Origin of the sequence: Parabacteroides goldsteinii DSM 19448 = WAL 12034 (genome assembly GCF_000969835.1) — a bacterium.
GTDB lineage: Bacteria > Bacteroidota > Bacteroidia > Bacteroidales > Tannerellaceae > Parabacteroides > Parabacteroides goldsteinii.
The window spans coordinates 1,375,387-1,433,057 of sequence record NZ_KQ033913.1 but is presented as its reverse complement, the minus strand read 5'-3'; the positions used below and the strand labels follow the sequence as shown (position 1 = coordinate 1,433,057).

At 41.8% G+C, this 57,671-nt stretch carries 50 protein-coding genes and 1 pseudogene (2 of these 51 only partly in view); 32 read left to right on the top strand and 19 right to left on the bottom strand.

Annotated features, from left to right (window positions below):
• The 6 genes from HMPREF1535_RS18880 to HMPREF1535_RS18855 form a co-directional block, all read left to right on the top strand.
• Nucleotides 1–1,757, top strand: the 3' portion of a protein-coding gene (locus tag HMPREF1535_RS18880) for a M1 family metallopeptidase (protein ID WP_046147133.1). It extends 799 nt beyond the left edge of the window; only the last 1,757 of its 2,556 coding nucleotides appear in the window; the start codon falls outside the window, past its left edge; its stop codon occupies nucleotides 1,755–1,757.
• 276 nt (nucleotides 1,758–2,033) lie between these two features.
• Nucleotides 2,034–2,885, top strand: a complete 852-nt coding sequence (hisG, locus tag HMPREF1535_RS18875; RefSeq protein ID WP_007656904.1) for an ATP phosphoribosyltransferase — start codon at nucleotides 2,034–2,036, stop codon at nucleotides 2,883–2,885.
• Nucleotides 2,886–3,036: 151 nt separating this feature from the next.
• Entirely contained in the window at nucleotides 3,037–4,317 is a 1,281-nt protein-coding gene (hisD, locus tag HMPREF1535_RS18870; protein WP_046147132.1) for a histidinol dehydrogenase, read from the top strand.
• On the top strand, nucleotides 4,314–5,345 hold the full coding sequence (gene hisC, locus HMPREF1535_RS18865) for a histidinol-phosphate transaminase (RefSeq protein ID WP_007656902.1): 1,032 nt from the start codon (nucleotides 4,314–4,316) through the stop codon (nucleotides 5,343–5,345). Before hisD ends, hisC begins: the two co-directional genes overlap by 4 nt.
• A 2-nt stretch (nucleotides 5,346–5,347) precedes the next feature.
• Complete coding sequence (gene hisB / locus HMPREF1535_RS18860) at nucleotides 5,348–6,475, top strand: bifunctional histidinol-phosphatase/imidazoleglycerol-phosphate dehydratase HisB (RefSeq protein WP_046147131.1); 1,128 nt, start codon at nucleotides 5,348–5,350, stop codon at nucleotides 6,473–6,475.
• Nucleotides 6,472–6,882 carry a lipocalin-like domain-containing protein gene (locus HMPREF1535_RS18855; RefSeq protein WP_224265259.1) on the top strand — a complete coding sequence of 137 codons (411 nt, stop codon included), beginning with the start codon at nucleotides 6,472–6,474 and terminating at the stop codon, nucleotides 6,880–6,882. Before hisB ends, HMPREF1535_RS18855 begins: the two co-directional genes overlap by 4 nt.
• Nucleotides 6,883–6,959: 77 nt before the next feature.
• Here HMPREF1535_RS18855 and ybaK read toward each other — a convergent pair whose 3' ends face one another.
• Together ybaK and HMPREF1535_RS18845 are read right to left on the bottom strand one after the other, a co-directional pair.
• The gene (ybaK, locus tag HMPREF1535_RS18850; RefSeq protein ID WP_046147130.1) at nucleotides 6,960–7,448 is read right to left on the bottom strand and encodes a Cys-tRNA(Pro) deacylase; all 489 of its coding nucleotides are present in this window, start codon (nucleotides 7,446–7,448) and stop codon (nucleotides 6,960–6,962) included.
• A 1-nt stretch (nucleotide 7,449) separates the two neighbouring features.
• Nucleotides 7,450–9,576: a Tex family protein gene (locus HMPREF1535_RS18845; RefSeq protein ID WP_046147129.1), complete on the bottom strand. Its 2,127-nt coding sequence runs from the start codon at nucleotides 9,574–9,576 to the stop codon at nucleotides 7,450–7,452.
• Nucleotides 9,577–9,723: 147 nt separating this feature from the next.
• On the opposite strand from HMPREF1535_RS18845, the gene HMPREF1535_RS18840 reads away from it, so the two are divergent.
• Nucleotides 9,724–11,232: a PAS domain-containing sensor histidine kinase gene (locus HMPREF1535_RS18840; RefSeq protein WP_046147128.1), complete on the top strand. Its 1,509-nt coding sequence runs from the start codon at nucleotides 9,724–9,726 to the stop codon at nucleotides 11,230–11,232.
• On the opposite strand, the gene HMPREF1535_RS18835 is transcribed toward HMPREF1535_RS18840, so the two are convergent.
• The 6 genes from HMPREF1535_RS18835 to HMPREF1535_RS18815 all read right to left on the bottom strand — a co-directional run bounded on the left by HMPREF1535_RS18835 (nucleotide 11,225) and on the right by HMPREF1535_RS18815 (nucleotide 17,290).
• On the bottom strand, nucleotides 11,225–12,604 hold the full coding sequence (locus HMPREF1535_RS18835) for an ATP-binding cassette domain-containing protein (RefSeq protein WP_046147127.1): 1,380 nt from the start codon (nucleotides 12,602–12,604) through the stop codon (nucleotides 11,225–11,227). The two genes, HMPREF1535_RS18840 and HMPREF1535_RS18835, sit on opposite strands and share 8 nt — an antisense overlap.
• Complete coding sequence (locus HMPREF1535_RS18830) at nucleotides 12,601–13,518, bottom strand: substrate-binding domain-containing protein (RefSeq protein ID WP_046147126.1); 918 nt, start codon at nucleotides 13,516–13,518, stop codon at nucleotides 12,601–12,603. Before HMPREF1535_RS18830 ends, HMPREF1535_RS18835 begins: the two co-directional genes overlap by 4 nt.
• A gap of 259 nt (nucleotides 13,519–13,777) precedes the next feature.
• Nucleotides 13,778–15,337, bottom strand: a complete 1,560-nt coding sequence (locus HMPREF1535_RS18825) for a sodium:solute symporter family protein (RefSeq protein ID WP_046147125.1) — start codon at nucleotides 15,335–15,337, stop codon at nucleotides 13,778–13,780.
• Nucleotides 15,334–15,474 (bottom strand): symporter small accessory protein, encoded by a 141-nt coding sequence (locus HMPREF1535_RS26450; protein WP_007656880.1) that lies wholly within the window; start codon nucleotides 15,472–15,474, stop codon nucleotides 15,334–15,336. Before HMPREF1535_RS26450 ends, HMPREF1535_RS18825 begins: the two co-directional genes overlap by 4 nt.
• Before the next feature lie 57 nt (nucleotides 15,475–15,531).
• Nucleotides 15,532–15,957, bottom strand: a complete 426-nt coding sequence (locus HMPREF1535_RS18820) for a hypothetical protein (protein ID WP_007656879.1) — start codon at nucleotides 15,955–15,957, stop codon at nucleotides 15,532–15,534.
• Nucleotides 15,958–15,988: 31 nt separating this feature from the next.
• A complete protein-coding gene (locus HMPREF1535_RS18815) occupies nucleotides 15,989–17,290 on the bottom strand; it encodes a phenylacetate--CoA ligase family protein (RefSeq protein ID WP_007656878.1) in 1,302 nt (433 codons plus the stop codon).
• A gap of 197 nt (nucleotides 17,291–17,487) precedes the next feature.
• On the opposite strand from HMPREF1535_RS18815, the gene HMPREF1535_RS18810 reads away from it, so the two are divergent.
• The 3 genes from HMPREF1535_RS18810 (at nucleotide 17,488) to guaD (ending at nucleotide 21,686) form a co-directional block, all read left to right on the top strand.
• A complete protein-coding gene (locus tag HMPREF1535_RS18810; protein ID WP_007656877.1) occupies nucleotides 17,488–19,128 on the top strand; it encodes a PAS domain-containing hybrid sensor histidine kinase/response regulator in 1,641 nt (546 codons plus the stop codon).
• Between the two features lie 6 nt (nucleotides 19,129–19,134).
• Nucleotides 19,135–19,686, top strand: a complete 552-nt coding sequence (locus tag HMPREF1535_RS18805) for a DJ-1 family glyoxalase III (RefSeq protein ID WP_007656876.1) — start codon at nucleotides 19,135–19,137, stop codon at nucleotides 19,684–19,686.
• A 659-nt stretch (nucleotides 19,687–20,345) separates the two neighbouring features.
• The gene (gene guaD / locus HMPREF1535_RS18800) at nucleotides 20,346–21,686 is read left to right on the top strand and encodes a guanine deaminase (protein ID WP_046147124.1); all 1,341 of its coding nucleotides are present in this window, start codon (nucleotides 20,346–20,348) and stop codon (nucleotides 21,684–21,686) included.
• Here the strand turns inward: guaD and HMPREF1535_RS18795 are convergent.
• Together HMPREF1535_RS18795 and HMPREF1535_RS18790 are read right to left on the bottom strand one after the other, a co-directional pair.
• A complete protein-coding gene (locus HMPREF1535_RS18795) occupies nucleotides 21,651–22,649 on the bottom strand; it encodes a 4Fe-4S binding protein (protein WP_046147123.1) in 999 nt (332 codons plus the stop codon). The genes guaD and HMPREF1535_RS18795 overlap by 36 nt on opposite strands.
• Nucleotides 22,618–22,845, bottom strand: a complete 228-nt coding sequence (locus tag HMPREF1535_RS18790; RefSeq protein ID WP_007656861.1) for a putative signal transducing protein — start codon at nucleotides 22,843–22,845, stop codon at nucleotides 22,618–22,620. The genes HMPREF1535_RS18795 and HMPREF1535_RS18790 overlap by 32 nt, the downstream gene beginning before the upstream one ends.
• A gap of 272 nt (nucleotides 22,846–23,117) precedes the next feature.
• Between HMPREF1535_RS18790 and HMPREF1535_RS18780 the strand changes: the two genes are divergently transcribed.
• Entirely contained in the window at nucleotides 23,118–23,477 is a 360-nt protein-coding gene (locus tag HMPREF1535_RS18780; RefSeq protein ID WP_046147122.1) for a hypothetical protein, read from the top strand.
• Nucleotides 23,478–23,594: 117 nt separating this feature from the next.
• A complete protein-coding gene (locus HMPREF1535_RS18775) occupies nucleotides 23,595–25,907 on the top strand; it encodes an ABC transporter permease (RefSeq protein WP_046147121.1) in 2,313 nt (770 codons plus the stop codon).
• 99 nt (nucleotides 25,908–26,006) lie between these two features.
• Here the strand turns inward: HMPREF1535_RS18775 and HMPREF1535_RS18770 are convergent, their stop codons facing one another.
• Nucleotides 26,007–26,609: an HU family DNA-binding protein gene (locus HMPREF1535_RS18770; protein ID WP_007656855.1), complete on the bottom strand. Its 603-nt coding sequence runs from the start codon at nucleotides 26,607–26,609 to the stop codon at nucleotides 26,007–26,009.
• A 319-nt stretch (nucleotides 26,610–26,928) separates the two neighbouring features.
• On the opposite strand from HMPREF1535_RS18770, the gene HMPREF1535_RS18765 reads away from it, so the two are divergent.
• From HMPREF1535_RS18765 to HMPREF1535_RS18750, 4 genes are all read left to right on the top strand, one after another.
• Nucleotides 26,929–27,666 (top strand): DUF5131 family protein, encoded by a 738-nt coding sequence (locus HMPREF1535_RS18765; RefSeq protein ID WP_007656853.1) that lies wholly within the window; start codon nucleotides 26,929–26,931, stop codon nucleotides 27,664–27,666.
• Nucleotides 27,667–28,219: 553 nt separating this feature from the next.
• Complete coding sequence (locus tag HMPREF1535_RS18760; protein WP_232312547.1) at nucleotides 28,220–31,297, top strand: SusC/RagA family TonB-linked outer membrane protein; 3,078 nt, start codon at nucleotides 28,220–28,222, stop codon at nucleotides 31,295–31,297.
• A 12-nt stretch (nucleotides 31,298–31,309) separates the two neighbouring features.
• Entirely contained in the window at nucleotides 31,310–33,034 is a 1,725-nt protein-coding gene (locus HMPREF1535_RS18755; RefSeq protein WP_046147120.1) for a RagB/SusD family nutrient uptake outer membrane protein, read from the top strand.
• A 36-nt stretch (nucleotides 33,035–33,070) separates the two neighbouring features.
• The gene (locus HMPREF1535_RS18750; RefSeq protein WP_007656850.1) at nucleotides 33,071–33,535 is read left to right on the top strand and encodes a DUF5018-related domain-containing protein; all 465 of its coding nucleotides are present in this window, start codon (nucleotides 33,071–33,073) and stop codon (nucleotides 33,533–33,535) included.
• Between the two features lie 93 nt (nucleotides 33,536–33,628).
• On the opposite strand, the gene HMPREF1535_RS18745 is transcribed toward HMPREF1535_RS18750, so the two are convergent.
• Entirely contained in the window at nucleotides 33,629–34,897 is a 1,269-nt protein-coding gene (locus HMPREF1535_RS18745; RefSeq protein ID WP_010803080.1) for a type IX secretion system plug protein, read from the bottom strand.
• A gap of 132 nt (nucleotides 34,898–35,029) precedes the next feature.
• On the opposite strand from HMPREF1535_RS18745, the gene HMPREF1535_RS18740 reads away from it, so the two are divergent.
• The 7 genes from HMPREF1535_RS18740 to HMPREF1535_RS18710 all read left to right on the top strand — a co-directional run bounded on the left by HMPREF1535_RS18740 (nucleotide 35,030) and on the right by HMPREF1535_RS18710 (nucleotide 41,449).
• On the top strand, nucleotides 35,030–36,379 hold the full coding sequence (locus tag HMPREF1535_RS18740) for a Na(+)-translocating NADH-quinone reductase subunit A (RefSeq protein ID WP_046147119.1): 1,350 nt from the start codon (nucleotides 35,030–35,032) through the stop codon (nucleotides 36,377–36,379).
• 22 nt (nucleotides 36,380–36,401) lie between these two features.
• Entirely contained in the window at nucleotides 36,402–37,610 is a 1,209-nt protein-coding gene (locus tag HMPREF1535_RS18735) for an NADH:ubiquinone reductase (Na(+)-transporting) subunit B (RefSeq protein WP_007656844.1), read from the top strand.
• 8 nt (nucleotides 37,611–37,618) lie between these two features.
• Nucleotides 37,619–38,416, top strand: coding sequence for an NADH:ubiquinone reductase (Na(+)-transporting) subunit C (gene nqrC / locus HMPREF1535_RS18730; RefSeq protein ID WP_010803082.1), 798 nt, complete (start codon nucleotides 37,619–37,621; stop codon nucleotides 38,414–38,416).
• 3 nt (nucleotides 38,417–38,419) lie between these two features.
• The gene (locus HMPREF1535_RS18725; RefSeq protein ID WP_044214429.1) at nucleotides 38,420–39,049 is read left to right on the top strand and encodes an NADH:ubiquinone reductase (Na(+)-transporting) subunit D; all 630 of its coding nucleotides are present in this window, start codon (nucleotides 38,420–38,422) and stop codon (nucleotides 39,047–39,049) included.
• A gap of 25 nt (nucleotides 39,050–39,074) precedes the next feature.
• Nucleotides 39,075–39,692 carry an NADH:ubiquinone reductase (Na(+)-transporting) subunit E gene (nqrE, locus tag HMPREF1535_RS18720; RefSeq protein ID WP_007656841.1) on the top strand — a complete coding sequence of 206 codons (618 nt, stop codon included), beginning with the start codon at nucleotides 39,075–39,077 and terminating at the stop codon, nucleotides 39,690–39,692.
• Nucleotides 39,693–39,719: 27 nt separating this feature from the next.
• Nucleotides 39,720–41,009 (top strand): NADH:ubiquinone reductase (Na(+)-transporting) subunit F, encoded by a 1,290-nt coding sequence (nqrF, locus tag HMPREF1535_RS18715; protein WP_007656840.1) that lies wholly within the window; start codon nucleotides 39,720–39,722, stop codon nucleotides 41,007–41,009.
• A 257-nt stretch (nucleotides 41,010–41,266) separates the two neighbouring features.
• Nucleotides 41,267–41,449: a hypothetical protein gene (locus HMPREF1535_RS18710; protein ID WP_007656839.1), complete on the top strand. Its 183-nt coding sequence runs from the start codon at nucleotides 41,267–41,269 to the stop codon at nucleotides 41,447–41,449.
• A 491-nt stretch (nucleotides 41,450–41,940) separates the two neighbouring features.
• On the opposite strand, the gene HMPREF1535_RS18700 is transcribed toward HMPREF1535_RS18710, so the two are convergent.
• Nucleotides 41,941–42,393 (bottom strand): type I restriction enzyme HsdR N-terminal domain-containing protein, encoded by a 453-nt coding sequence (locus tag HMPREF1535_RS18700; protein ID WP_007656837.1) that lies wholly within the window; start codon nucleotides 42,391–42,393, stop codon nucleotides 41,941–41,943.
• A gap of 58 nt (nucleotides 42,394–42,451) precedes the next feature.
• Between HMPREF1535_RS18700 and HMPREF1535_RS18695 the strand changes: the two genes are divergently transcribed.
• From HMPREF1535_RS18695 to HMPREF1535_RS18670, 6 genes are all read left to right on the top strand, one after another.
• Entirely contained in the window at nucleotides 42,452–43,228 is a 777-nt protein-coding gene (locus HMPREF1535_RS18695; protein WP_007656836.1) for an AMP nucleosidase, read from the top strand.
• Nucleotides 43,229–43,244: 16 nt separating this feature from the next.
• A complete protein-coding gene (holA, locus tag HMPREF1535_RS18690) occupies nucleotides 43,245–44,267 on the top strand; it encodes a DNA polymerase III subunit delta (protein ID WP_007656834.1) in 1,023 nt (340 codons plus the stop codon).
• Between the two features lie 891 nt (nucleotides 44,268–45,158).
• Nucleotides 45,159–45,608 carry a helix-turn-helix domain-containing protein gene (locus tag HMPREF1535_RS18685; protein WP_007656833.1) on the top strand — a complete coding sequence of 150 codons (450 nt, stop codon included), beginning with the start codon at nucleotides 45,159–45,161 and terminating at the stop codon, nucleotides 45,606–45,608.
• A gap of 63 nt (nucleotides 45,609–45,671) precedes the next feature.
• A complete protein-coding gene (locus HMPREF1535_RS18680) occupies nucleotides 45,672–46,454 on the top strand; it encodes a dihydroorotate dehydrogenase electron transfer subunit (protein ID WP_010803086.1) in 783 nt (260 codons plus the stop codon).
• Nucleotides 46,442–47,353 (top strand): dihydroorotate dehydrogenase, encoded by a 912-nt coding sequence (locus tag HMPREF1535_RS18675; RefSeq protein ID WP_007656831.1) that lies wholly within the window; start codon nucleotides 46,442–46,444, stop codon nucleotides 47,351–47,353. Before HMPREF1535_RS18680 ends, HMPREF1535_RS18675 begins: the two co-directional genes overlap by 13 nt.
• Nucleotides 47,354–47,783: 430 nt before the next feature.
• Nucleotides 47,784–49,940 (top strand): alpha-galactosidase, encoded by a 2,157-nt coding sequence (locus HMPREF1535_RS18670; RefSeq protein ID WP_046147117.1) that lies wholly within the window; start codon nucleotides 47,784–47,786, stop codon nucleotides 49,938–49,940.
• Between the two features lie 85 nt (nucleotides 49,941–50,025).
• Here the strand turns inward: HMPREF1535_RS18670 and HMPREF1535_RS18665 are convergent, their stop codons facing one another.
• Nucleotides 50,026–51,207 carry an MFS transporter gene (locus tag HMPREF1535_RS18665; protein WP_010803088.1) on the bottom strand — a complete coding sequence of 394 codons (1,182 nt, stop codon included), beginning with the start codon at nucleotides 51,205–51,207 and terminating at the stop codon, nucleotides 50,026–50,028.
• 138 nt (nucleotides 51,208–51,345) lie between these two features.
• Between HMPREF1535_RS18665 and HMPREF1535_RS18660 the strand changes: the two genes are divergently transcribed.
• Nucleotides 51,346–52,050 carry an MgtC/SapB family protein gene (locus HMPREF1535_RS18660; protein ID WP_007656826.1) on the top strand — a complete coding sequence of 235 codons (705 nt, stop codon included), beginning with the start codon at nucleotides 51,346–51,348 and terminating at the stop codon, nucleotides 52,048–52,050.
• 4 nt (nucleotides 52,051–52,054) lie between these two features.
• Here HMPREF1535_RS18660 and HMPREF1535_RS18655 read toward each other — a convergent pair whose 3' ends face one another.
• The 3 genes from HMPREF1535_RS18655 to serB are packed head-to-tail and all read right to left on the bottom strand — an operon-like array spanning nucleotide 52,055 to nucleotide 54,089.
• Entirely contained in the window at nucleotides 52,055–52,528 is a 474-nt protein-coding gene (locus HMPREF1535_RS18655; RefSeq protein ID WP_010803089.1) for a C-GCAxxG-C-C family protein, read from the bottom strand.
• Between the two features lie 16 nt (nucleotides 52,529–52,544).
• Entirely contained in the window at nucleotides 52,545–52,847 is a 303-nt protein-coding gene (locus HMPREF1535_RS18650) for a Dabb family protein (RefSeq protein WP_007656822.1), read from the bottom strand.
• 15 nt (nucleotides 52,848–52,862) lie between these two features.
• Complete coding sequence (gene serB, locus HMPREF1535_RS18645) at nucleotides 52,863–54,089, bottom strand: phosphoserine phosphatase SerB (RefSeq protein WP_044214432.1); 1,227 nt, start codon at nucleotides 54,087–54,089, stop codon at nucleotides 52,863–52,865.
• Nucleotides 54,090–54,244: 155 nt separating this feature from the next.
• On the opposite strand from serB, the gene HMPREF1535_RS18640 reads away from it, so the two are divergent.
• On the top strand, nucleotides 54,245–54,766 hold the full coding sequence (locus tag HMPREF1535_RS18640) for a hypothetical protein (RefSeq protein ID WP_007656815.1): 522 nt from the start codon (nucleotides 54,245–54,247) through the stop codon (nucleotides 54,764–54,766).
• A gap of 420 nt (nucleotides 54,767–55,186) precedes the next feature.
• Nucleotides 55,187–55,687 (top strand): thioredoxin domain-containing protein, encoded by a 501-nt coding sequence (locus HMPREF1535_RS18635; protein WP_007656814.1) that lies wholly within the window; start codon nucleotides 55,187–55,189, stop codon nucleotides 55,685–55,687.
• A 61-nt stretch (nucleotides 55,688–55,748) separates the two neighbouring features.
• On the opposite strand, the gene HMPREF1535_RS18630 is transcribed toward HMPREF1535_RS18635, so the two are convergent.
• Nucleotides 55,749–57,047: a 6-bladed beta-propeller gene (locus HMPREF1535_RS18630; protein ID WP_046147116.1), complete on the bottom strand. Its 1,299-nt coding sequence runs from the start codon at nucleotides 57,045–57,047 to the stop codon at nucleotides 55,749–55,751.
• A 225-nt stretch (nucleotides 57,048–57,272) separates the two neighbouring features.
• A pseudogene (locus tag HMPREF1535_RS18625) lies at nucleotides 57,273–57,671 on the bottom strand (beta-N-acetylhexosaminidase); its annotated part runs 1,183 nt beyond the window's last position; the annotation flags it as partial.

Below are 57,671 nucleotides of genomic sequence, written 5' to 3'. Positions count from 1 at the left end.
ATACCGCCATTCCGTATCCTTTTGCCAAGTATGATTTGATAATCCTTCCCGGTTTCCAGTTCGGGGGAATGGAGCACACCGGGGCAACGTTCTATACCGACCGCCGTATGTTCCTGAATGAGAACCCGACATTGAACGAGCAGTTGAGCCGCAGTGCCCTGATTGCTCACGAAACGGCCCATATGTGGTTTGGCGATTATGTGACCATGCAATGGTTTGACGATGTCTGGACAAAGGAAGTGTTTGCCAATTATTTTGCTTCGCAGATTGTCGAACCGCTATATCCGGGTGTAAACCATGCTTTGAATTTCATGCAGGATTATATTCCTCCCGCTTATGTGGAAGACCGTACTGCCGGAGCAAATCCAATCAAACAGGAATTGGATAATCTTCGTAATGCCGGCCTGGTCTACGGTAACATCATCTATGATAAATCTCCCGTCGTCCTGGAAATGCTGATTAAAAAGATGGGTAAGGAATCTTTCCGGAAAGGCATTCAGGAATATCTGAAAACATATGCCTACGGAAATGCCACCTGGGAGGGCCTGATTGGTATTCTGGATACATATACGGATGACGATTTGTCCGGCTGGAGCCATATTTGGGTAAATGAAAAAGGCATGCCGGAGATTGCCGTTTCCATTGTCGGCGATAGCCTGGTCGTTTCGCAGAAAGACCCTTTTGGTAGGGGATTGAACTGGCCGCAGGACCTCACTTATCTGATTGTTCCCAAAACAGGGGAACCGGAAGAAATTTCAGTTTCTTTCGGGAGAAATTCAAATTCCATCCGGAAGAAATTGAAAACGGTCCCGGAAGAGGGGAGTTTCATTATTCCGAATACGGATGGAAAAGGGTATGGCTTTTTCCGGTTGAACGAAGCGGATGCCAAGGCTTGTGCCGCCTATCTTTCGGTTTGTGAAAATGAATTGCTGAGAGGTTCCCTGTTAATCACATTGTATGAAAATCTGTTGAACCGGACGATTTCGCCCGAATCATATATGGAGGCTATGTTGAATTATCTGCCGAAAGAAGATAATTCGTTGTTATTCTCGGCCGCTTTAGGGTATATCGGTAATTGTCAGCGTTTATTTCCGACGGATGCTGCCCCTCTGGAAAAAACATTAGGACAGATTGTGGCGACCTCTTCCGTTCCTCAACATCGTTTGCAGGCGTTCCGCTCGTATCGTTCCATAGCAGAATCGCCGGAAGCAATCGCCGCATTATATGACTTGTGGAAGAAGCAGCAAGCTCCCGCCGGCTGTTCGTTAAGTGAAAATGATTATATCAGCTTATCTTATACGTTGGCCCTTCATTTGCCGGAGCAGGCGGACGAGATTATAAACAGCCAGCAATCGCGTATAACTAATCCTGACCGGAAACGGGAGTATGCCTTTATTTCTCCTTCCGTCTCACCGCATAAAGAAGTGCGCGACAGTGTTTTTGCCTCTTTGCTGGTAGCTGAAAACCGTCGGGTAGAACCCTGGGCATCTGCTGCTTTGGCGAATCTGAATCATCCGTCACGGCAGAAAGAAGCGGTAGCCTATATCCGTCCGGCACTGGAAGCGATGCAGGAAGTGCAGCGGACAGGAGATATATTTTTCCCGACAGCCTGGGTTCGTGCCTTGCTGTCAGGCCATACGTCGCCGGAGGCAAGGGCAGAGGTTGATGCTTTTTTTGCCTCTCACCTGGATTATCCGCCGATGCTGGCAAACAAAATACGGCAACAGGCGAATCATTTATATATAATTGAACACTAAGCATAAAACAGTCGTGTAGAAAAAAAGTGTGCGTACCTGCTAATCTTTTGATAGTTTTATTTGCATTTTCAATTATTATTGTAACTTTGTGGCATCAATAAAATAACAAATGAGAAGAAAAGTATCACATCACCATCATCATCATTACAACGGGCAGTAGTTCGGTGGGCTGATTGGTGTGCAGATACGCATAATATAATTAGATAAGGCTTGCCGTTATACGGTAAGCCTTATTTTGTTTTCGGAAAGCATATAATTATTAAAACAAAAATAAACATGTTACGAATTGCAGTACAATCAAAAGGTCGTTTATACGATGAAACAATGCTATTATTGGAAGAAGCGGGTATCAAACTGAACAGAGGAAAGCGCATTTTGCTGTTATCGGCAAAAGGGTTTCCGGTAGAAGTTCTGTTCCTGCGTGATGATGATATTCCCCAGTCTGTCGCCAATGGCGTTGCCGATATAGGTATTGTCGGTGAGAATGAATACGTTGAAAAAGGGGGAGAAGCACGTTTGGTTAAACGATTGGGATTCAGTAAATGCCGTTTGTCACTGGCTATTCCTAAAGATGAAGACTACAAGGGAGTAGAATGGTTTGAAGGCAAAACAATCGCTACTTCTTATCCTGGCATCCTGAATACTTATCTGAAAGAAAAAGGTGTAAAAGCCGATATGCATGTCATCAGCGGTTCTGTTGAAATAGCTCCGGGTATTGGTCTGGCAGATGCAATTTTCGATATTGTCAGTTCCGGTAGTACGCTGGTCAGCAACCGCCTGAAAGAGGTGGAAGTGGTTATGCAAAGCGAAGCGCTTCTGATTGCGAACAACAATCTGTCGGAAGAAAAGCTGGCGATACTCGACGAACTGTTATTCCGCTTCGAAGCTATCCAGGTTGCTGAAGGCAAGAAATATGTATTGCTGAACGCACCGAAAGATAAGTTGGATGAAATCATAGAAGTATTACCCGGTATGAAGAGTCCGACGGTGACGCCTTTGGCTAACGGTGATTGGGTATCCGTCCAGTCTGTCATAGCCGAGAAACATTTCTGGGAAATTATAGGTAAACTGAAATCACTCGGGGCCGAAGGTATCCTCGTTATCCCGATTGAGAAAATGATACTTTAATGTCGAGTCAGTTTCCTGAGCACGGAATTACGAGAAAACTGTAATTGACTGACAATTAATGAATAAGGTCTTTTTGTTCGTTCCTGATAATTTGTATCTCACATGGTTATCCATGTCTCATTTCTGACAATAATATAAACAAAACAACAATATGGAAGTAATTAAATATCCCTCAAAAGCAGACTGGCCTTCTTTGGTGAAGCGTCCGGCTTTGGATGTTACTACTTTATTCGATACGGTCCGGACTGTATTGAATGAAGTGCGTAGCGAAGGGGATGCCGCTGTTAAGCGTTACGAAGAGAAGTTTGACAAGGTCACGCTATCCGGTCTTCAGGTGTCGGAAGAAGAAATAAAAGAAGCTCGCGAACTTGTTTCCGAGGATTTAAAACAAGCTATTCGCACAGCAAAGGCAAATATTGAAAAGTTTCATGCCTCCCAGCGTTTTACCGGACAAAAGGTGGAAACGACCTCCGGAGTAACCTGCTGGCAGAAAGCAGTTGCCATAGAAAAGGTCGGCCTGTATATTCCGGGAGGAACGGCCCCTTTGTTCTCAACCGTATTAATGTTGGCGGTTCCTGCACATATCGCCGGATGTAAGGAGATTGTATTATGTACTCCTCCGAACCGGGAAGGAAAAGTGCATCCGGCCATCCTGTTTGCCGCAGAAACGGCAGGTGTCAGCAAGATATTCAAAGCCGGAGGAATACAGGCTATTGCGGCCATGGCATACGGCACGGAATCTGTCCCCAAAGTCTATAAGATATTCGGCCCCGGAAATCAGTACGTGACAGCAGCCAAACAGCTTGTCAGCTTGAAAGACGTTGCCATCGACATGCCCGCAGGCCCTTCCGAAGTGGAAGTCATTGCCGACGGAACAGCAAATCCGGACTTTATTGCCGCCGATTTCCTTTCACAGGCAGAGCATGGAGCAGATAGCCAGGCTATGCTGGTTACATCGGCAGAAAGTATCGTATCTCCTGTAGTCGATGCCATCCAACAGCAATTATCTGAACTGTCCCGTAAGGATATTACTGCAAAAGCATTGGAACATAGCCGTATAATCGTCCTGAAAGACGAACAGGAAGTAATCGCTTTCACGAATATGTATGCCCCGGAACATCTGATTATACAAACGGAGAACTACGCTCATATCGCTGAACAGATAGAGAATGCGGGAAGTGTCTTTATGGGACCCTACACTCCTGAAAGTGCCGGTGATTATGCTTCGGGCACGAATCATACGCTTCCGACCAATGGCTATGCCAAGGCTTACAGCGGTGTAAACCTGGACAGCTTTATCAAAAAGATAACCTTCCAGGAAATCACTGCCGAAGGTATTAAGAATTTAGGCGGTACAATCCAGACGATGGCCGGTAACGAGCAACTGGATGCACACCGCAATGCAGTAACAATAAGATTGAAAACAATATGATGGATTTAAAAGACCTGGTAAGACCTAATATTTGGGCGTTGAAACCCTATTCCTCTGCAAGAGACGAGTTTCACGGAAGTGCATCTGTTTTCCTGGATGCAAATGAGAATCCTTATAACGAGCCTTATAACCGTTATCCCGACCCCTTACAGTGGGAGTTGAAAGAACGGATTGCCGAACTGAAAGATGTTGACCGTAATTCCATCTTTCTGGGTAATGGCAGCGATGAGCCGATAGACCTTGTTATCCGTGCATTCTGTGACCCGGGAATCGATACGATTGTCAGTATCGCCCCTTCTTACGGTATGTATGAAGTAGCTTCCAACGTTAACAACGTGGAGTTCAGGAAAGTGACTTTAACTCCTGATTTCGAACTGGATGCAGAAGCATTACTGGAGGAAGTGGACGAATGGGTGAAAGTAATCTTTCTTTGCTCGCCGAACAACCCGACGGGAAACAGCCTGAACCGGGATGAAATATATAAGATACTGAATAACTTTGAAGGAATAGTCGTACTGGACGAAGCCTATATCGACTTTTCGGCAGAACCTTCTTTCCTTCCCGAACTGAAGAAATTCCCGAATCTGATAATTTTGCAAACATTATCCAAAGCATGGGGAGCCGCAGGCCTCCGGTTGGGCATGGCTTTTGCTTCTCCGGAAATTATTGCAATATTGAACAAGATTAAATATCCTTACAACGTCAATGTGCTGACACAGAAACAGGCGTTGGACTTGTTGAATAATGAAGGCCAGATGTTGGAACAGTTGCGCCGTATCATGTCCGAACGTATCCGGTTGCAGGCAGCTTTGCCGGAACTGCCGATTGTCCATAAAATGTATCCGACCGATGCAAACTTTATCCTGGTAAATGTAGGCAAAGCTGACTCCGTATATAATAAACTGGTGAAGAAAGGCGTTATTGTACGTAACCGGAATAATGTGACATTGTGTAACGGCTGTTTGCGTATCACTGTCGGCACACCGGAAGAAAACGATGCCTTATTGAAGGCTTTAAAAAGTTTGTAAGCATGAAAAGAGCTCTCTTTATCGATAGAGACGGAACATTGGTGATAGAACCTCCTGTTGATTACCAGCTGGATAGCCTGGAGAAACTGGAGTTCTATCCGAAGGTATTCCGCAATTTATACTTCATACGTAAACAGCTTGATTTTGAGTTTGTCATGGTGACAAACCAGGACGGATTGGGTACCTCTTCTTTTCCGGAAAATACATTCTGGCCGGCCCACAACAAGATGCTGAAGACATTGGAAGGTGAGGGGATTGTCTTTGATGACATGCTGATCGACCGCTCTTTCCCGGAGGATAATTCTCCCAACCGCAAACCGCGTACCGGAATGCTGGGTAAATATCTGGCCGGTGAGTACGATTTGGCAAACAGTTACGTGATAGGAGACCGCCTGACGGATATGGAACTGGCTGCAAATCTGGGTGCAAAAGGCATATGGCTGCGTCCTTCGGATGAAGAGGCGGACAGGTTGCTGGCCGGGAATCCTTCTCTTTCCCCTGTACTTATTACGGATGATTGGGATAAAATTACCGAATATCTTTTTGCCGGCGAACGCCGTGCCGTTGTGCAGCGCACCACCAAGGAGACGGATATTTACGTAGAAGTAAATCTGGATGGAAACGGAAAGACAGCGGTTTCGACCGGATTAGGCTTTTTTGACCATATGCTGGACCAGATAGGAAAACATTCCGGTATGGATTTGGTTATACGTGTAAAGGGTGACCTCGACGTTGATGAGCATCATACGATTGAAGATACGGCGATTGCCCTGGGTGAAGCCTTGCTGAAAGCCTTAGGCGACAAGCGCGGCATCGAACGGTATGGCTATTCTTTGCCGATGGACGATTGCCTGTGCAGTGTGGCTCTCGACTTCGGCGGACGTCCCTGGCTGGTCTGGGATGCCGAGTTCCGTCGTGAAATGGTTGGAGACATGCCGACGGAGATGTTCCTTCATTTCTTTAAAAGCCTGAGTGATGCCGCCCGCATGAATCTGAATATTAAGGCAGAAGGGACGAATGAGCATCATAAGATAGAAGGTATTTTCAAGGCTTTGGCACGTTCTGTAAAAATGGCTATACGCCGTGATATTTATAAATATGAATTACCGAGTACAAAAGGTTTGTTATGATGAATAAAATGAAATACTGGATGATAGCCGCTGTCACAATTTTGATGGCTGCATGTAGTAATGATACGGAGCATAAGTTGGAAGGCAAATGGCAATTACAGCAAGTGGAAGCTAATGGCGATGTGATACAGGCTGATACGGTATTTTATAATTTCCAGAATATTTTATTTATGTATCAGGTGTACATCCCGGCTGAAGACAAATATGTTTTGCAATATGGTTTCAATACGATAAAGGATGAAGACCAGTTGGAATTGGAATTGGCAGACGACCCAGGTCCTGCGGCAAACTATTTGCACTACACCGACTGGAAGTCTAAAACACGTACATTCTCCATAGAGAAACTGAGCGGAAAGCAACTGATTTTAAACAGTGAAGGGAAAAGGTATATATTCCGGAAATTCTAAATTATAGAAATACGGTTTACCTAAATAAAAAGAGAATGCAGGAAAAGCCAGCATTCTCTTTTTATTTAGGTTTATTATCATCGTTCTTTCTCTGCAATCAAATCTGCAACTTCGGCCCTCACTTCACGAATTAAATCATCCGGAGCTATCTGAACCTGCAATCCTCGTTGTCCGGCACTGATATATATAGTATCATATTGCCCGGTAGACTGATGGATATAGGTCGGGAAATGTTTCTTCATTCCGATAGGGGAACATCCTCCCCGGATATACCCGGTTAAAGGCAATAATTCTTTCACCGGGATCATCTCACATTTTTTGTTGCCCGATACTTTGGCTGCCTTTTTCAAATCCACTTCATCTGCTCCGGGGATAACACAGACAAAATATCCGCTTTTATCTCCGTGAAGGATTAACGTTTTGAATACCTGTTCTACGTTTTCTCCCAATTGCTCTGCCACATGGGTGGCGCTTAAATCATTTTCATCGACTTCATAGGGAACCAGCTGATAGGCTATTTTAGCTTTATCCAACAGCCTAGCCACATTCGTTTTGTTTATTTTCATACTACAATCCTTTCATAGATAACTGAACCCGTTTACGGACCAGGTCTACACTCAAAACTTTCACTTTAACATGCTGATGGATAGAAACCACCTGTGTCGGGTCGCTGATAAAACGATCGGCAAGTTCCGAGATGTGAACCAATCCGTTTTCTTTTATACCAACATCTACAAAGCAACCGAAGTTCGTAATATTGGTCACAATTCCCGGTAGGACCAGCCCTTCTTTCAGGTCTTCTATCGTTTTAACGGTAGGGTCGAAAGAAAAGACCTGGATAGCCTGGCGCGGGTCACGACCGGGTTTATCCAACTCTTCCATGATATCAAGCAGAGTCGGCATACCGACTTTCTCTGTAATATATTTCTTAAGGTCGAGCTTCTTCTTTAATTCTTTATTGGTAATCAACTCTTCCACGGTACATTTTAAGTCCTTGGCCATTTGTTCCACAATCGGATAACTTTCCGGGTGAACGGCGGAATTGTCCAAAGGTGTTTTGCCACCTTGTATGCGAAGGAATCCGGCACTTTGTTCGAACGCTTTTTCACCCATACGCGGCACCTTTAACAATTCACGTCTGGATTGGAAAGGACCATGTTCGGCCCGGTAGTCGACAATATTCTGTGCCAGTGTCGGTCCTAAACCGGAGATATAAGTCAGCAGGTGCTTACTGGCCGTATTCACATTGACTCCCACCATATTTACGCAACTTTCCACAGTCTGGTCCAGGCTTTTCTTTAAAGCACTCTGGTCGACATCATGTTGATACTGGCCGACTCCGATACTTTTGGGATCGATTTTTACCAGTTCTGCCAGTGGGTCCATCAACCGGCGTCCGATACTGACGGCTCCCCGTACGGTTACATCATATTCAGGAAACTCATCCCGGGCAATCTTTGAGGCAGAATAGATGGAAGCTCCGTTCTCACTGACAACAAACACCTGTACTTTCCGGTCATAACGGAGATTAGTAATGAACTGTTCCGTTTCGCGGCTTGCAGTTCCGTTGCCGATAGCGATAGCATCGATGGCATAAGTCGATACCAATTGAGAGACTTTAGCTGCGGCTTTGCTCTTTTCATTCTGCGGCGGATGCGGATAGACGGCTTCGTTATGAAGCAGGTTACCCTGGGCATCCAGGCAAACTAATTTGCATCCGGTACGATATCCGGGGTCGACACCTAACACTCGCTTTTGTCCTAACGGCGGTGCCAGTAAAAGCTGCCGCAAGTTCTCTGCAAAAACACGGATGGCCTCTTCGTCGGCTTTCGTTTTGCTCAGATTGGCATATTCCGTTTCTATGGAAGGCTTTAGCAGACGTTTGAAAGAGTCGTCTACCGCATTGGCTACCTGGTCGGAAAGTTCGCTGTTCCCTTTCACGAACCGTCTTTTCAAACGGTCGAGTGTAGTATCGACATCGGGTGATATGCTGACTCTGAGGATACCTTCCGCTTCTCCGCGGCGGAGGGCCAGCAAGCGATGGGAACTGCATCGGTTCAGCGGTTCACTGAAATCGAAATAGTCCCGGTATTTGGCTCCTTCTTCCTCTTTTCCTTTAATAACTTTAGAAGAAATAATCCCTGTATGGGCAAAAGAATTACGCACGGCGTTACGTGCCCCTTCATTTTCGTTTACCCATTCAGCGATAATATCTCGTGCTCCTTGCAAGGCTTCTGCTGCATTCTTTACTTCTCCTTTGATAAAACTCTTCACCCGGGCCAGCAAATCCGGTTCGTTTTGTATCATGATAATTTTGGCAAGCGGTTCCAGCCCTTTTTTACGTGCAATCTCAGCCTTAGTCACCCGTTTGGGTTTGTAGGGCAGATAAAGGTCTTCTATCTCGGTGCTATCCCAGGAATCTTCGATTCGTTTCTTGAGTTCAGGAGTTAACTTCCCTTGTTCTTCGATAGAACTTAATATGGTATCTTTCCGTTTTTTGAGTTCAGTCAGCTTATCCAGTTGGTCTTTGATATTCCCGATCTGGACTTCATCCAGTCCTCCGGTAACTTCTTTCCGGTAACGGCTGATAAAAGGAATGGTCGCCCCTTCATTAAGCAACCCGATCGTTCTTTCGACCTGTCCAGCCGGAATGTTTAAAGAGTGGGAGATAAGTGAATGGAATAATGTTGTCATAATTGTTTCATTTCTATTTATAGCCTACAAAGATAATCTTTTGCCGTTTATTTTACTTTTGTGGGAAGTTCTTTCTTTTAATATTTGTTACTCTCGTTTATTTTCAAGACTTTTGTGAGAATATAAACATTAAGTCCTCAAAGCTGTATGATACCAGTAGATTCAAATGCTGATGCATTGGAGCAAAAATATAAAGATTTATCCGGGTTACTTTCGAACATAGTAGACTCAGTACCAATGTACTTCTTTGTTAAGGATACTGGAGATGACTTCCGTTATGTTTATTCCAGTCCGATGATGAATCAGATATATGGTCGTTTTCACAATGATGTTGTTGGGAAAACGGACTTTGATTTGTTTGTTGACCCTGTTGCAGCGCAGTCTTTCAGGGATATGGATGAGAAGGTACTTCAAACGGGAGAGATGCAACGCTTTGTTGAACAGATGCTCGACCCCAAAGGTGTAGTGCGTTCTATGGATACCATGAAATTGCTGGTACCCCGCGAAGGAAAAGCGCCTTTTCTATTGGGTATGTCCTGGGACATCACCAAACAACGGCAGATAGAAGAAGAACTGCATGAAAATAATAAAAGACTGGCCTTATCCTGTATGGCAGGCCTTATCTATCCGTGGATATGGGATGTCGTGAATGAAACGGCGGAGCTTTCTCATGTAGAGAACGGTGAAATGATTCATGCTTATATTTCCCACGAAAGTTTTACTGAAAAAATCCATCCGGACGACCAGCAAATGTACCGGGATGTTGTGACGGCCTTTGCCCAGGGTGAGATAGAATCATTACGCCTGAGTTTCCGTTGCCGTTATTTCTCGGAAGAATATGTCTGGCTGGAGAAAATCGGTGAAGTATATGAATATGGTAAAGACGGTAAACCCCTGAAAGCTATTGGTATCTTGCGGGATATCACGGTGGATAAACGCCACGAAGCAGATGTACAGGCGAAGCGTCTTGCAGAGGAGAGTAACCGGATGAAATCAGCCTTTATCGCCAATATGAGCCATGAAATACGTACGCCTTTAAATGCGATTGTCGGTTTCTCTACTTTGATGGCCCAGGCGGGAACGGATGAAGAAAAACAGGAATATCTGAAGATTATTGAATCGAGCAATGAATTTCTGTTGCAATTGATTGATGATATTCTCGATATTTCAAAGATAGAATCGGGTAAGCTGGAGTTCATTTATTCAGACTTCAGTTTAAATAGTATCTTCAAACCGCAGGAGCCGGCTTTCTTACGGCGGGTAAATGCTGGGGTAAAGGTTGTTTTTGAAAATGACGGAAGCGACTACAGTATCATTTCTGAAAAGACAAGACTTACACAGGTGTTGACTAACTTTTTATCTAATGCGGTCAAATTTACATCGACAGGAACGATACGGTATGGTTATTGTTTGACTGATAATGGCATTTATGCTTATGTCAGCGATACCGGTACCGGCATAAAGAAAGAGGACCAGGTTACCATTTTTGACCGATTTGTCAAACTGGATAGGTTTAAACAAGGGACAGGACTTGGATTGTCTATCTGTAAGACAATTATAACGATGTTGAACGGAGAGATAGGTGTCGATTCAGAGGAAGGCGTAGGTTCTACATTCTGGTTCTCAATCCCCTGTAATCCCGTAAAAGTTAATTGATTATCGGTAGCCGGATAATAACGGAAGCAAAGCGCTCTATCTCTTCCTGATTGTGTGATGTGAAGATGACAGTGCGTTTATATTCTGTTTGTCGTTCAATTATGCGGTCGATGATGCGGATTGCGAGTGGCTTGTCCAATCCTTTGAAAGGCTCGTCAAGAAGCATAACAGTAGATGGATATGCCAATGCCCGGGCAAGGGCTACGCGCTGTTGCTGGCCGTAACTCAGTTCGTTAGGATAACGTTCCGTGAAAGTTTCCATCTCGACTATTCTCAATGCTGTTAATGCTTCCTGTTCCGCATAAGTTTGTTTATAGAGCGATGCTAACGGTAGGCAAATGTTTTGCAGGACAGTTAAATGGGACAGTAGTTCCGGCTCCTGGAATACAACAGCAAACTTTTCTTCCCGATGAGATATAATCTTTCCCTCGATTGGTTTCAATGTTCCGTCCAGCAGATTCAGTAAAGTTGTTTTTCCGCTTCCTGACGGAGCCTTTATACCATAAATGATGCCGGGTTCAAAAGTATATGAGAAATTCGATAGTACTTTGGTATCATCATATTGAAATGTAACGTCTGCTGCTTCTATGGGACAAGGGTGGGGAAGTTCTTCCTTTTCCGGTTTTCCATTGCTATACTGTATGTTCCATGTAACCAGTGTCAACCGGCTGATTCCTTTGTCAAACAGGAAACTAATCAAGACGGCAATAACAGTCCATGCAATCAATTCGGGAACCGATATGAACAACTGTGCACGTTTCATTTCCCCGCCGATACCGAAGGCGCATTGTGAAAGTACCTCGCCCATAATAATAGCACGCCAGCCGAATCCGGTAGCAGACGCCAGCCCACTGAATAAAAAAGGTTTCAGTTGGGGATAATATATATGTATCAGTTTATTCTTGCGATTGATTTTGAACTGAGCCGCCATTAGGAAAAGTCCGGGCCGCAGACTGATGATTCCTTTCGTCAGGTTTTCCGTTAATAAAGGAAACATGGTCAGAAAAGCAATTATTAACGGTATTCCTTCCGGGTCAAGAAAGATTAAAGCCAATAAGATAAAAGAGATGACCGGAACGGAACGCATGATTGTCAGCAGGGGACGGAATAACTCATAAAGCAATTCGTAACGGGCAAATAAGAAAGCTGTCATCACCGCGGCTCCCAATGATAGAATGATACCGGAAATACCGCGCAGGATGGTAGCCGATATGCTTTTATAAAAAGTATCGGTACCGAATAGCTGAAATAAGGCTTTTATCAGTTCAGGAACGGACGGAATCAATTCCGGCTGGTCCATTGAAGAGGCTATTAACTGCCAGATAAGCAGCAGCAAGCAGACTGATACACATGAAATTAATCCTTTTTTCATTGTTCTCCTGAAATAAAGCCATTGTCCGGAAGTTTTCCTCCTATGGCTTTCGGTTCATATTGTTCTATCAGACGAAGGAAATCGAGAATGCTTTCTTTGGCTTCTCCGGTTGATAAATAGTTAATACGGCATCTCTCTATGCTTTCCGGAGTGAGTGTTCCCGGGGCAAATATATTGCGGCTCTCCAGAATATCTATTGCTTTTTGAGGTTGACTGACGGCAAACTGGCAGGACTCGTTCAACAAGCTATCCAGCAATGTTCTTTTATCGTTTAACGAAGGTGCATAGACAATCGCAGTCTGGGCAAATCCCGGAGAGGTACTGTTCGGATTGTTAAGACTCGTTTTTATCGATAAAGTACTGTCTTTCCGAAGTATCACGCTTAGAAACGGTTCTGCCAGGACAGCTGTCTGGATCTGTCCGGCTAGCAATCCCTGGCTTATTTCACCGGGAGTAGTAAGCGAATAATTCAATGAATAAGACAATCCTTTTTGATGTAAATAGTAGCGGGTCAGGATATCGGGAGTTGTGCCTGCACCGAAGACATATAAAGTCTCCGTTTCCGGTGATTGATTCCGCATCCCTTGCTTTTCGACAAGATACAGATTTCCCCAGACAGGGCATCCGAGTAAGGAATATTTCAATCCTTTATTATAAAGATTGGCTGCATTAATCATAGGAAGGGCAGCCAGGTCCGCTTTTCCTTTTATTAATAATGCCTGCATCAGTTCCGGAGAATCGACTATATCTACAGACAACCGTTTTCCTTCTATCTCCGGCGAATCCTCCATCATCTTTGCAAAAGCAATAACGGAAGGTCCGCGAAGAACAGCCACATGAAGCACATCATTCTCCTTTTTCCCATTATTGCAGCTGCATAGAATCAGCAGAAGTAAACAAAAGTATTTGATCATCTTTTTTGTTGCAAAGGTAGGAAATTAGGATTAATAGTCATGTAAAATAAGAGGTCGATTAAAAAAAGTATGGAATAGGAGAGGTCTATAAAAAATTAAAGCCTGTCTCACGACAAGCCCTAACCAACTTTGTTAACCTTAAATCTAATACTATTATGAAAAAACCACAGTACAAAAGTACGGATCTTTTCATAAGTAGCAATAGTTAAAATGCTAATATATGTTTTCTAACATGCAATAAATACTAATGTATTCCATATTATATCTTATTAGTCTTTTCCTGCGTCATCAGGCTGACAACGACGATAGCAATAACAGACAACGGGAGAGCAAATAGAATAGGATCTATCGCAAACCAGGGATATACATCGATCAGCACATCTTTTCCTGTCATTGTTTTGCACAGACCAACCGCGCTGGCTTCTGCCTTATGGAGAAACAACATGGCAAACATACTTGCCAATGCTCCCGTCCAGAGACTGGCTAAAGCACCTTGTTTTGTCGCCTTTTTCCAATACAATGAACAGAAATAGGCGGGGAGGAATGTCACTGCACAAACACCCATAAATAAGGCTGTCCCTCTGGCTATAATACCGGCACTCAACGTATAGCAGATAATATAACTCAACAGGATAGAACATAAAACTCCGATACGGACTCCCATCGTTGAGTTTGTATTTTTACGGCGTCCCAGGTTCGGAAATGCATCCGCCCCGAATGCAGCTCCCATCGTATGGAACTGTGCACTCAATGTGGACATACTGGCCGACAGGATACACAGCATAAATACGGCACTAAACCATTCCGGCATAGCACGGTCAATAAACAACGGGATAATTTTATCCATATCTTTGATGGCTTCCGAAGCGACAACTCCTTCTGTCTTCATAAAAAACAGATTCGACAATGCTCCTACATGGTAAATAGCTCCTACAGTTACAATCAGGAACACGCAACCGATAAGTACTCCGCGATTCAGCTGTTTGGTACTTTCCACCATCATGAAGCGTACAACTAACTGAGGCTGTGCCAGACAACCTATCCCGACACCTAAGATAAGCGATGTGACCAAGGTATACCATTGGGGAGAACCGGTGACCGGCATCGCCGTCCATCCCTGGTGTCCCAACTCTTTGAAACGGTCGGGGACAAGCGGTGCAATCTCCGTCAGTTTCTGGTTCGCTTCAATGAAGCCCATGTCCATGACTTTGTAAAACCAGAATAAAAGGAATAACATACAGCCGAACATAATCACAGCCTGTAAGGCATCTGTATATAAAACTCCTTTTATACCACCGGTAATTACATAAGCAGCCACAATCAAAGTAAATATCAATAAAGCCAGATGCAGGTCGATATGGAACATCTGTTCGATGAAAACAGCGCCTCCTTTCATGACAACGGCCGCATACAATGGCATTCCTATAAAAATGATAGTAGCTATAAATATCTGTATACTACGCGATTTATAGTGCATCCCCAATAATTGTGGAAATGTACGCGCATTATGCTGTTCTCCTAATTTACGGGTTCTTCTACCGAAGAAGATAAAGGCTACAACCACTCCCATAAACATATTCAGCAGACATAGCCACTGGATACCCATACCGAAAGTAGCTGCGACACCACCAAAACCTACGATAGCCGATGCAGAAATAAATGTAGCTCCATAGGAGAGGGCCATGATAATAGGATTGACCTTTCTTCCTCCTAGCAGATAATCACTGGCATTTTTAGTCTGTTTATATCCGATATAACCTAACCAGGCAATGACAAACATGTAAAGGATAACAACAATTCCAAGGGTAAGGGTACTCATTTATCAGGTTGTTTAGGGTTATCACTCTCTTTATCTCCTTTATTCCAATTGGTAATTCCGAACCATAAAGAAAAAATTAAACACGCGAAGGCTAACAGGTAGGCTAACCAGATACCGGGATCTTCTATTCCGAACATTTGTTATTTGTTTTTAGGGTGGAGAGGCTGTTGTAAACCTCCCCACGATAAATAATATTATAATTTCATCAAGTCGCTTTCGCAAATGCATTCCAGATTCTGACGACGGATTACTTCACGGGCTGCTTCCCGGTTATTGGTACGAAGAATAAGGATCGATTTGTCATTCAGTGAAAAACAATACATATATTCTATGCTCAGACCGGCTTTTGTAAAATGTGTCAATGCCTGTGCAAAACTTCCGGCACAAGAGTTGGTCACGATAGCCAGTACGTCCGTCAGATTCGCACTTACATTGTTGCTTTTCAATATCTTGTATGCTTTCTGCGGATCGCTTACAATAATACGCAGAATACCATATTCAGACGTATCCGCAACAGTAGCAGCAATGATCCGTATATTTTCTTCAGCAAGCAGAGCCAGGATTTCACTTAGCTTTCCATATTTATTCTCCAGGAAAATAGAAATTTGATTTACTGTCATAGCTGTATCTTTTATTTGTTGAACAATTGTTTTAACAGAACTTACGCAAGTCTTTTACCCTTACGGCTTTACCTTCCTGAACGGGCAATGAGCCTTTGGCTACCAGTTTCAGGCGCGGAGTCAGCAGCAACTCATCTTTCAGCTGTCGGGTAATGTCTTTTGCAAGACGTTGCAAGACGCTGTAATCGTCGGTAAACAGGTCGCTCAGTTCTACTTCGATCAACATTTCGTCACTGTTGTTCACCGTTTCGAGTGTGATCAGATAGTTGCTTCCCAGTTCTTTGAACTGCATCAGAATCTTTTCGATCTGGATCGGGAAGAGATTCACACCTTTCAGGATGATCATATCGTCGCTACGTCCTTTGAAGCGGGCCAGACGTTTATGCGTTCTTCCGCAAGGACATTCGCCCGGGATAATGCAGGTCAGGTCACGGGTACGGTAACGTAACAGCGGCATGGCTTCACGATTGATTGTCGTTAATACCAGTTCGCCTACTTCCCCTTCCGGAACAGGCTGTAATGTCTGGGGATCTACAATCTCCACAATCGTATAGTCTTCCCAGATATGCAATCCGTTTTGCTCCGTACATTCGAAAGCAACACCGGGGCCATTCATTTCAGACATACCGAAACAGTTATATGCTTTTACACCTAATAGTTGTTCGATGCGTTTGCGTTGTTCTTCCGAATGAGGCTCGGCACCGATACAAACCGTGTGCAGTTTGGTGTCTTTGCGCGGATCCAGTCCCATTTCATACATTACTTCAGCCAGGCGGGTGGCGTAGCTGGGAATGATATGCAGGCAAGTCGTTCCAAAATCGGTAATAAATTTGATCTGACGTTTGGAATTACCGGCGGCGGCAGGAACGGTTAATGCTCCGAGTTTTTCTGCGCCATATTGAAATCCCAAACCACCGGTGAACATACCATATCCGGAGGTATTCTGGAAAACATCTGTATCACGTAAACCGACCATATACATGCAGCGTGCCACCTGATTGGCCCATTGGTCCAGGTCCTTTGCCGAATGTAATACGACGGTAGGATTTCCGGTTGTACCGCTGGAAGAGTGTACTCTTACGCAATCCTTGATAGGAATAGCTGCCATTCCGAACGGATAATTATTACGCAGGTCGTCTTTCGTTGTGAAAGGGATTTTTTGCAGATCATCCAATGACTGGATGCTGTCTGCCGTTATACCGTTGTCTTTAAGAACTTTGCTGTAGAAAGGGGAGTGTCCGGCTAATTCTATTGTTTGTTTCAGTCGTTCCAACTGTAGTTTATTCAGTTCTTCACGACTCATCGTCTCAATATCTTTCTGCCAATACATCATAGCTTTTTCGTATTATATTGTGTTTAATTCATGAAATTAGACTGCAAATGTATCTTTTATTTTGATTAGATGCAGCATTTTTGCTCAAAATTATAAAAACAGGTAAATTAAATGTTGATTTTCTAAGGTTCCTGAAAAAATATCTTTACATTTGCCTTCAGCAGTAAGTTACAATTATAAACCTTGATTTCTAATATATGAACATGTACGAAAACCTTTCAAAAGAAGAACTGATCCAGCGCATTAAAGTGTTGGAAACGGATTTGGCAGCATCAGTCATGAAGAATGCTGAGATAGAGAAAATGAGCGAAAATCTTCTGAATCAGCGCAAAATTAATTTCCTGAATATCTTAATGAATACTATTCTGTCAAATATCTTTGTCGTTATAGCCGTAAAAGATGTTTTCGACAGTTTTAAATATATTTACTTCAATCAGGCGGCCGAAGACTTTATGGGGGCTAAATCTTCCGAGGTGTTAGGTAAGACAGACTTTGATCTGTTTTCTGATCCGCGCAGGGCGCATGAAATCCGTACGGAAGATTATTCAACGATCAACCACGGACGAATCCATAAATCGGTGGTTGAATATGAGAAACCGAACGGTGAAATCCGTATTGTGAACATCATCCGTTTATTGATAACCAACCCGGACCCGGGAGCTTCTCCTTTGTTATTGGCTATGCTTTGGGATATTACGGAACAGCGGCAAAATGAGCTGGATCTGATCAAGGCCCAGGAGGCGGATAAAATGAAGAATGCCTTTATTGCTAATATGAGCCATGAGATCCGTACGCCATTGAACGCGATAGTAGGTTTCTCCCGGTTGATTACCGAAACGGATAATGCCAGTGAACAACAGGAGTATCTTACAATTATCAATAACAACAGCGACCTGTTGCTCCAATTGATCAACGATATTCTGGATTTTGCAAAGATAGAATCCGGAACGTTGAATTATAACCTGTCGTGGGTGGATCTGAAAGATGTCTGCCAGGAAGTTTATATTTCGCAATCATTGAAAATGACTTCGGATGTGGCATTGCTGTATAATGGAGATATGTTGCCTTCTGTCAGGTTACGGACAGATACACAGCGTATTGAACAGGTATTGCTGAATCTTTTATCCAATGCTATAAAATGTACGAATCAGGGATTTGTCTCTTTGTCGTATGAGGTGGAGGGTGATTTTGTAAGGGTTTCTGTCACTGATACCGGTATTGGAATCGATAAGGAGAAGCAGGCATCTGTATTCGAGCGGTTCGTAAAATTGGATGATTTCAGGCAAGGGACCGGCTTGGGACTGTCTATCTGTAAGATGATCATAGAAAAGTTAGGCGGAGAAATAGGCCTTCGGTCGGAATTGGGCAAAGGGTCGACATTCTGGTTTACGCTGCCATTAGCAGTTCCGGAAGAGTCTGAAAAGAAAGAAGCAGGCAATGAAATTCCTATGGAGATCATTCCGGATGCTTTGCCAGGGCAATATACAATCTTGATTGCAGAAGATGTGTTGGAAAATTATCTTTTGCTGCAAGCAGTCTTAAAGCAACATTATCGTCTGATTTATGCGGAAAACGGACAGATTGCCGTACAGCAGTTTAAGGATTACAAGCCGGATATTGTTTTGATGGATATAAAAATGCCGGTGATGGACGGTTATGCCGCCACGTGTAAAATACGTGAATTATCTTCAGATGTTCCTATTCTGGCTCTTTCTGCATTTGCATTTGATGAAGAAAAAGAGAAAGCGAAGTGTTGCCGGTTTAATGATTATCTGGTGAAACCCGTAGATATTCCATTGTTGAAATATAAGATCAAGTATTATCTCAATAAAAAATAATATAATATGAAGCAAGCGTTTATATTCCTGGCTACAGGATTTGAAGAAATAGAGGCGTTAGGCACAGCCGATATTTTACGTAGGGGAGGTGTCAGAGTCTCTACCATCTCGATTAACGGTGAAACCCGGGTAATGGGGGCGCATAATATCCCGGTGATAGCAGATTACCTGTTTGAAGAGGCCGATTTTAGTGCGGCAGATGCTTTAATTCTTCCGGGAGGTATTCCGGGAAGCAATCATCTGAATACTTGTACCCGCCTGAAAGAACTTATACTGGAAAAGAATAAAGAAAATATAATTCTGGGAGCGATCTGTGCAGGACCTATGGTTTTAGGCGGCTTAGGATTATTGAAAGGACGTAAGGCCACTTGTTTCCCGAACTTCGAACCGACTATGATAGGAGCCATCCCTACCGGTAATGGTGTTGAGCAAGATGGAAATATCATAACCTGCCAGGGGCCCGGTTTTGTATTCGAATTTGGATTATCCTTATTGAAGGTTTTACGGGATGATGAAATAGCGGGAGAAGTGGCGGATGCCTTGCTGGTAAGAAACTGAAAATAAAAGAAACGGGAGTTATTAATAACAATAGCTCCCGTTATGTAACCATCATAATTAGAGTTACTTGACTATTACAGGTTTATTGACTAGCTTTAACAATCCCCCCGGCCTCCTCTCCAGATTGGAACTTCATAATAATGTTTCATCAAATGCACTGTCATACTATCATATTTTTATATAATGCACATATAATCAATATGTTATATAAAAATATGATAGTATGATAGTTCTTTTATGTTTATGATAGTTATGAAAAACGCTCTCCATTTTTTTTATGGCTGTGTTCATAAGTATCTCCATATTACAGCAGCATAGATAACACGTATATCCGGTAAAGGGTTGCGGGGCCTTCTTTGTGCATTGAAGACTTGAGAAAATTTAGCCGATTTTCACTTAATCGCACAAATATCACACGCAACGCAAGGCTTCAAATCAAAAGCCTTTTCAGTTGCAAATATACATATTAATAATATTTCAACCAATGATAATCCATCTCTTATTTTAGTTTATCCTTATTAATTCTCATCAAGGGCAAAGAGTTGATTTATTATTTTTAATGTAGTTGTTTCTGCTTTTAGTCGGATTCTAACAATTTTCTTACCTTTGATGTTACATTGTTATATTATCTGTTGATTTGATAAAAGTAAAGAATGAAGATGGATGAAACGGTATATTTGTATAAAGGTGAAGTCTTTTATTTTAAGGATTCTCCCCTGAAGTTTGATGAATCTTATAGTTATTATCCCGACGGAGCATTGGTGGTCTGTCGAGGAAAAATCATAGAAGCCGGAGCTTATGAAAATATAAAAGAGCGTTATCCGGAGGCATTCGTTACTGATTATTCCGGGAAACTTCTGATGCCCGGCCTGATCGATTCACATATCCATTATCCTCAGTCGGAAATGATAGGTATGTATGGCAAACAGCTGCTCGATTGGCTGAACGAATATACGTATCCCACGGAAGAGGCTTTTGGAGATTCTGAATATGCCGGACGGGTAGCCCGTTTCTTTGTAAATGAACTTTTTCGCAACGGCACTACGACCTGTATGGCTTATGCAACGGTTCATAAAGAATCTGTTAATGCTCTCTTTTCGGTTGCTTCCGAATATAACATGCAAATGCTGACCGGTAAGGTCTTGATGAACCGTAACGCACCGCAGTCTTTGATGGATACTGAAGAAAGCGGGGAGGCTGATAGTCGGGAGCTGATCGAAGCCTGGCATAAAAAAGGACGTAATCTTTATGTGATTACTCCCCGTTTTTCTATTACTTCCACTCACGGTCAATTGATTAGTGCCGCCCGTTTGCATGAAGAATATCCCGATACTTACATTCAAACGCATTTGTCGGAAAACCGGAATGAAATAGATTCAGCCCTTGAATTGTCTCCGGAATGTTCTGACTATCTGGAAGTTTATGAACGGGCAGGATTAGTTACCGAACGTTCCGTATTCGGCCATTGCATTCATCTATCCGATTCGGAATGTCGCCGAATGGCCGAGGCTGGAGCGATAATAGCCCATTGCCCCACGTCAAACTTGTTTTTGGGAAGCGGCCTGTTCGATATGCAACAGGCAAACCGGATCAATATCCAAACGACACTGGCTACAGACGTTGGTGCCGGCACATCTTTCTCTTTATTCCGGACCATGGGAGAGTCCTATAAAGTACAACAACTGAACGGGTATCCTATGTCTGTATTCGAATCATTATATAAATGTACGCGCGGTACGGCTAAAGCCTTGAAACTGGATGATAAGATAGGCAGTTTCGACCAGGGCAGGGATGCTGATTTTATTGTAGTTGATTCTACGGCTACTCCTTCCCAGCAAATGCGGAAAGATTATCTTGAACGTAAGGGGAAATGGAATCTTGAAAATAAATTGTTCGGTATCCAGACGTTGGGGGATGACCGTAATATAGTTGCCACTTATGTGGCGGGGAATCCTGTTTACCAGTCAGATACGTGCAATCATCAGAAAACAGGTATGTAAAACGACTGTAATAATAATCCAAAGGCGTTCGGCAGTAGCCGGACGCAATTTGAAAAAACGATATTCCAGTCCTCCATGTTTACAGGCGGAGAGGCAGTCGCCGCAATAAGTACAGGTGTAACCGATTTTTCCTTTTTCTATATTTTCTTTGTGCAACGCATCATATTTGCATGATTTCAGACAAGCCATGCAGTGTGTACAGTCTGTATTGAGTTTTACCCGGAAAGGAGAGAGGTACTTCATAAAAGACACCAGTGTTCCTATCGGACAATAACTACTGCAATGGATCATCTTTTTCTTCCGGCGTGATAGTATCAACATGATACCCAGTCCGATAATCCCGACAATCAGTCCGGCAACCGTTGCCATCCATCCGCTTGCCCCGGATAACCGTAATGCAATAGCCCCTGCTATTACCAGAAAAAATACACTGTAACGTAATTGCTTATGATAGCGAAAAACATTCTTTTCTGTCTTCCCTTTTACGCTCCATGCATCAAATGACCCGAAATAACAAAGCTGGCTGCACCAGGCAGGTCCCGAAAGCAGCAATGTACTCAGGAAAAGTATCGGCATAAACAATCCCTCCAACCGGTAAATCGGGCCGGCCAGTATGATTGCCGGAACGGGTAAATGCAGCTTTCCGGTCATCAGAAAGACAGAATCGACAGTTACGCCTAAAAGTAACTGCCCGAAGAAAACAATAGAAAAAAGCAACCAGGCCCGGACTCGCCATTTGGGACGTTCTTTCCGATCCTGCATTTTATAACTGAGCAGTGCCCCGTAAATAATGGCGATACCAACCTGTATCCATCCTGCGGATGGCATAAGCCGTTCCGATAGCAGCAATGGTTTCTCGGGAACGACCTGCACGATCGTCAATAAAATAGCAATCAGTATCGCCGTTATAGCTGAAGTATAAAGAAACTGTTTATTCATCACCCACAAGTTCCGGAAATCCATTCTTCAAGACTTCTTTCGCTTTTTCATAATCACTCTCAAAAACATATATCTCGATCTGGAATCCCGGAATATTCCCGAATACCGTAGAAAGATGTTCGTTCTTGAGAAAAGATTCTATACCTTCATTTCTTAACGCGCTTTGTAACAGGCTAGCCTGAACATTATTATCCGCTGTTGATAAAAGAATCGTTTCCATACTATTGAGTTTTATGTATTACTACTTCTACAAAGATACTTTTTTTATCCCTAAAACATATTGTATGGATGAAATAATAAAGAACCGGATGATGTTATTTTTCCGTGATTCTCCGCGTGTTCTGTGTTGTCCGTGTACCATTAAAATGGCTATTCCGCAAAAAATATACATTGATGTATTATACATTGATGTATATTTTGTATATTTGTCTTATCTATTAATTGAATTACAGATTGTGAGTTCACCTTTTCAATATTGAATACAATAATAATATGAAACTCCTGAAAGTGTTGTTACTATGCCTTTTCTCTTTTGTAACGCTGCAAATCATTGCAGAGAAGAAGGCTTCGTATGTTCAAAACCCTCAGGAGGTTAATCTTTCAGATTTTCGGGGACAAGCAATTCAGCCTGCTGTTTTTCTGATTCGTGATATCCAACCGGTCCCCGTATTATTTAATAGTCTTGACTGGTTCATTCTGTTGTTGATCCCAGTAGTATTATTAATTGTCAGTCTTTCAAGCAGACTGTACCTGCACAAACTTTTTGATCAGGAAAAAGTCTCCTTACGATATAAAATATTCCTTTGGCAGAAGCGGTATTCCTGCTTCACCCTTTGCTGCATGCTTAATTAAATCTGTTTCAGGAAAAATTTGAATCCCTGCTGTCGTCTGGCAGGGGAAACGTTTGGTGTATCCGGTGGATACATCTAGTTACTTTATTACCTGAAATACAAACTAAAACAAATTATTATGCATGCCATATACAGGAATTTTATTTCCGTACTACGATTCAATAAAACAGCAGCCATACTGAATATTATGGGATTGGCGATTGCCTATATCGTTTTTGCAACGATTTATGCACAGGTTGATTTTGCCAATAAATTTGACCGGTTCCATCCACAAGTGGATCATATTTACAGGGTAGACTGTAAAACCCCTGCATCTGTATGGTCCGTACATTCCAGATTGCTGATCGATGCTTTTGTGTCTACTTCTCCTTATATACAGAAAAGTACGTTGATCAATCCCTTTATCGGAGAATGTTATTTTACGACCGATGTCAACGGTAACCAGACAGGTTTCAAAGAAACGGTACAAACTTGTTCTCCGGATATCACCGGGATATTTGATTTTGTTTTCCGCGAGGGGACTCCCGATTGTTTGAAGCAGCCGGAGATGTGCCTGATACCCGAAAGTCTGGCCCGCAGGATATTCGGGAGTATTTCGGTTGCCGGAAAACAATTGACGGCAGAAGGAAATATCTGGACGAAAGACAGGAAATCATTGACCGTAGGAGGTGTCTATAAAGATTTTCCGGAAAATAGTCAGCTGGCAAATGCTGTTTATACGGCAGTTAGTCCCTCTTACCAGTATGAATCATGGGATGATTATACTTATGTCTGTTATATCCTAGTCACTCCGGGAGCGGATAAGAAGGAGATATGTTCCGCTTTTGCCCGTTGTTTCAATGTGGAAGATGCACCGGACTATAAAGAAGCGGAAGTCAAGCTGACGAACCTGGCGGATATCTATTATGAGCCGGTCACTTCCCAGATGAAGTTTATCAAATCAGGAAAGAAAGAAAACATGAACCGGATGCTGATGGTGGCTTTTCTGGTGGCGTTGATTGCGATGATCAATTATATCAACTATTCGGTGGCCCTTATACCTTACCGGATTAAAAGCATCAATATCCGAAAGATTGCCGGGGCATCGGTTGCCAGGCTGCGTTGTGCCCAACTGTTTGAATCCGTTGTGATTTCGCTGGTGGCTTGCCTGCCAGCCGTATTGTTGAACTTGTCTCTTGATATACCGGTTCTCTTACGGCTGGTTTCTTTGTCTTTGGCGGTAGGATTCATTGCGGGTATCTATCCGGCCGTTAGCGCCACTTCCATTTCCATGCAGATGGCATTGAAAGGTTCTTATGGATTGTCTCCCAAAGGTTTGGCATTAAGGAAAATGCTTATAGGTATCCAATATATAATTTCTTTTACTTTGGTTATTCTGGCATTTGTGATCTATCAGCAGAACAGATATATGGAATCCCGTTCATTCGGATATGGTAAAAACCGTATTGCAGTAGTTGTGCTGAATGGGAAAACGGTCGGGAAGATCGACCTGTTCACGAATGAATTGAAGAAATATTCCGGTATTGAAGATGTCGCTTTCTCTTCCGCAAAGGTCGGTGCAGAAGAGTTATACCGGGGCGGCGGAGCAGAAAAGAATAACGAAATGATGTATTTTCATTATTTGAATGTTTCGCCCAACTTCCTGTCAGTGATGGATATCCCGGTAATGGAGGGAAGGTGTCCCCGCCAGGAAGACCGGCAGTCAAAGGATTTATTATTCGTCTTTAACCGGAAAGCGAAAGAAGAATACGGACTGGAGGTCGGGGACAGGCTCATTACCTACTGGAAGGATAAAGGAATGGTTATCGGGATCACGGATGAATTGAAAATAAATTCTTTGCGGACCGGTGCTTACCCGTTGGCTTTCGTCATTAATGAAAAGAATGCCGGCATGCCGGTTGCCTGTATAAAGATAAGGCAAGGGGCGGATATGGAAAAGGCGACAGAGCATATACGGCAAACATTTAAAGAGATCGATCCTGCTTATCCTGTTGAAATAGAGTATTATGAAACGATTATCAGGCAACTTTACCGGGATGAAATACGTACCGGACGGATTGTTTCCGCCTCATGTCTTGCCTCTGTCCTGATCTCTTTGTCGGGTATTTTGGGATTGGTATTATTTGAAACCCAATATCGGCGTAGGGAGATTGCGATACGGAAAGTACTCGGTGCGACCGTAAAAGATGTTTTATACCGGTTTAACAGGACGTATCTGATGGTATTGATCGTGAGTTTTGTTATCTCTGTACCTGTATCCATCTATTTTGCAGGTGAATGGTTGAAGAATTTTGCATATAAAGTTCCGCTAGACTGGATGGTTTATGTGGTATCGTTCTTCTCCATCCTGCTGCTAACTGTTTTTGTTGTTACCCTGCAAACCTGGAGGACGGCAAACGAAAATCCAGTGAATTCCTTGTCTGTCAATTAAGTGTAGGCTTGTTTTTTATTTATTAACTCGCTGGTGTGTTGTTTATAAGAGCGTCATTACTGTTTTTTTGACGCTCTTATAAACAGATTATTCTCGGATCTACAATATCTTAGGTAAAGTATAAACAGCTATTTTACGGTAGCCTTGTTTGACGATTTTCTTTCCGGCAATCAACTCCTTGATATCTTTCAATGCCAGGTAACGCGTACATTCATTTATTCCCATACAATCGGAACTCATGATCGTTTCATGTTTTTCAAGATATTGAATGATCCTGGCTTTCCGTTCTTCACCGTTGTATTTGACGGGTTTCGATGATCCCGGCTTTCTTTCCACGTTCATGCAACGAAGCCGTTCTGTGATCTCTTTTGAGCAACGGAAATTTACCGATTTAAAAGCGATATCTTCTGCGCGTACTTGCCGGGGATTCGTTATTTTAGGACATTTCAGTGAGACGGAAAAATGTCCCAGACCTTCCAGTTCAACTTCATCGCCATCTTCCAGATACGATACGAGTACATCGGCAAAAGCCTGCAATAGCCCTTTCACATCTCCCGGGCTGAAGGAAGTACATTCGGATATTTCCCGTGTGACCCGGTCGATCCGTATGGTTCTTCCCGGTATGATCCGGGCATGAAGAATATCACTCTCTTTTTCTCCCTTATGCGGAGGATTCCTGAAAAGTCCGTATTGTGCGGTCATAATACTAGTGTGTTTTAATTGTAAGGTTACTACTTTCAAATCCAAACATCCGTATCTTCTATATTTTTGACCCAGGTCGAAAACATTTACTACCTTGGTCAAAAACGTTTAGCACCTAGGTCGAAAACGTTTGTTATCCAGGTCAAAAATATAAAAGGTTGGGAACAAATATATTGAAAGATAAGAGGAAAAACAAGGAAAGAAGGAAGAAATATATCAGGAATTCACCGGATTATTTGCTTTCTGTAGGTAAAAGGAGTAAATTTATTGTACTTTCGCATTGATTTTACTGAAGTTTCACGGGTATAAAGAGAAGAGGATGGGCTCAAAAGCATCTATATGGAATCCCTGGCATGGCTGTCACAAATTAAGTGAAGGCTGCCGGCATTGCTATGTTTATCGTTCGGACGGTAAATATGGTAAAGACAGTTCTGTTGTAGCTAAAACGGAAAAGTTTAATCTGCCTTTGCAACAGAAAAAGAACAAAACCTATAAGATACCTTCGGGAAACCTTGTTTATACTTGCTTCACATCGGATTTTCTGGTAGAAGATGCAGATGAATGGCGTGAAGAAGCCTGGGAAATGATACGAAAACGACAAGACCTTCATTTCCTTTTTATTACCAAGAGGATCGACCGGTTGCATGAATGTCTTCCGGCTGACTGGGGAGATGGGTATGACCATGTAACTATTTGCTGCACCATGGAAAACCAGGACCGGATCGATTATCGCCTGCCTATCTATAAAGCCGCTCCGATAAAACATAAAATCATTATTTGCGAACCGCTTCTCGGTCCGATTGATTTCAGGGGTGAATTGGGCGATTGGGTGGAACAGGTGGTGGTCGGTGGGGAATCCGGAAAGGAGGCCCGTGTTTGCAATTATGATTGGGTATTGGATATCCGCCAGCAGTGCATAGAGAAAAATATCAACTTTTGGTTTAAACAAACAGGCGCTTATCTGTTGAAAGATGGGCGTGAATATAAAATAGCCCGCCAATTCCAACACTCACAGGCAAGAAAGGCGGCTATTAATTTTGAGGTAGATAAACCTTAGAAATAGTGATTTAATTTTTTGACATACCTTCCCCAAATCTTACCCGTAAGATCCTCAGACATCAAGAATAACGAATAAATAGGCGGTAAATATGATAAATTAATAGAGCGTTATTATTCTTTAAATAAGTGAAGTAAAAACACTATAAATATTAAGATGACTAGAAAAAACGATCGTTTATTTTTGTCTGTAAAAGTAGATTATTTATCCTAAACGAACAACTTTTATGAATATTATTTACGTCTTGTATTTCATAGTTTAATATAATATATCCACTAAAATGCTCAGTAATAATGGAATGACTAAAAAAAACGATCGTTTTTTTTAGTCATTCTGATTTTATACATAAAGTTCATTAATCATCACAGAGAGTTGCAATATGTAGTTAATAACGCTAGTAAACAAGACAAATCATGAAAAAGAAGCGAAAATTAAGAGTAAATGTAATCTTATTTTTACCAGAGAGAAATGTTTTTATCGATTGTTTAACCGAATAATTAAAAGTATGACAAACAGAATTAACCTATTTCGAGGCTTGATAAAACCTCACGAAATGAATTATCTGAAAATAGGAGGTATCGGTACCTTACTATTATGTATGTCACCGCATTTCGTTATGGCTGATACCGGTAATGATGCGGCAGTAACGATTACCCAACAGAAGGGAAATACCGTGACAGGTGTTATTACAGACGATACGGGTGAACCTCTTATCGGAGTGAATGTAAAAATTAAAGATTCAACGGTCGGTACTATTACTGATTTTGAAGGTAAATTTACATTGGAAGCTCCTGTTGGCAGCCAATTGGAAATTTCTTACATCGGGTATAAACCCCAGATTATTACTGTAGGAAATGCGCCTGTTAAACTAAAGATGAAAGAAGACTCACAGGCTTTGGATGAAGTCATTGTCGTCGGTTACGGAACGACTTCTACCCGTAAAATGGTAGGCGCAGTCACCTCCATGAAGACAGACAAAATCGATCAATTGCCTTTTAGTAACACGGCCTCTGCATTACAGGGACGTACGCCGGGTGTTATCGTTCAGCAAGGTGGCGCGGAACCGGGATCTACTCCAACTATTTCTATTCGTGGTGGTGGTACTCCTTTGTATGTTATCGATGGAGTAGTTCGCGAAGCACAGGATTTCAATAGCTTGAACTCTTCTGATATTGAAAAAATCAGTATTTTGAAGGATGCCAGTGCAACGGCGGTATATGGTGCCCGTGCCGGTAATGGTATCATTATGGTACAGACCAAGAGGGGAAAAGAAGGTCAGACTAAAATAGAATATACGGGAGGACTCGATTTCAGTTCGCCTACTGTTTTGCCGGACAGAGTGAATACGGCGGAATATACAGGCGCCGCCAACCAGGCCGCAGCCTATGATGGGATAGCCCCGGTATATCCTGCTGATGTTATTGCGACTCTGCCTGATACCGATTGGCAGAAACTTGCACTGAGGAATAATGCCATCCAGCAACGTCATGCCCTTTCTTTCTCCGGTATTAAAAACGGAGTTAATTACTATACGGCACTGGGCATTTTAGATCAGGGATCTTTATTCAAGGAAGGTCATAATGATAAATATACACGTTATAATCTCCGCAGTAATGTTTCAACAACATTCGATCCGATAGGATTGGAAGTCGGTTTGAATATTGACGGTGCATGGGAAAGAAAGCATCCGACTATTAAAGGCGCTTATGCCGTTTGGCGTGATATCAATGCTGCCAAACCAACTATTGACGCTTATAATCCGGATGGGACATTTAGTGCTTTATCATTGCATCCGCTGGCTTATCTTGATAAACGCTCAGGCTACAATAATAATGACGATAAATATGCAAATGTCCAGGTGTATGCCAATTGGGCTGTACCGTTTGTAAAAGGTTTGAAAGCCGGTTTCACAGGTAATTTCCGTATCGCAGATTCTAATTCGAAATCATTTAACGCCAATGCTCCTCAATATACCAGTGACGGCTCGATGGTTCCCAAAGATTTCCGTTCACTCAGGATGTCTAATTCATGGGGATGGCGTAACTCGTTCGATGTAAATGTACAATACGGGAAAACATTCGGCAAACATAATTTTGAAGTACAAGGTGTTTATACGTTCCAGCAGACATTCGATGAAAATTTCTGGGCATATCGTGAAGGTTTTATCTCTTCCGACTTCGACCAGTTATTTGCAGGAGATGCTTCTACACAGCAAAATTCAGGTTTTGCAGAGAAGAGTGCCCGTGTCGGTTATGTGGGGCGTGTAAAATATGATTATGCAGGCAGATATCTGTTTGAAGGAAACTTCCGCATAGACGGCTCCGATAACTTTGCCAAAGGGTCTCGTTTCGGATTTTTCCCTTCTGCCGCTTTGGCATGGGTGGTTTCGGAAGAAGGTTTTATGAAAGAACTGAATGAAAGAAACATTCTAAACTTCTTTAAGATCAGAGCTTCTTTCGGACAGGTCGGTCTGGAAGGTCTGGAGGATTTATCCGGTGATAATTACCGGAATATGCGCTTCAGATATGTCCCGGCTTACAGCTTTAACTCTAAGGGGTATGTTATCGATGGCAAATTCGTTTCCAGTTTCTCGGAAGGACCTTTGGTTTCGAATGATTTGAGTTGGTATACTAAAGATGTATGGGATATCGGGGTCGACCTGACAACCTTACAAAACCGTTTGTCGGCATCATTCGATTATTTTTACTATCGAACTAAAGGGTATTTGATTTCTCCGCAGAACAGATATACTACACCTCTGGGAAAGGATTTGCCGCAGGTGAAATCAGAGAGTGTGCATCGTCGTGCCGGATTTGAAATGAATTTCCGTTGGAAAGATGCTGTTCAAGAATTTCATTATGAAATAGGTTTCAATGTGACCGGTTACAATGAATTATGGGAGAAAAAGGAGGATGAATCGTTATCTAGTTTGATGAATCCTAAAAAGCGTGTTACCCACACAAAGAATTTTTACGGAACAGCTTATCGAAACGATGGTTTATACCAAAGCGGGCAACAGATATTGGATAGTCCGCGGCGAGAAGCCTCCAACGAGTTGAAACCGGGTGATATCGCTTATCAGGATATTAATGGTGACGGTAAAATTGACGGAGAAGACCAGGTTCGTATCGGTAAACCAACTTTCCCGTCTGTAAGTTATGGTATCGATTTCAGTTTGGATTACAAGGGGTTCTTCGTCAACGGGTTATTCCAGGGTACCGGAGAACGTTACCGGGCGCTTGATGAATTCATGAGAGGAACACATACTGAGGCATTAACATATAAATTTCAGTTGGATTACTGGCGTCCTGATAATACGGATGCAATGTTTCCGCGTATGTCTACTATGACTGGTCTGAACGGAGATAACAACTATGGGGTCGGTTCGGATTTCTGGTATCATAATGCATCCTATTTCCGTTTGAAGAGTCTGCAGGTAGGATATGATTTCAAAAAACTTCTATTGAAGGATAACAAGCTGTTTTCCTCTTTGCGTCTGTCTGTCTTGGGAACAAACATCTTTACGATTTCGGATGTGAAAGATTTCTATGACCCGGAACTAAATGCGAATAACGGGTATGCATACCCGACACAAAAGACGTATTCTATTGTATTAAATGTCGGATTCTAAAATAACAGAAAAATGAAACGAAATAAATTGGGCAAATTATTTATAAGTGTTATGGCGTTGATGAGTATGACATCTTGCCATGACTATTTGGACAACACCCCTTTGGATAAGTTTCCGGAGGATGCTGTTTGGAGCAAACCGGCATCGGCACAACTGTTTGTTAACGGTACGTATTATATTATCAAAGATTTTCTGGTCGGAAACGACGACTGGAATGACAATACCATCGTTAATGCGGAAAAAGCCGACGCTCTGATCCGTGAACAGATCACTGAAGATAATGATTATGGTTGGAATAAATACGGAGACATCCGCCGTTGTAACATTATTCTTGAAAAAGTAGCTGCTGCAACAGGCTTCACACAGCCGGAGCGGGATCTGTTGATGGGAGAAGGTCATTTTCTCCGTGCTTCGGTCTATTTTTCCCAAGCGCGCAAATTCGGAAGATTAATGATTGTGGACAAGGTGTTGACTCCTGATGACGATATGGAGTTGTCGAGAACTAAGACGATTAAAGAAACGTATGATTTCATCCTGAAAGATCTGGATGAAGCGATCGAACGCCTTCCTGTCGATGTGGCATCCGGACGTATCAGTAAGGGAGCTGCTTATGCGCTTAAAGCTGAAGTTTGCCTGCAAGGTGCAGCCTATCTGGATGATACTAATGAAAAGAGAGATTATTATACACAGGCTAAAACGGCCAGTGAAAGCTTGTTCGGTCTGAATAAATATTCGCTGGACCCGGACTTTAAGGGGTTGTTCAATGATTATTCGGTCGGAACGAATTCGAGCGAAATAATACTCGGCGTATATAATATTTCTGAAAATACAAGTTTCCAAAATACTTGGATGCAAGAACTTGTTCCCAATATGAACATGGACAAAGCGATTGACGGCGTATGGGAAAAATGGCCTCTGGATAAAAATTTCGAAGGATGGATGGACAGAGCTCCTTCACAGGAAGTGACTGATGCTTTTCTGGTAATAGATAAAGACGGAGTGGCCAAACCGTGGAATGAGGCTTCGTATTATACCGAAGATTTCAAACAGGGGAAATTATGGGTGAATGATGCTATTTACGGACATCGCGACAAACGTTTTGCAGCAACTATCGTGTACGATTCCTGTCATTTTTTCACTTCGCTTGTGACTACCCGCCTGAAAGGCAATATTCATTACTTATCTAATAAGGAACAGGCACGTCATGTGACCAAGAGCGGATATGTTTATCGTAAGGGAGTTTATGAAGATAAATGGCTGTGGTACTCTGATCCGACCAACTATCATTATGTCGTTCTTCGTTTAGGCCGTTCATATTTGAATTATGCAGAAGCGATGCTTCGGTTGGGGGATAAAAGTTCTGCTATTGAGTATATCAATAAGACCAGGGATGTTCACGGAGGATTACCGGGACTGACTGCAACTACCAGTCTGGAAGATGTCTGGAAATACTACAAAATAGAACGCCGGGCTGAATTGGTACAGGAGAATGACCGTTATTGGTCGTTATTACGTTGGGGTAAGGAAGAGGGATTAAATGTTATTCCTGAACTGAATACGACTCCTACCGCTATAACGATATCAGAAGATGGTCGTACTTTTTCAATCGGAACGGTACAAGCTGTAGAAGCTGCTAATGCACGTGTGTTTACTAAACGCCGCTATCTGCTCCCGGTTCCAAGAAGCGAACGTAATGAGAATCCGAATCTGGCTGACGATCAGAACCCCGGATGGTAATGTTATAATAGAATGAACAACTAAAAAAGTATGAAAATGAAATATTTAAAATGTATATTGCTGTTTTTTGTCTGCATGTCATTCTCTTCATGCCTAGAATCGGGTTTGGAAGATTTGCCTAGTTATGAAGATGCTGACATCAAGGCGTTTACTTTCGAATATCGCTGGATGGTCAAAGAAGGTGACAGTGAAAAACTAAGGGTACAGAAAATGGATGCAGATATAGACATTAATGTTGAGAATACAACTGTTACTTGTAATATCACAGTACCTGCCGTGAATGGAACATTTACTCAGGAGATACGAAATCAGGTTACGTTGAGTAATTTAAATGCATATTGCACTATTTCTACAGCTGCTACTATTACTCCCATTGGAGATACTCCCATGTTGGGCAAGATAGGAGATTTTTCAAAAAGCGATATGCAATATGAAGTGATTGCTGCCGATGGGAATACAACTAAAACTTGGAAGCTTGTTATTGATGGTTTTAACAAGTAATGATTTGGCGGAATATTAATTACGAATGGCTGTCCCCATTTTTTGGGGTACGGCCATTTGTTTTATTTTAAATTTCTACATGCAATGCAGGTTTTAAAATACCTGCATTGCGTTTTTAACACTTGTGACTCCGATTAAACGGTCATATTGCGTTCCCATCGGACGGTAATAGACGTAAATGGTGTATTCGTTTTCCGCCTGGTAATAATTGCCTTCTATCGGGCCGGTTTCTCCGACTGTGCTGCCGTTGGGTACGAATAGGTATTGATAATTATAACTTCCTTGTTTCAGGAGTACTGCTTTTTCGTACTGGTGGGTTTCAAAGTTATATCCCATTTTACTCTTTTCATCGAGGACATTGTGGAACAGTTCGCCGTTCAGATAGACATTTCCGTCAAGGAACGGATCGCAAGCCAAAGCGAAATGCACGATACAGTAATCCGCTTCCGTATCCGGGTCGTCACAACTGCTGCAACGGATAAAGAAACGGCCGTCCTGGTCCTGATCGTACTGATAGGTCTGGTCGCTGCGCTTATGATCGGTCATCAGTTCTACATTATAATAAGGATTGTGGTACGAAATGCTTTCTATGTGCATCCCGTTATATTTCGTGCTCAAAAATTCCATGCGGCGGTATTCGTTTCCGGCAGAGAAGATCAGACTGCGATTGTTTGTGTAACCAATCTGATTTTCAAGAATAGTCGTCGGTTGAAGCCCTGATACGGCATTATCGCGTCGGTTATCCTGATAGACATGTATTTTCAGGTCTGTTTGCGGATAAGGTATCGGGAAGTTTTTGTTATTGACCGTGAAACTTACCTGTTGGTGAGTCTGGTTCGTATCGATATCCGTATTTCCGCTAACGGAGGCCGAAATGCCGACCATCGGTTCCACAACCGAAAAACAAGCGGTAAGGACTATCTGGTCGGGGATGTCTTCGTTGTAGATCTGCACGGCATAATTTCCCGAAACTTTGAACTGGATGTCTTCATTCGGAAGCAGCAGGTTGTAGTTTGTGTACTGCGTTGTGGTGTTAATGGAATTGGCAAAGTCATCTATCGTTAATCCTTGAAAACCACTCATATATTGAATGGGAGAGAGGATGGACCTCTGCCAGTTGGCATCACAATGAATGATAGAATAGGAATAGCGCACGCCTCCCTGTTCCAACGCATCGAAGTTGATCTGGATCTGTTGATCTCCGTTCAGTTCGATATAAGGCTCGGAAATAAACTCTCCGGCCACCTTCACCTGAAGGGTTTTTATCAGCTTGCTGTTAACGTCGGTAAAGTACGTTTGCTGAGCATTGGCCTGCATTGTAGCGGCACAAAACAACAAAAATAGTAAACAATACACTCTCATTTTCATATATCTTTCTTTGACGGTACAAAATTATGGAATTATTTCTCTAATTATTTCTTTAATCCTGCTTTAAAGCATAAAAATTTATGTACTTTTGCGGGAAAATTACATATAAACAATTTTAGTTGTATCATGGCAAATGTGATTAAGATTAAAAAGGGTTTAGACATTAATCTGAAGGGTAAAGCTTCGGAAGTACTGCTAAACGCCGGGAAAAGTGATAGCTATGCTATCGTTCCCGACTATTATAACGGTATTACCCCCAAAGTTGTTGCCAAAGTAGGAGAAAAAGTCAAAGCCGGTTCTGTATTGATGATCGATAAGAACCGCCCGGAGATCAAGTTTGTTTCGCCCGTGAGTGGCGAAGTAACTGCCGTAAACCGAGGAGAGAAGCGTAAAGTGCTTAGCATCGTTGTTAAGCCGGATACGCAGATCGAATATGAAGATTTCGGCAAGAAAAATGTGTCTTCACTGAAGAGTGAAGAGGTAAAAGAAGCCCTGCTCAATGGTGGTATGTGGCCTTTTATCAAACAGCGTCCGTACGATATCGTAGCTACGCCGTCAGATGAACCGCGCGACATTTTTGTGTCGGCTTTCTATTCTGCACCGTTGGTCCCGAATTTCGATTTCATCCTGAAAGGACAGGAAGCTGATTTCCAGACCGGGTTGGATGCATTGGCAAAACTTACCAAAGGTAAAGTGTATGTCGGTGTCAGAAATGGTTCTACCGTGAACGTGAAAGGAGTTGAAACAGTTGAGTTTGAAGGTCCGCATCCTGCTGGAAACGTAGGTGTGCAGATCAATCATATCAAGCCTGTCAACAAGTCGGAAGTTGTTTGGGTAGTAAACCCGGCAGATGTGATCGTTATCGGTCGCCTGTTCAATAAAGGCGTGGCTGATTTCAGCCGTTTAGTCGTATTAACCGGTTCTGAAACAACAGAAAGAGGTTATATCAAGACTATTTCCGGTTGTACGATCAACAGTCTTGTTTCAGGAAAGATCATGGAAGGCAAGGAAGACCTCCGTATTATCAGCGGTAACGTGCTGACCGGTACTAAAGTTCGTAAGGACGATTATCTGGGTGCTTATGATAACCAGATCACTGTGATTCCGGAAGGAGACAAAACTTACGACTTCTTTGGTTGGGCAACTCCCGGGTTTGGAAAATACAGTGTAAGTCACTCTTTCTTTACATGGCTGGCTCCTAAAAGCAAAGAGTATGTAATTGATGCCCGTATCAAGGGTGGCAAACGTGCCATGATCATGTCGAATGAATATGAAAAAGTGTTCCCCATGAGCATTTATCCTGAATACCTGTTGAAAGCTATTATCGCTTTCGATATTGATAAAATGGAAAATCTGGGTATTTATGAAGTTGCTCCGGAAGATTTTGCACTTTGTGAATTTGTTGACACATCCAAGATTGAGATCCAGAAGATCGTACGTCAGGGATTGGATCTGTTATACAAGGAAATGAATTAATAACATAAAAAATTAGAATACATTGAAAGCGTTAAGGAATTACCTCGACAAGATTAAGCCTAACTTTGAGGAAGGCGGAAAGCTGGCGATGTTCCGTTCTGTATTCGAAGGTGTTGAAACATTCTTATTTGTTCCGAGCACCACTTCGAAATCAGGCGTGCATATTCACGACTATATCGATTCTAAGCGTACTATGACTGTGGTTATTATCGCTTTGTTGCCTGCTTTGCTTTTTGGTATGTACAACGTCGGCTATCAACACAATCTGGCTGTTGGTGCTGATCCGGGATTTTTGATGACCTTCATCTTCGGTTTTCTGGCCGTACTACCTAAGATTATTGTTTCGTATGTAGTTGGTCTGGGTATCGAGTTTGCTGTTGCCCAGGTGAAAAAAGAAGAAATTCAGGAAGGTTTCCTGGTTTCCGGTATATTGATTCCGATGATTGTTCCCATCGATACTCCGCTGTGGATGATTGCTGTGGCTACGGCTTTTGCAGTTGTTTTTGCCAAGGAAGTATTTGGTGGTACAGGTTACAACGTATTTAACGTTGCATTGGTTACCCGTGCCTTCCTGTTCTTTGCATATCCGGCTGCCATGTCTGGCGACCAGGTATTCGTTCGCACTGCCGATACATTCGGTATGGGTGCCGGACAGGTAGTTGACGGTTTCTCTGGTGCAACACCGCTGGGACAGGTTGCTATCGCCGGTAAAGAAATGATCGGTTCGTTCCAGGCAGTTGACGTATTAGGTCAGCCGATTTCAACCTGGGATATGTTCCTGGGATTGATTCCGGGTTCTATCGGTGAAACTTCCGTATTGGCTATCCTGATCGGTGCTGTGATATTGCTGTACACTGGTATTGCCAGCTGGAAGACAATGGTTTCTGTGTTTGTGGGTGGTGCGTTTATGGCCGCTATCTTCAATATGATCGGAACAACTGTTGCTATGTGTGTATCTCCTCTGGATCATTTGTTCTTAGGTGGTTTTGCCTTCGGTGCCGTATTTATGGCTACAGACCCTGTAACATCTGCTCGTACTGAAACAGGTAAATATATCTATGGTTTCCTTGTAGGTGCTATGGCTATCATTATCCGTGCGTTGAACCCGGGTTATCCTGAAGGTATGATGCTTGCTATCCTGTTGATGAACGTATTTGCTCCGCTGATTGACTATTATGTAGTTGAAGCAAACATTAACAGAAGAATCAATCGTGTAAAACTGAATAAATAAGAAGGAGTATGGCAACTAAAAAATATAAATGTAAAGTTTGCGGTTATATCCACGAAGGAGACAAAGCTCCGGATGTATGCCCTTTATGTGCAGCCCCTTCTTCAGATTTTGAAGAGATCAAACCAGAAAAGAAAGGTGGTATGAACAGAGATAGTAATGCATATACTATAATATATGCATCTGTAATGGTTCTTCTGGTAGCGGTTGTGTTGGCTTTCACTTCACAGTCACTGAGAAGTTTCCAGAAAGAAAATGAAGATAATGATAAGAGACAGCAGATCTTGCGTTCTATCAATGTTTCGGTTCCGGCCAATGAGGCTAAAGCGAAATATGGTGAATTGATCAAGGAAGCTTTCCTTGTTAATGAAAACGGAGAGAAAGTTGAAGGGGATGCTTTTACTGCAACAGCCGATCAACACCCAGTATATGTGGCAAATGTTAATGGTGAAACAAAATATATCATGGCTTTGTCCGGAGCGGGTCTTTGGGGTCCGTTATGGGGGTATATTTCTGTAGATTCGGATAAGAATACTGTTTTTGGTGCAGACTTCAGCCATCAGGGGGAAACTCCAGGTTTGGGTGCTGAGATCGCAAAACCTGCATTTAGTAACGAGTTTAAAGGTAAGAAGCTGTTTATGGACGGATCTTTCAAATCCATAGCTGTAGTTAAGCCGGGTAAAAGCGTTGCCGGACAGGATTATGTGGACGGTATTTCAGGTGGTACGATCACTAGTCAGGGGGTTGACCATATGTTATTTAATAGCCTGAGTGGTTATGTTAAGTTTTTAACCTCGCAAAATCAGTAAAAGATGGGATTAATGTCAAGTAAAAATAAAGAAGTACTGTTAGGCCCGTTGAGCAAAAACAACCCTGTTATCGTTCAGATGTTGGGTATTTGTTCTGCACTGGCTGTAACATCTAAACTTGAGCCGTCTATTGTTATGGGTATTTCCGTGACGGCTGTTGTGGCTTTTGCCAACGTGATTATTTCGTTACTGCGTAATACAATTCCTAACCGTATCCGTATTATCGTACAGTTGGTTGTTGTTGCTGCGCTGGTAACTATCGTAAGTGAAGTCTTGAAAGCGTTTGCCTATGATGTGAACAAACAGCTTTCTGTGTTCGTTGGTCTGATTATTACTAACTGTATCCTGATGGGACGTCTGGAAGCATTCGCCCTGGGTAACGGTCCGTGGGAGTCTTTCCTGGACGGTATCGGTAATGGTCTTGGATATGGTTTGATTCTGGTGATCGTAGGTTTCTTCCGTGAATTGCTTGGTTCAGGTACGTTGCTTGGATTCCAGGTGATTCCGCAGGCATTCTACGACTTCGGCTATGTAAACAACGGTTTGATGATTCTGCCTCCGATGGCTTTGATCGTAATTGCCGTGATTATATGGGTTCACCGTTCAAAGAACAAAGAACTTCAAGAAAATTAATGCAAACTATTAAACGAATAATAGAATGGAAGAATATTTAAGCACGTTTGTCCGCTCGATCTTCGTAGACAACATGATTTTCGCATACTATCTGGGTATGTGTTCTTTCCTGGCTGTTTCCAAGAACGTAAAGACTGCTTTAGGATTGGGTATGGCTGTAACGTTCATCCTGGTATGTACGTTACCGATTAACTATATGCTCGAAAATTATATTTTGAAAGAAGGCGCCATGAGCTGGTTGGGCGCTGAATATGCAGGTGTGAACCTGAGTTTCCTTTCACTGATCATTTTCATTGCCATCATCGCTTCATTTACGCAGTTGGTTGAAATGGTTGTAGAAAAGTTTGCTCCGGCCCTGTATGCTTCTCTGGGTATCTTTTTGCCGCTGATCGCTGTAAACTGTGCTATCCTGGGTGGATCTCTGTTTATGCAACAAAGAGCATTTCCTAATGTGGGAGTTGCTACTGTATACGGTTTAGGTTCTGGTATCGGTTGGATGCTGGCTATCGTTGGTATGGCTGCAATCCGCGAAAAATTAGCTTATTCAGATATTCCAAAGCCTTTGAAAGGGCTGGGTATCACCTTTATCATTACCGGTCTGATGGGTATGGCATTTATGTGCTTCTCCGGACTTAAGATCTAAGTATTAACGCATTAAACAAAAATAAAGATGATTATATTAATGTCGGGCGGACTTACCATTGCAGTGGGAGCGGTTGTATTCCTGGTGATTACACTGATCCTTGTAGGTGCGCTTTTATTTGCGAAAGCAAAATTAATACCATCGGGCAATGTGAGGATGGTTGTTAACGGAGAGAAGGAATACGACGTTCCTATCGGGGGAACCGTATTGAATACACTTCAGAGCGAAGGTATTTTCCTGTCATCTGCTTGTGGTGGTAGCGGTAGCTGCGGGCAGTGTCGTTGCCAGGTGCCGGAAGGTGGCGGAAACATTCTTCCTACGGAAGTTGGTTTCTTTTCCCGTAAGCAGATCAAGGATCATTGGAGACTGGGATGTCAGACGAAAATAAAAGAAGATATCAAAATCAAAGTTCCTGATGAAGTATTCGGTGTAAAAGAATGGGAATGCGAAGTGATCAGCAACAAGAACGTGGCTACTTTTATCAAGGAGTTTATCGTGGCATTGCCTAAGGGTGAACACATGGATTTCGTTCCGGGTTCTTATGCCCAGATCAAGATCCCTGCATATACGATGGATTATGACAAGGATATCGATAAAGATCTGATCGGTGAAGGTTACCTGCCAGCATGGAAGAACTTCGGTTTGTTCGGCTTGAAGTGCCAGAACACTGAACCGACTATCCGTGCTTATTCAATGGCTAACTATCCTGCTGAAGGCGACCGTATCATGTTGACTGTACGTATCGCTACTCCTCCTTTCAAACCGAGAGAACAGGGTCCTGGATTCCAGGATGTAATGCCGGGTATCGCTTCTTCTTATATCTTTACCCTGAAACCGGGTGACAAGGTAACAATGAGCGGTCCTTACGGTGATTTCCATCCGATCTTCGACTCTAAGAGAGAAATGATGTGGGTCGGCGGTGGTGCCGGTATGGCTCCGTTGCGTGCTCAGATTATGCACATGACTAAGACACTGAAGACTACAGATCGCAAGATGTCTTATTTCTATGGTGCACGTGCTTTGAACGAAGTGTTCTATCTGGAGGACTTCCTGGAAATAGAAAAGGAATTCCCGAATTTCACATTCCATCTGGCGCTTGACCGTCCTGATCCAGCTGCTGATGCAGCCGGAGTAAAATATACAGCCGGTTTCGTTCATCAGGTAATTTACGATACTTATCTGAAGGATCACGAAGCTCCGGAAGATATCGAATACTACATGTGTGGTCCGGGCCCGATGTCGAAAGCTGTAGAAAATATGCTTGACAATCTGGGTGTACCTCGTGAAATGTTACATTTCGATGACTTCGGTGCATAATTGAAAGGTCGATTATAGATCTACATAACGGAAAGGGAGGAAAATTAAAGTTTTCTTCCCTTTTTTCTTTTCTGTTCTATTTATTAAAAAGCCATATAAAATACATATACCCAATTTATTATATAGTTCTGAAACCTGAATTTCAACAAATTTTCTATAGAAAAACGAATAAAATGTACTTTCCTATGTAATATCATGCAGCATTTTTCGTTCTTATTACATCTTAGCTAATAGAGACATAAAAATTGAGCAAGATTATGAAGCCGTTGATTTTATCTTTTTTTGCAGTCATACTGGGTTACTCTCTTCTTTTCAATGAAAAAGAAGAAATCAGCCAGCCGATCCATGGGATTGATAATTCAGTGTATATCCATAAAGCGGATACGCCGAGAATCGATTCTATCGCTATCTATCATAACAGAACCGCTTCTGTTTTATAAAAAATACTCCTAATAGCAATATTTATTCTGTAAATGTTTGTTTATTAAATAAATATTGCTATGTTTGTTCCGTATAATTGTTAACATACGGAAATGCTATACCAGTTTATTACTATATATACTTCAGAATTTTGGATGACAATGCTCCTGGGAGTGTTGGCTTTTTTGTGTTTGCCTGTTGTCACAGGTGAAATAAGCCAGTTTTTTCAAACTGATAATGCGACCCGATTAATTCCGGTTGCTTCCGATTCTGTTTTTGCGGGGGAACAGGAAGGAACAACTGAATATAAGGTCTGCATGATGCCGCATATATTTCAAACTAAATTTTTGATAAGGAATTACAGTCACTGGTTGGGCTGACGAACCCTTGTCCGGCAACCATACGTTGAAGGATAAGGGGAGATGCTTTGTGTAAAAAATGTAATATTTGTTTATCTGTCTGTTTTCAGGTAAATAAGAATAAAGCTATTGTCTCTTCTTATCTGTTTTTCTCATTCCAGCTCTTTATATTCAGGGATACCTTCCAGAAAAGAATAAGTGAAATTTTCGTAGTCTATTTTACAGCAGAAATGGCTGATGCCGTTGCTGACTGCGAGGTAACGTACATGCAGCACCATGTTGTAACGTACTATCTGATCGAATACAGCACTCGTTATCTCAATGGTGGGGGCTTTGTACTCTACGATCATTAAAGGGGCTAAAAAGCGGTTGTATGCGACTGAATCGCATCGTTTGGATGTTCCGTTTAATTTTAATGGAACTTCATTTGCTAATAGTTCTTTGGGATATCCTTTATGCGTAATCAGATAATTTACAAAGTGTTGGCGGACCCATTCTTCAGGAGTCAGTGCAACATATTTGCGGCGTACGGGATCGAATATAGTGTGTTTCCCGTCTTTTTCCTTTACTTTCGCAGCGAATGTTGGTAAGTTTAATGACAGCATTTATTATATTTGTCGTTTATATTATACACAATAATTATACCCTCAAAGGTAATGATTTATGAAAACAAAACAAGAAATCGTTGAAAATTGGCTACCTCGTTATACGGAACGTAAGCTGGAAGATTTTGATAAGTATATACTACTCACGAACTTTACCAAATACGTAGAACTATTTGCCGAGAATTTTAATGTTCCTATACTCGGACTGAAAAGCTCGATGCCGAATGCTTCGGCCGAAGGTATTACTATCATTAATTTCGGGATGGGAAGTGCAAATGCTGCAACGATCATGGATCTTTTATCGGCTGTAACCCCCAAGGCTGTGCTGTTTCTGGGAAAATGCGGAGGATTGAAAACAGCTAATAATCTGGGAGACTATGTTCTTCCGATTGCAGCGATCCGTGGAGAAGGAACTTCCAATGAATATCTGCCGCCGGAGGTACCTTCGCTTCCCGCTTTTTCCATGTTGCGTGCCATCTCTTCTGCTGTCCGCGACCAGGGAAAAGATTACTGGACCGGGACGATTTATACAACCAACCGGCGTGTCTGGGAATATGATACGGCATTCAAAGATTATTTGAAGCGGACACATGCGACCGGCATAGATATGGAGACCGCCACATTACTCACTGCCGGCTTTGCAAACAAGATTCCGACCGGTGCTTTACTGATGATCTCGGATAAGCCGATGGAGGAAGACGGTGTGAAAACAGAAGCCAGCGACCGTATCGTTACCCGTAGCTTTGCTCCGGAACATGTGAAATTGGGTATTGAAGCACTCCATCAGATCATAGATGAGAAGAAAACGGTACGCCACATCCGTTTTAGTTGGTAATAATTAAGTCTTTATTATGGCAAAAAAAGAAAATACGTTTGAAGAAATATGCCGGGATATCGTGGCCAAGAAGTTCCAGCCCGTTTATATATTAATGGGTGAAGAACCTTTCTTTATGGATCGGATAACAGACCTGCTTATTGAAAATGTGCTTGCCGAATCCGAGCGCGACTTTAATCAGATGATTATGTATGGGGCGGATACGGATGCGGCTATGATTATAAATGCAGCCCGCCGGTTTCCAATGATGTCGGAATATCAGTTGGTGGTTGTGCGGGAAGCCCAGTTGGTCCGTGATATAGAATTGCTGACCAACTATGTGAAAAATCCGCTTAAGTCGACTGTGCTGGTTGTTAACTATAAGTATAAGAATCTGGACAGGCGGAAAACATTGGCCGCTGCAACCGAAAAGAACGGGATTCTATTCGAATCGAAAAAGATTCCGGATTATAAAATGCCGGGGTTTATCGTCTCATTTATGCAGCAACGTTCCATAGGAATCGATCAGAAGGCCGCTCAAATGCTCTCAGACTTCCTTGGAAACGATTTAAGCCGTCTAAGTAAGGAATTGGACAAGCTGGTATTGATCTTGCCTGAAAAGGCTCCAAAACGCGTCACTCCGGAACTGATAGAACAGAATATAGGAATCAGTAAAGAATACAATAACTTTGAGTTAATAAAAGCACTTGCTGTAAAGGATGTTTTAAAAGCAAACCGGATTGCCCAGTACTTTGAAAAGAACCCCAAGAGTAATCCTATACAGATGACCCTTCCTGTAATTTTTAATTATTTCTCCAACCTGTTGATTTGTTATTATACGAAAGACAGATCGGAAACTGGATTGATGACAGCCTTAGGATTAAGAGGAACTTTTCAGGTAAAAGATTATATGACCGGATTGAGAAATTATCCGGCTATGAAAGTTTTTAATCTGATAAGTGATATCCGGACTACCGATGCCAGATCGAAAGGGGTAGATAATTCTTCCGCATCTGATGCTGATCTGCTCAAGGAATTATTATATAAAATTCTTCATTAGCATAAAATGTACTTAACAATAGAAAAACTGTATGTGTCACTAAAAATTTGAATTAGTGCACATGCAGTTTTTGTTTTTTATCGTTATTTCTCTGGAATGCTCGGATTTATGAACCTTCAAAATGACCTTCTTTGTTTTGTTTTTCAATAGCTTAGTTTACATTTTACCCCTCTGAGAATTCAATATTTCTTTCTTCCCGTATAATTGTTCACAAATATCACGAAAAAATCAAGTTTTAGAGTGAAAGATACAAAAGTATCCGCTTTCTTCCTGAATTATTCACATAGGATAGGACAAATTGTCAGAAACATTTTTCAACAGTGTATTGCTTGTTTACAACAATAACAGATATGTCTGCTGTAACATTTGTGTCAGATCAGATACGTTTACGTAAATAAAACAAGTGCGTTACTTATGTATCTATAGTGGTGCAAATACAAATGTAACCAATATACATTACTAATATAAATCAATAAAAATAGGTTTAAATACTGTTATTGCAAATATGTATGATAAAATATCAAAACCCAGCCTGTTATCTAATTAAATTAATCGTTTACATTAATTTATGGCAATATTCTCGTATATAAATGTGAAATAGAAGTCATTTTAGCTAAAATAATAATCTTTAATCACCTATACAACAGGTTTTTATTTAATAAAATCATCAATGCTACTTTAATCTCTTTTAGAGGCTTGTTATAGGGGTTTACAAAAGTATGCGTTACATTATTATACTATGTGTTACAAATATGTCTGTGTGTGATTATAAAAATAAATTGCACAATTGGAAATAATGATTTATATTTGTGCCAGTATATAATTCTATACTATATTCATGTAAACAGACAGATTGGCAGTGATTTTTGGTAAATAAATCGTATTTTGGTAATGAAAGAACGTATTTTAGCAGTAATGGAACACGAAGGATTGACTCCTTCTAAATTTGCCGAAGCAATCGGTATCCAACGTTCGGCTATGTCGCATATTATATCCGGCAGAAATAATCCGAGCCTGGATGTACTAATTAAAATATTGGAACGGTTTACATACGTAGACTCCGACTGGCTTTTATTTGGTAAAGGCACTATGATGCGTGAACATGTGTTAACTGAGCCCAATTTGTTTACAAATACGACGATAATTCCGTCCAACGTACAAGATTCTCCCGAATATCGCAAGGAAATTAGAGTTGAAACACCTGTAAACACTACTAAACAGCCTGTTATTGAACAGATTGTATGCCAGGATAAGCCTTCCAGAAATGTGAGCAAAATAATGATATTCTATTCAGATAATACGTTTGAGACTTTTACCCCCGAAAAAAACAAGAAAGACTAACCCAACATTGTAATATACATCTTATTCATGTATCTTTGTATAGAAATTGAGTAATCATATTATATGAAGAAGTACATGTTAGATATGAAGGTAACTGAAAACAACCGCCTTCATAAAAATTATTGCCTGCTAAAGTTAACCTGCGACGACACTTTGCCGGAAATGCTTCCCGGCCAGTTCGTTCAGGTGCTCGTGGATAACTCTCCTACAACATTTCTTCGCCGGCCTATTTCAATCAACTTTGTAGATAGAACAACCAACGAATTGTGGTTGCTTATCCAATTGGTTGGCGATGGTACACGTTGTATGGCGGAATACCGTCCCGGAGATATTGTAAATATCATGTTGCCATTGGGTAACAGTTTTACAATTCCTGCCAGTGAAGATAAAAATCAGAAATTACTGCTTATTGGTGGTGGTGTCGGTACTGCTCCGATGTTATGCCTGGGATCAGCCTTGAAGAACGCCGGTTTTGAACCGGTATTTCTGTTGGGAGCCCGTTCAAAGGATGATGTGTTACAGTTGGATGAGTTTGCGAAGATAGGAACTGTTCACATAACTACCGAAGACGGCACTTTGGGTGAAAAAGGCTATGTAACAAATCATTCCGTATTGAAAAATGTTCATTTTGACCGGATTTACACATGTGGACCGAAGCCGATGATGGTAGCTGTTGCCAAATATGCCGCCGCTGAATCGATCACATGCGAAGTCTCATTGGAAAATACAATGGCTTGTGGTATAGGTGCTTGCCTATGCTGTGTGGAAAATACCCAAGAAGGTCATGTATGTGTTTGTACTGAAGGTCCCGTATTTAATATAGAGAAATTGAGATGGCTGAATTAAATGTAAACATAGGAAATTTGCAGTTAAAAAACCCGGTAATGACTGCTTCGGGTACATTTGGATACGGAGTCGAATATTCAGACTTTATGGATATTTCAAGACTGGGTGGTATTTTTGTAAAAGGAACAACCATCCAACCACGTGAAGGAAATCTGTATCCCCGCATGGCGGAAACTCCTTCCGGAATGTTAAATGCGGTAGGCCTGCAAAATAAAGGAGCACAATATTTCGTAGATCATATCTATCCTGCTATTAAGGATATCGATACGCATATGATCGTAAATGTGAGCGGTTCGTCGGTGGAAACATACGTGGAATGTGCAGAAAAAATAGCTGAACTGGATAAAATTCCGGCTATCGAACTTAATATTTCCTGCCCGAATGTGAAGCAAGGTGGTATGGCTTTCGGGGTTACAACCTGTGGTGCTGCCGAGGTTGTGAAGGCTGTCCGTAAGGTTTATCCCAAGACCCTTATTGTAAAACTTTCTCCTAATGTAACCGACATTACCGAGATAGCCAAAGCGGTCGAAGCCGAAGGTGCCGACTCTGTTTCACTTATCAATACCATGCTTGGCATGGCCATTGACGCAGAGAAACGTAAACCTATATTATCTACAATAACCGGTGGCCTTTCCGGTCCTTGTGTAAAGCCGGTTGCCCTGCGTATGGTATGGCAAACTTACAAAGCAGTTAAGATTCCTATCATCGGTTTGGGAGGTATTTCCAACTGGAAAGATGCCGTCGAGTTTATGTTGGCCGGAGCTACTGCCATACAGATTGGAACCTATAATTTTATAGATCCGACTGTCTCTGTAAAAGTGATCGATGGCATGAATGAATACCTGGACAGACATGGATTCAAATCTGCCAAAGAGCTTATAGGGGCTTTGGATGTATAAACCTATTGATTAAATAGAAAGACTTACTTGTTTTATTTGACAAGAAAAGGGACTTATTATTTATCCAATCCGGGTGTTACCGATAGATACACCCGGGTGTAACCATAGTCGACATCCGGGTCTCAAAGTACCTGACACCCGGGTGTCAATTTGTTTTAATACTTACCTTTGTCAAAAAAGACAGTAGGTTTCATGAAAAATACAAGTATCATCGGATAACTGACTACACTATTGATCTCACTGGTTATATCCTGAAAAGCATGACAGTTGTATGATAGTATAATGATAGTTTTATGATAGTTGAAGGATGTTTTTTAGCTGTGTAAATCTTTAGTAAACAGTAAGATGCAGGAAAATTATGATAGTATGATAGTTGTTTTCAATTTTCAAGTAGAGTAAATACGTATTGTAAACCAAGTAAAATAATGAAATGAAAAACAAATTATTTCTTTTAATCTGCCTGATTGTTATATCTATATCGTTGAAAGCCAACGATAAAACAGTTATTCCTATTACAACAGACAATATCAGTCTGATTTATAAAGTAGGTAATAACGGGCGTTTGTATCAATCATATGTAGGGCAAAAGCTCCGTTTTGATAGTGATATCGACCAGTTGCCTATGCTTGGCGAGGCTTATATCACACATGGTATGGAAGATTATTTCGAACCGGCTATCCGGATATTGCACAATGACGGCAATCCTTCCCTGTTGCTGAAGTATGTATCTTATAAAACCAGCGATTTGCAACCGGGTGTTACGGAAACCGTTATTAAACTGAAAGACGACGTTTATCCCGTAACGGTTGATCTTCATTTTATTGCTTATGCCGAAGAAAATATAATCAAAACATATACCGAGATATCTCATCAGGAGAAGAAGCCGGTTGTGCTTTATAATTATGCTTCTTCTTTGCTTCATTTGAATGCTGGTAAATATTTTCTGACAGAATTTGCCGGAGACTGGGCACATGAAGTCAACATGACGGAACAACAGCTTTCATTTGGTAAAAAAGTATTGGATACCAAGTTGGGAAGCCGTGCCAATATGTTCAATTCGCCTTTCTTTTTGCTTGCACTGAATGAGGAATCAAAGGAAAATGAAGGAGAAGTCCTTTTCGGAACCATTGGTTGGACGGGGAATTTCCGTTTTACTTTTGAGGTGGATAATTTGAATAATTTGCGTATCCTTTCCGGCATAAACAACTATGCTTCAGAATATTCGTTGAAGCCACAGGATATATTCCGGACTCCTGAGTTTATCTTTACTTTCAGTGCGGAAGGGAAAGGAAAAGCAAGCCGCGACTTCCATAAATGGGCCCGTAAATATCAGGTAAAAGACGGCGATAAACCGCGTATGACTTTGCTGAATAACTGGGAAGCCACTTATTTCGATTTTAATGAAGACAAGCTGGTCGATATTATGGACGAAGCCAAATCGCTGGGAGTTGATATGTTCCTGTTGGACGACGGATGGTTTGCCAATAAATATCCCCGTAGCAGTGACCGTCAGGGCTTGGGTGACTGGGATGAAACAGTGACGAAGTTGCCGAACGGCATCGGTAAACTGGTGAAAGAGGCAACCGACAAAGGTATAAAATTCGGATTATGGATTGAGCCGGAGATGGTGAATCCTAAAAGCGAACTCTATGAAAAACATAAGGATTGGGTAATTCATCTGCCGAACAGAGATGAATATTACTTCAGAAATCAAATGGTATTGGACCTTAGTAATCCGAAAGTTCAGGATTATGTATTTGGAATTGTAGACAATCTGATGACGAAATATCCGGGTATCGCTTATTTTAAATGGGATTGCAACAGTCCGATTACCAATATTTATTCTCCTTATCTGAAAGATCAGCAGTCTCATTTATATATTGAACATGTAAAAGGATTGTATAATGTTTTGGAACGTGTAAAAGCCAAATATCCGAACCTGCCGATGATGCTTTGCTCCGGTGGCGGCGGACGTTCTGATTATGAAGCGTTGAAATACTTCACCGAGTTTTGGCCAAGCGATAATACGGATCCGATAGAACGTATCTTCATCCAGTGGGGGTATTCTCATTTCTTCCCTTCCAAGACAATGGCTGCCCATGTGACAAGCTGGAATAAGAATGCAAGCGTGAAATTCCGTACGGATGTTGCGATGATGGGTAAATTGGGTTTTGATATCCGTATTCATGATATGACTCCGGCAGAACAGGAATATTGCAAAGGGGCGGTGAAGAATTTCAATCGTTTGGGTAGCGCTATTCTGGATGGCGACCTGTATCGTCTGGTGTCTCCTTACGAAGGAAATCATTCTGCTGTGATGTATGTGAATGAAGCGACGGATAAGGCTGTTCTTTTCGCTTTCGATATCCATCCCCGATATGCGGAAACGTTACAACCTGTACGTTTGCAAGGGTTGGCTCCAGAAGCTCAGTATGAGATAAAAGAGATCAATTTGCTTCCGGATACCAAATCTATATTAAAATGTAACGGAAAGACGTATTCCGGTGAATATCTGATGAAAGTCGGTATTCCGGTATTTTCCGGTAGGCAATTAGCTAGCCGGGTGATTGAAATATCGAAAAAATAAAAGGATATATTCATTAATAGAAAACGGAGAGGCTTGATAAATAAGTCTCTCCGTTTTTTATTATTGGATATGGATAAGCGTATTTTTATATCTTCTTTGCGGATAATAAAGTAACCAATAGAGAAGCACAGCAAAGAAAGACTCCTACACCGGCAGTCCCGGCCCAGCCAAACAACTGCCAGGCGGTTCCGGAAAGAAAAGTACCCAACGAACCTCCGACAAAATAGGTTGTCATAAATATGGTATTGACCCGGTTGGAGGCGGCCGGGCATAATTCGAAAATACTGGATTGGTTACTTAACTGAATACATTGCATGCCAATATCTATAATAATTATGCCGGCTATAATAGAGGTATAAAAGTTTCCTCCGAAATAAAGTAATAACCAGGCTAGCAGTATCAAACCGCATCCCCAGAAATTAAAAGCTCTGACTCCCACTTTCCTGACATATTTTCCAACCAACGAGGCCGACATGGCCCCGGCTACGCCGCAAAGTCCCAACATACCAACCACATCGCTGTTTGCAAAGAAAGGTGCTTGTCCCATTTTGAATGCCAGACACGACCACATAGCCAGAAAAGAGCCGAAAGCCAATCCTGACCGGACTGCATAAATCCGTAAAGCCGGATAATCCTTTACTAAGGATAGAAGAGATTTCATGAGGTCGGCGTATTTTCCTTTAAAAGTAGGGCGTATATCCGGCAAAACGGTAACCACTACGATGCTGCACACAACCATCAGCACGGCAGCAATATAATACATTTCACGCCAGCCGAACAATTCTCCGACCACTCCGCTAATGACCCGTGAAACCAATATTCCGGATAGTAATCCTGAAACGACCAGCCCTACGTTACGTCCTTTGTTTTCCGGTTTTGAATAAATGGCGGCGATGGGTATGAATATCTGTGGTATTACCGAACAAATGCCTGTAAATAATGAAGCAGTCAGGATTATATGAATGTTGGGCGCTGTGGCAATGCATAAAAGTGAAAGTACCAAAAGAGCAAAATTGGTGACGATTATCTTTTTACGTTTATACATATCGGCCAGTGGCACAACGAATAACAATCCTAAAGCATAACCAATCTGTGTAACCATAGCGATCAGGTTGGTCGTAAATTCAGATACGTCGAGATCATGCCGTATCATATTTAAAAGAGGCTGGTTGTAATATAGATTGGCGACCGAAATACCGGCAACAATAGATAATGTCCAGAGGATCAAAGGTGGAAGTCCACCGTTTTCTTTCAATGTTTGTTTCATAAGCTGTCTTTTAAGCCGGCAAATTTACCCTAAATAATTGAAACGATAAAGCCTTTTTCTAAAGGGATACAGCTTTGGAAAAGTATATAGGGATATTCAAATAAATAGTTATATTTGCCAATAATAAAGAAGAAAAATATGATTGACCAAATTAATGATATATTACAGAATACAACTATAACTCCGACTACTGCGGCTGTGAAATTATTAGTCAGTTTCTTTTTAGGTGCGATTATCGGTGTGGAGCGCCAGTTTCGCCGTCGGGAAGCCGGAATGCGAACCTTTACACTGATCTGTATGGGGTCGGCAGCAGCTATGCTGATATCTATCTGGATACCGCAATGTTATCCTAACTTCCTGAATGGTGATCCCGGGCGTATTGCTGCCCAGGTACTTACCGGTATCGGTTTTTTGGGTGCCGGGGCTATTATGCAAAGCCATGGGAGTATTCATGGATTGACAACAGCGGCTTGTATCTGGGTTGTTGCCGTAATCGGTCTGGCCGTGGGAGCGGGGATGTATGTTCCGGCATTGATTGGGACAGGCCTTACATTAGTTATATTGGTTAGCCTTGAAAGACTTGAAAAAAGGATGTTCCTGAATGGGGTAAATAAGATCCTGACGATTATTTGTACGACCGCAACTCCTGATTTAAAGGCTGTCCGCAAAATACTTGAATCAAAGAACATTTATATTGTAAGTGTTTCCTTTGAATCTATTTATGAACAGAACAAGTCTATCATAACCTATAAAGTGAATGTGAAAGCCCAGTCGTCTTATATGAATTTATTCAGTGAGATCAGGACATTAGGATATGTTTCTCAAATAAGATTGATGGCCTGAGCCATCAATCCAATTCGTTTTTCAGCATTCGTCCTGCTATACGGGCTGCATCTTCCACATATTTACTACAAGGACGTTTTGCATAATATTCAGCCGTTCTTGCAGAAGGTTGCGGAGCAGTCTGGCTGGCTTCTGCGGCAGGCAAAAGGCTGCGGCAAATGATCGTACCATGCTTTTCCTTGAACAGGTCGGACATTTTTTGAACCATTGCATAGTTCTTTGTTCGGGCTTCCTGATCCTGTTGGTCCAATACCGGATATTTGAATCCGGCCAGCATAGCCATGGCACTGACTGTTCCGCACACCTCCCGCATCCGGCCAACGCCACCACCAAAAGATACGGACATCTTCTTTGCCATTTCCAGGTTCAGTTCAAAAACATCCGAATAAGCCAGAAATACCGACTGCGCACAGTTGTATCCCGACTCAAAATTCTGAACGGCAATTTTTACACGTTCTTCAATATCAAACTCCTTCATAAAAGAGAAGTGTTATTTAGAATTCATAATCAACACATGCTCTGTCGGCTTTTACCGGGCCGATAATCCCTTTTGAAACAGCTACGTGTTCAGGGTGGTTGGCATATGTCTTTACATCTTCGAGCGAATCGAGTTCTGTAGTCAGGATAACGTCCCAGGTTTCTTCGGGGTTTATATTGAAATCGACACGGATCAAACGTAAAACATCGATCTTGTCGATCAACGCTTCCAGACCTGTTTTGATTTCCTGCATTTTTGCCAGTTTATCGGCAGGAGTTGCAAACTCCGTCAGCTTAAACATTACAATGTGTCTTACCATAAACGCTTTTATTAATTACATTTGTTCGTCCAAATAGGAATCTTTGTATCCCAGGAAATATAAAATACCATCCAGACCGATCGTGGAGATGGACTGCTTGGCTGTCTCTTTTACTTTTGGTTTGGCATGGAAAGCGATACCTAACCCGGCAATGCTGATCATCGGCAGGTCATTTGCCCCATCACCGACAGCTACGGTCTGACGGATATCGACATTCTCAACCTGAGCGATCAGGCGGAGTAGTTCTGCTTTCCGCTTGCCATCTACGATATCTCCGACATAACGTCCTGTCAGCTTTCCATCTTCAACTTCAAGCTCATTGGCATATACATAATCAATATTGTATTTCTGTTTCAGGTAGTTACCGAAATAGGTGAATCCACCGGAGAGGATAGCGATCTTGAAACCAACCTTTTTGAGGATACGCATCAGACGGTCGACACCTTCCGTAATGGGCAGGTTTTCGGCAATCTCTTGCATAACGGAGACATCCAATCCTTTTAATAAGGCACAACGTTGGCGGAAACTTTCGCTGAAATCAATTTCTCCCCGCATGGCGGATTCGGTAATCGCTTTGACCTGGTCGCCGACACCGGCACGAACAGCCAACTCATCGATTACTTCAGTCTCAATAAGAGTTGAGTCCATATCGAAACAGATAAGGCGACGCATACGGCGATACATGCTGTCTTCTTGAAAAGAAATATCCATTACCTGTTCGGCCGAGAGCTTCATGAACTCTGCTTTCATCAACTCTTTGTCGCGAGGAGTTCCACGTACAGAGAATTCGACGCTGGCTTTGGGAGTACGGGCATCTTCATCCAAAGGAATACGGCCGGTCAGACGTTTGATGTCATCTATATTCATTCCCTGTTCGGCAACGATACGGGTTACGCCCGCTATCTGTCTTGCAGTTAACTTTCTTCCCAGAATAGTGATGATATAACGGTTCTTTCCCTGCATATCAACCCATTTCCTGTATTTTTGCTCCGTGATCGGATTAAAACGGATATTCACATCCAGCTCATAGCTTTTAAAAAGTAACTCTTTCAGGATATCTCCGGAATTACCTTCGCAACTCTGGAAAAGGATTCCCAGTGATAAGTTGTCATGGATATCAGCCTGGCCGATATCGAGAATCACTGCATTATTCTTTGCCAGTATCTCTGTCAGGGCGGCAGTAACCCCCGGACGGTCGGCTCCGTTTATATTTATCAGTATAATTTCGTCTTTTTGTCCCATGTTTTTTGTTTTATAAGGCAAAGGTAAATAAGTTATATGCAAATAATGGCATTTAGATAAACAAAAATTCAAATGGAATTGTTATTTTTACAGAGACGTTATATTTAATTTAGAACCTGGCAACCTTAATAAGTCCTGACTGGCAGGCAAATGAGATGAAGATTCAGTTTGAAATTAAGGAAAAGCTGCCTGAGATTATTGCCGAAGTACGGCATTCAGACAAATGGCAAACAACAGTAGTGGAAAAAACGCATGGCCTGGAGAGGGTTACTATCAAAGACCCTAATTATGATTCAGAAGCTTGTATCGAGATCTGGGAACATGAGATTCACGTCCGTACGGCATGGTCAAATTACACCTACCGTGTTTTTAAACGGGGTGATTCTTGCTGGTGCGAGTATATCGGAGCCTACAGAGGACTGCTGGAGCAGACCTTACTCCCTACATTGACTCCTAAAATGAACATTCTTGATTCGGTAGTTATTGAAAGTTCGTTGACAGGTAATAAAAAAGAAACATTGCGAACCTACAGTTCGGAAAACCTCAAACTGAAGAACTTCCGACGCGATAATTTCAAAGAAGAGTATAACAGAACATCATTACAGGACCATCCAACAATTGTTTATGATGAATATATCAAAGAAGGGATGCCGATGCCTTCGCCGTATGATGATTAGTAAAATAAAAAAGCCCGGTTTCAAGCCGGGTTTTTTATTTTCGGATTCTCTTTACCGGAAAGCAGCTGAATTAGGTTTAATTTGAAGAAAAGTGAAAGATTATTCGTATTTATCCCTATGCCTAATCCTAAATTTATGTTATAAAGCAACCGTTTTAGTGGATTTTCATGCGATAAAACATATAAAAAATCTTGCTTTTTAGTCGATTTATGTTATATCGTTTGGAGGTAAAGGTATTTTGCGCTTATCTTTGCCAGCGTTAAGAACAAGAAAGTAGCTCCTTAGCGAAGGAGAAACGCTTGTTTACTTCCTGAAAATCAGGAGTCGGACATAAAGGATGGCAGACGAAAACCGCCCGCAGACCGGTAAGTAAGCTGTAGAAGAGTATCGTCCGATTAAGTTTAACGTAAATAATAAATTATGAAGGTAAGAGCTTATGTTCTCATTGTAACGGTTGCGTTGGCAACAATGTCATCCGGTACAAAAGAAGCAAGACCTACCGTGGGTACTAATCCTGGTGATCTGGCTCCGAGAATAGAGTCTTTGGGAGGCGAAAGTGATTTCAGTTTCCAAAATCATTCCGGACGTTACACGTTGCTGAATTTCTGGGCAGCTTACGATGCTGAATCGCGGGTCCGTAACGTTCAATTATGGAATGAAGTAAACAAACTAAGTTCAGACAAAATTGCCATGTATTCTGTTTCTCTCGACGAGAAAGAATCAATCTTTACCGAGACGGTAAAGGCAGATAGGCTTAGCGGCACAAAGCAATTTCATGAAGGACTTGGAAAAAAGTCAGCGTTGTATGGAAAGTTTAACCTACAGAAAGGTTTGAAGAACTTCCTGATTGACGACAAAGGAGTTATTATTGCAGCAAATGTTACTCCGGATAAACTGACTGACATTTTGAATAGAATTTAATCAGTAGATTATTATTTTAAAAAAGAGTTGTTCCGCCCAACGAGGAACAGCTCTTTTTTTGTTATTTCAAGTGGGCTATCATAAAGATCGGGTTATCTTCATCATCTACTTTTCCGGATAAATCGAGTAATGCTTGGTCTACTTTATTACCAGCCGCCTGTTTTTCCTCTATGTACTCATGTAATTCGTATGGCCAGAAATAGGCAAACAATTGATTATCGTAAACTCCGAAACGAGGGAAGAATGTTTCTTTATGATGAATATCATCAATAAAACCTCGACCTTTTACTGCAACGGTTTCGCCTGTTCGTTTATCGTAATAAGCGATTTGTGGGTAAGCCTGATCTTCCATATCCCGGAGAACCGGACTGACAATATTCTCATTCCAGATAATGAATATATAATGATCTGTGTCATAAACAGCATTGATCCATTTTTTTCCTTTTGTCAGGCGGGTAAGTTCGCAATTATCAAGATAGCTTTTAAGAGCAGCTTTTCGGTCTACGCTATTTCTGGTTTTGTGGACAGACATCATCAACTCGTCGAAAAGTTCGTTTTGCCGCGTCAGTGAAATTTCATTCGGTATTTTATATTCTCCTAAATCAATGATCCATCGGGGAGACAGACCGTTTTCTTTTACTCTATAAATAGTATCATTATAATAGTTGTAAAAAAGAGCACTGTCCGAGTTGCAGGTGTAAGCTCGCTTAATACCTGAATAACTGACATTATTAAGTCTTATTTTAGGTATGGAAGAAGGGATGACACGTTCTGCATGTATGATTTTGAAGTTATGATCTACAGTGTAGACTGTGTCCGGAAGATTGTATATTGAAAGAGAGTTTCCTGTCGGAGCCCAATCGTCGATCCATCCAATTCTACCTAATTGTCCAGGTGCTTCAAATTCTGATTTTGTATTCGATAATAACTGTATTTCATTGCCGGTAAATCTACCGTTTTCATCATACTCGATCAGTTTATGACCGTAAGAATAGAAATGGCCTTTTGTAAAAAGCGATCCCATATAGAGAGCGGGATCTTCTCCGGGACCTTGCCCGATACGACCTATGGTCCGGACAAATTTTCCATTCAAATCAAAAACAGTGCGGCTACATATAATATACGGAGGAGAATAATTGAACCAACTTGTATTTCTAAGCAAACATTCTTTTCGGGTTTCAAGCGGGAGGTAAGTAACACTATCTACCAGTTCCGATAAATTAACTTCGCGTATCTGATTAATAGCATCTCCCAAACGGATGATATTGTCGATTGTTTTCTCTTCTGTCGCAGTTTGTTTCGTTTCTCCGGAACAGGAAAATAAAATACCGGCTAACAGGATATAGGTTAATTTTTTCATGGCTTATCTATTATGGAGTGACTAATAACAAAGTATGAACAAAGATACAATATTCTACGAACGATTCGTAATATTGGCGTTAAACTGTCTTAATAAAACAAGTCTGCATTCTCTTAAAAATGGACTGTAAACCGGATTTTTATTGTATTTTTGTTTCCTAATTTATTACCAAACAAATAAACACATTAAAATGTACAAACAGTTTATCGCAGCATGTTCCCTGACCGGCATACGGTAATTTACATTCATGATATTCAAACGCGGGAATTGCTTTACCAGTCTTTCTTTAAATCCATCCCAGCTTTTTACGGAAGGATCGCTCCAGGCCAGTTCTGCCAATGCCATCATACGGGGCATAATCATATATTGTATCCGTTCGCGGGATGGGATATATTCGCACCAGAGATTTGCCTGCATACCCAAAATCAATGCTTTCTGTGCATCATTCAACGATTCAAGCATCGGATTGTAATTGTATACACCAGACAATGAATTTTTATCCTGCTGATAGTCAAAATAGAAATTAGCATTCGGAGTCATGATTGCATGGTTGCCTTGTGCCGTTGCGTCAGGAACTGCGTTCGGACTCCAGGTACGCCACCACATAATTGTTGCCGTCGGAGA

Excerpts from the sequence above, each read along its gene's own strand:
- HMPREF1535_RS26450 (WP_007656880.1), bottom strand. The coding sequence starts at position 15,474 with ATGTTCGGAATAGAAGATCCCGGTATCTGGTTAGCCTACCTGTTAGCC.
- HMPREF1535_RS18685 (WP_007656833.1), top strand. The coding sequence starts at position 45,159 with ATGAAAGAACGTATTTTAGCAGTAATGGAACACGAAGGATTGACTCCT.
- HMPREF1535_RS18670 (WP_046147117.1), top strand. The coding sequence starts at position 47,784 with ATGAAAAACAAATTATTTCTTTTAATCTGCCTGATTGTTATATCTATA.
- HMPREF1535_RS18810 (WP_007656877.1), top strand. The coding sequence starts at position 17,488 with ATGAACATGTACGAAAACCTTTCAAAAGAAGAACTGATCCAGCGCATT.
- HMPREF1535_RS18630 (WP_046147116.1), bottom strand. The coding sequence starts at position 57,047 with ATGAAAAAATTAACCTATATCCTGTTAGCCGGTATTTTATTTTCCTGT.
- HMPREF1535_RS18830 (WP_046147126.1), bottom strand. The coding sequence starts at position 13,518 with ATGATCAAATACTTTTGTTTACTTCTGCTGATTCTATGCAGCTGCAAT.
- HMPREF1535_RS18750 (WP_007656850.1), top strand. The coding sequence starts at position 33,071 with ATGAAATATTTAAAATGTATATTGCTGTTTTTTGTCTGCATGTCATTC.
- hisG (WP_007656904.1), top strand. The coding sequence starts at position 2,034 with ATGTTACGAATTGCAGTACAATCAAAAGGTCGTTTATACGATGAAACA.
- HMPREF1535_RS18825 (WP_046147125.1), bottom strand. The coding sequence starts at position 15,337 with ATGAGTACCCTTACCCTTGGAATTGTTGTTATCCTTTACATGTTTGTC.
- hisD (WP_046147132.1), top strand. The coding sequence starts at position 3,037 with ATGGAAGTAATTAAATATCCCTCAAAAGCAGACTGGCCTTCTTTGGTG.
- HMPREF1535_RS18680 (WP_010803086.1), top strand. The coding sequence starts at position 45,672 with ATGAAGAAGTACATGTTAGATATGAAGGTAACTGAAAACAACCGCCTT.
- HMPREF1535_RS18710 (WP_007656839.1), top strand. The coding sequence starts at position 41,267 with ATGAAGCCGTTGATTTTATCTTTTTTTGCAGTCATACTGGGTTACTCT.
- HMPREF1535_RS18835 (WP_046147127.1), bottom strand. The coding sequence starts at position 12,604 with ATGAAAAAAGGATTAATTTCATGTGTATCAGTCTGCTTGCTGCTGCTT.
- HMPREF1535_RS18695 (WP_007656836.1), top strand. The coding sequence starts at position 42,452 with ATGAAAACAAAACAAGAAATCGTTGAAAATTGGCTACCTCGTTATACG.
- guaD (WP_046147124.1), top strand. The coding sequence starts at position 20,346 with ATGGATGAAACGGTATATTTGTATAAAGGTGAAGTCTTTTATTTTAAG.
- HMPREF1535_RS18780 (WP_046147122.1), top strand. The coding sequence starts at position 23,118 with ATGAAACTCCTGAAAGTGTTGTTACTATGCCTTTTCTCTTTTGTAACG.
- holA (WP_007656834.1), top strand. The coding sequence starts at position 43,245 with ATGGCAAAAAAAGAAAATACGTTTGAAGAAATATGCCGGGATATCGTG.
- HMPREF1535_RS18725 (WP_044214429.1), top strand. The coding sequence starts at position 38,420 with ATGGGATTAATGTCAAGTAAAAATAAAGAAGTACTGTTAGGCCCGTTG.
- hisC (WP_007656902.1), top strand. The coding sequence starts at position 4,314 with ATGATGGATTTAAAAGACCTGGTAAGACCTAATATTTGGGCGTTGAAA.
- HMPREF1535_RS18805 (WP_007656876.1), top strand. The coding sequence starts at position 19,135 with ATGAAGCAAGCGTTTATATTCCTGGCTACAGGATTTGAAGAAATAGAG.
- HMPREF1535_RS18740 (WP_046147119.1), top strand. The coding sequence starts at position 35,030 with ATGGCAAATGTGATTAAGATTAAAAAGGGTTTAGACATTAATCTGAAG.
- HMPREF1535_RS18660 (WP_007656826.1), top strand. The coding sequence starts at position 51,346 with ATGATTGACCAAATTAATGATATATTACAGAATACAACTATAACTCCG.
- HMPREF1535_RS18655 (WP_010803089.1), bottom strand. The coding sequence starts at position 52,528 with ATGAAGGAGTTTGATATTGAAGAACGTGTAAAAATTGCCGTTCAGAAT.
- HMPREF1535_RS18845 (WP_046147129.1), bottom strand. The coding sequence starts at position 9,576 with ATGACAACATTATTCCATTCACTTATCTCCCACTCTTTAAACATTCCG.
- HMPREF1535_RS18820 (WP_007656879.1), bottom strand. The coding sequence starts at position 15,957 with ATGACAGTAAATCAAATTTCTATTTTCCTGGAGAATAAATATGGAAAG.
- HMPREF1535_RS18795 (WP_046147123.1), bottom strand. The coding sequence starts at position 22,649 with ATGGATTTCCGGAACTTGTGGGTGATGAATAAACAGTTTCTTTATACT.
- HMPREF1535_RS18765 (WP_007656853.1), top strand. The coding sequence starts at position 26,929 with ATGGGCTCAAAAGCATCTATATGGAATCCCTGGCATGGCTGTCACAAA.
- HMPREF1535_RS18855 (WP_224265259.1), top strand. The coding sequence starts at position 6,472 with ATGATGAATAAAATGAAATACTGGATGATAGCCGCTGTCACAATTTTG.
- HMPREF1535_RS18650 (WP_007656822.1), bottom strand. The coding sequence starts at position 52,847 with ATGGTAAGACACATTGTAATGTTTAAGCTGACGGAGTTTGCAACTCCT.
- HMPREF1535_RS18700 (WP_007656837.1), bottom strand. The coding sequence starts at position 42,393 with ATGCTGTCATTAAACTTACCAACATTCGCTGCGAAAGTAAAGGAAAAA.
- HMPREF1535_RS18745 (WP_010803080.1), bottom strand. The coding sequence starts at position 34,897 with ATGAGAGTGTATTGTTTACTATTTTTGTTGTTTTGTGCCGCTACAATG.
- nqrF (WP_007656840.1), top strand. The coding sequence starts at position 39,720 with ATGATTATATTAATGTCGGGCGGACTTACCATTGCAGTGGGAGCGGTT.
- HMPREF1535_RS18640 (WP_007656815.1), top strand. The coding sequence starts at position 54,245 with ATGAAGATTCAGTTTGAAATTAAGGAAAAGCTGCCTGAGATTATTGCC.
- HMPREF1535_RS18675 (WP_007656831.1), top strand. The coding sequence starts at position 46,442 with ATGGCTGAATTAAATGTAAACATAGGAAATTTGCAGTTAAAAAACCCG.
- HMPREF1535_RS18770 (WP_007656855.1), bottom strand. The coding sequence starts at position 26,609 with ATGACCGCACAATACGGACTTTTCAGGAATCCTCCGCATAAGGGAGAA.
- HMPREF1535_RS18755 (WP_046147120.1), top strand. The coding sequence starts at position 31,310 with ATGAAACGAAATAAATTGGGCAAATTATTTATAAGTGTTATGGCGTTG.
- ybaK (WP_046147130.1), bottom strand. The coding sequence starts at position 7,448 with ATGAAAATAAACAAAACGAATGTGGCTAGGCTGTTGGATAAAGCTAAA.
- HMPREF1535_RS18665 (WP_010803088.1), bottom strand. The coding sequence starts at position 51,207 with ATGAAACAAACATTGAAAGAAAACGGTGGACTTCCACCTTTGATCCTC.
- HMPREF1535_RS18760 (WP_232312547.1), top strand. The coding sequence starts at position 28,220 with ATGAATTATCTGAAAATAGGAGGTATCGGTACCTTACTATTATGTATG.
- HMPREF1535_RS18840 (WP_046147128.1), top strand. The coding sequence starts at position 9,724 with ATGATACCAGTAGATTCAAATGCTGATGCATTGGAGCAAAAATATAAA.
- nqrC (WP_010803082.1), top strand. The coding sequence starts at position 37,619 with ATGGCAACTAAAAAATATAAATGTAAAGTTTGCGGTTATATCCACGAA.
- HMPREF1535_RS18635 (WP_007656814.1), top strand. The coding sequence starts at position 55,187 with ATGAAGGTAAGAGCTTATGTTCTCATTGTAACGGTTGCGTTGGCAACA.
- HMPREF1535_RS18775 (WP_046147121.1), top strand. The coding sequence starts at position 23,595 with ATGCATGCCATATACAGGAATTTTATTTCCGTACTACGATTCAATAAA.
- hisB (WP_046147131.1), top strand. The coding sequence starts at position 5,348 with ATGAAAAGAGCTCTCTTTATCGATAGAGACGGAACATTGGTGATAGAA.
- HMPREF1535_RS18790 (WP_007656861.1), bottom strand. The coding sequence starts at position 22,845 with ATGGAAACGATTCTTTTATCAACAGCGGATAATAATGTTCAGGCTAGC.
- serB (WP_044214432.1), bottom strand. The coding sequence starts at position 54,089 with ATGGGACAAAAAGACGAAATTATACTGATAAATATAAACGGAGCCGAC.
- nqrE (WP_007656841.1), top strand. The coding sequence starts at position 39,075 with ATGGAAGAATATTTAAGCACGTTTGTCCGCTCGATCTTCGTAGACAAC.
- HMPREF1535_RS18815 (WP_007656878.1), bottom strand. The coding sequence starts at position 17,290 with ATGATGTATTGGCAGAAAGATATTGAGACGATGAGTCGTGAAGAACTG.